Below are 49,239 nucleotides of genomic sequence, written 5' to 3'. Positions count from 1 at the left end.
CGCTCTCGAACCGCCGCACCCGCCCGTCCACCGGATCCGTGAACTCCAGCCGCCTCGCCAGCAGTTGCAGCGGCGCGCGGAAATCGTCCGGCTCCCGAGCGCGGCAACCGGTAACCCGGTCGGGGACGCGCCGGTTGCGGCCGATGCACCGCCGGTCCGGCCTCCGGCCGACGACGGCCGTACGCCAGGCCCCGGACAGCCCTCACCACCCGCAGTCCAACGGAAGCCACTGATCGGCGCACCCATCGCGTCCACCGCGATCCGCCGCCAGGATGCTGCACCGACGCCGACGCCGACGCCCACGCCTACACCGGCACCGACGCCGACGCCGACGCCGACGCCGACAACGGCCCAAACACCGACCCCGACCCCGGCTCCAGCGACGATTCCGACCTCGTCCGCCGCTCCAACTCCGGCATCGATCTCGGCCCCCGCTCCAGCCCCGGCCCCGGGCCCGGGCCCGGTGCAGCGTTCCGCGACGCCAACCGAACGGCCCACCCCCACAACGCCGTTGACGACCGCACGTACCTCGGAGAGCCATACAGCAGAGAGCCAGACGCCAAAATCCCGTACGCCAAAATCCCGTATGCCGGAATCCCGTACGCCGGAATCCCACCCACGGGAATCCCGTACGTCGGCGAGCCGAGTGCTGACGATCAGCGCCCCCACCCCCCTCGCCGCCCGCCGAGCGCCGCTCGCGTCGGCACGTGCGCTGGACCCCGTGGCCCGGCAACGGCCCACCGGGCAGAGGGCGGCGGAGAACGCCGGCCCCGCAGCGGTGCAGCGATCAAGCGTGCAGACCGCACACGCGATCCCCCTACGCCCCGTGGCGGGCACTGCGAACCCTGCAGGCACGGCGAGCACGACCGACACAGCGCGACCGGCGCCCCGCCGAGCGGGTGCCCCGGCCGTCGCCCTACAGAAACCGGGATCGGCGCCGGCACGGACACCGAGCCAACCGTTCACTCCATCTCGCACGGTCCGGACCGCACCGGCCGCCCCCAACATGCCCGTAGCGCAGCGCGCACCAACCGCTCCCGGGGCTCCGGCTCCGGCCCCTCAGCCCCTGGCACCGACCGCCCTTCCCCGACCGTCGCGGTCAGCCACACCACCCGGCCCCACTCCGGCAGGAACCCCCCGGCCGATCCAGCGCGCCCCCAGCCCCTCCAAAGCCGCCCCCACACCACCCACACCCGCAGCAGCCACCCCGAAATCCGCCCCAACCACCGCCACCACCCCAGCCACCCCGACTGCTTCCACCGCCCCCGGCGCCCCCACCACTCCCACCACCCCGACCGACCCCGCCGCCCTCGACGCCCTCGCCCGGCGATTGGTGGCCCCGCTCTCACGGCTGCTCCGTGCCGAGTTGCGCGGCGACCGCGAGCGCATCGGCCGACTACGCGATCACGGCCGCTGACCCCCGCCCGTCCGCAATCCCGCTCCCACCCCGCCACCCCACCGAAAGAACCACCCACCATGCCCCAGGCCCTGGACCCCGGCTCCACCGTCTTCTTCAAGCTGACCATCGACGGCCAGGACCTCGGCCTCTTCAACGGCTGCGACGGCCTGGCCTCCGAGGTGGAGGTGGAGCAGCGGCAGGAGGGCGGCAACAACGGCTTCGTCTGGCAGTTGCCCACCCGCGTGACGTTCTCCACGATCCGTCTCACCCGCCCCCTCACCGCCGACACCTCCCGTGTGGCCGCCTGGATTTCGTCCCTCGCCACCGGCATCAGCAGGCCGACCGCGCAGATCGCCGCCCTGCGCGCCGACGGCTCGGTCGTCGCGCAGTGGGGGCTGGTGGAGGTGCTGCCGGTGCGCTGGCAGGGGCCGAGTCTGGACCCGGCCAGTCCGGGTGTGGCGACTGAGACGCTGGAGATCGCGCACCACGGATTCACCGACGCGGGAGGTGCCTGAGGTGGCCGCACCGACCGGCGGGAAGGCGGGCGCGAGCCTCGTACGGGCGGCCCTCGCGATCCATCAGCCCCCCACCGACCTCGGCGGCTCCATCGGCGGCCGCATCGGCGAGGTGGAGTTCCAGTTCAATCCGACCCAGTTGCAGCTCGGGCGGGAGGCCGAGTGGCACACCCAGGCCGCCGTCGCCTATATGCGAGGGGCCCCGCCCAAGTTCACCGGCACCCGGCCCGCCACGCTCCAGCTGGAGGTGTTCCTGGACGCCTCCGGAACCCCGAACTCCGGGAAGGTGCAGAAGCAGATCGAACTGCTGCTGTCCTGCTGCGAGGTGACGGCACAGAGCGTCAATTCCAAGCGTCCTTCGCCGCCTTGGGTGCGGTTTTCCTGGGGGTCGTTCAACACGGTTCAGTTCGTGGCGTATGTGACGAGCGTCAGCGCCACGTACACCCTCTTCAACCCCACCGGCGAGCCGATCCGCGCCACCTGCACGCTGTCCCTCACCGAGGTGGCCATGCCCACCAAGGGGCAGAACCCCACCTCCGGTGCGCTCTCTGCACGCCGTATCCACCGCACGGTCGCCGGTGACTCGCTCGCCTCGCTGGCCTGGCGGGAGTACGGGGACGCGACCCGCTGGCGGCTGATCGCGGAGGCGAACGAGATCGACGATCCGATGCGGCTTCGGCCGGGCACGGAGCTGCTGCTGCCCGCCGCCGACGAAGGCCCGCCCGAGGGCCCTCCCGAAGGCCCTCCCGAAGACCGGCCCCGAAGCCGTCCCGCGCACAGTCCCACCGGCCACTCCACCGGTCGCCCGACAACCCACGAGGCCGCCCGATGACCAGCGAGAACATCCGATGAGTGAGAAGACGTACACCAGCGTCCTGCACGCCGTGATCGGCGGCGCGCCGCTGCCCGACAAGCTCGCCGCCCTCCTCACCGCAGGCTGGGTGGACGCGAGCGTCAATGTGCCGTCCGCATTCCAGCTCACCTTCAGTGACACGGGTTCGGACATCCTCAAGACCTTCCCGCAGATAAAGGTCGGCGCGAAGGCGGTGCTGTCGCCCTTCACCGACGGGCAGCGCGGTGCGCCCATGCTGACCGGCGAGATCACCGCTCTCGAGGTGGACGCGGACGCGAGCGGCAAGTCGCTGGTCGTACGGGGATACGACCCGGGGCACCGGCTGCTGCGCAATCGCCGCGTCGCGGGCTACCCCAACATGACCGCGAGCGACATCGTGCGCCGTCTCGCCGGCCTCAACAAGCTCTCCCTCGGCAAGGTGGAGGCCACCCGCACCGTCTACGAGCTGGCCACCCAGCCCAATATCACCGACTGGGACTTCCTGACCCGACTGGCGCAGGAGAACGACGTCCATCTCTCCTTCGACCCGCAGGGCAAGCTGCAGTTCGGCAAGCTCGCCCCGGCCGCGTCCGCGCCGGCCGACACCACGCCGGCCGCGCAGAGCCCGTACGTCCTGGAATTCGGGCACAACGCGCTGCACAGCCGGATCGCCGTCACTGCCGCCGGGCAGGTCGCCAAGGCGGGCGCGCGCGGCTGGAACATGCGCGCCAAGCGCGCCCTGTCCGCCGAGTCTCCGGCCACGGCGAGCAAGGACATCGTCGCCGATATCGCTCCCGGAGCGCTCAGCAAGCCCTTCGGAGTCTCCGAACTGACCGCCACGGACATTCCGTTCAGCACCCAGGCCCAGGTCACCCATGCCGCCCGCGCGCTCGCCGACGATGTGGCGGGCTCCTTCGCGGAGCTGGAGGTGGCGGTCACCGGGAATCCGCAGCTGAAGCCGGGCCGGCCCGTCGCGCTCAAGGGCGCCGGCTTCCCCTTCGAGGGGAAGTACACCGCGACCGGCGTACGCCATGTCTTCGAGTCCGGACGGCAGTTCACCACCTGGCTGACCGTCTCGGGGCGGCAGTTCCGGTCGCTGTACGGGCTCGCGTCCGGCGGCGCGGAGGCGGCGCCGCCCATGCCGGGCGTGGCCATGGCGCTGGTCAGCAATGCCAAGGACCCGCTGAAGCTGGGCCGGGTCAGGCTGCGCTTCCCCTGGCTGTCGGACACCTACGAGAGCGACTGGTGCCGGGTCGCGCAGCTGGGCGGCGTGCGGGGCGGCGGGCTGATCCTGCCGGAGGTCGGAGACGAGGTGCTGTGCGCCTTCGACCGGGGCTCGCTGGAGCATCCGTACGTACTCGCCGGGCTCTACAACGGCATCGACAAGCCGACCCCCGATCCGGACGGGCTGCCCGCGGTGGACCCGACGAGCGGCCGGGTCAACTGGCGTTCCCTCGCCTCGCGCAGCGGCCACATCGTCGAGCTCGTCGACGCCAAGTCCCGTATGAAGAGCGGCATCAGGCTGCAGACCGGCAACGGCCGCCTGACCGTCCACATGGACGAGACGCGGACCAGCGTGACCATCCGCAGCGACGGCTCCGTGTCCATCTCCGGCACCCGGAACGTGTCCATCAGGGCGGGCGGCAATCTGTCGCTGACCGCCGGCGGGTCGCTGACCATGAGCGCCGGCGGGGCCGTGGACATCAAGGCGGGCGCGAAGTTCGGCGTCGTCGCGGGCGGCGTGGCGGACATCAACGCGACCGGCGCCGTCAGCCTCAAGTCGGCCGGCGCGGTGGCCATCAACACGGTCGGCGCGGTCGCCGTCACCGCGGCCGGCGCGGTGGCCGTCCAGGCGGGTGCCGCGGCAGCCGTCAGCTCAGCGGCCACCGTCGCGCTGAACGCACCGGCCGTACTGCGCAACGGCATTCCGTTCTAAGGGGGTTGAGGACATGAGTGAACAGTTCGTCGGCGCGGGATGGACCTTTCCGCTGCGTACGGACGCGGGCGGCGGCATCGCCCTCGCCCGCCGCGAGCGCGAGATCGAGGAGTCGATGCGGCTCGTCCTCGCCACCGCACCCGGCGAGCGCCCGATGCGGCCGGAGTTCGGCTGTGCCGTCCACGACATGGTCTTCGCGCCGGTCAACGAGGCGACGGCCGGGCGCATCCGCTACGAGGTGCGGTCCTCGCTCGACCGTTGGGAGCCGCGGATCGAGGTCCAGGACGTCGAGGTCAGCCCGGCGCCCGACGATCCGTCCGTGCTGTTCATCGACGTGCGCTACAGCGTGCGCGGCACCAACAACCCACGCAGCCTCGTCTTCCCCTTCTATGTGATCCCGTCCACGGAGAGCCCGGAGAGCGACACCTGATGGCCCTGCCTGCACCCCATCTCGACGACCGCCGCTTTCAGCAGTTCGTCGATGACGCCAAGCGCTATATCCAGCAGCGCTGCCCCGAGTGGACCGACCACAATGTCTCGGACCCGGGAGTGACCCTCATCGAGGCCGTCGCGCACATGGCCGACCAGATCGTCTACCGGCTCAACCGGGTGCCGGAGAAGAACCATCTGGCCTTCCTCGACCTGCTCGGCGTCACCCTCTTCCCGCCCTCCGCCGCCCGCGCCGACGTCACCTTCTGGCTCTCCGCCCCGCAGCCCGAGCCGGTCGTGCTGCCCGCGGGGACGGAGGTGGCCACCGGCCGGACCGAGACCGAGGAGGCGGTGGCCTTCGCCACCGAGGACGATCTGACCGTCGTGCCCTGCGAACTCGCCGCCGTACTGCGGCAGGAGGCGGGGACCACCCCCGAGGACTGCGGCCAGGACATCTTCGGCGGCCGTGATGTGGCCGTCTTCTCGGCCGCCCCGCAGCCGGGCGACACCCTCCTGTTCGGGCTGTCGGCGGCAGTCCCACGGTGCGCGGCCGTACTGCGGCTGGACAGCCGGGTGGACGGGGTCGGCGTCGACCCGCGCCAGCCGCCGCTGCGCTGGGAGGCATGGACCGCCGACGGGTGGACGGAGTGCGAGGTCGCGGAGGACTCCACCGGCGGCCTCAACCGGCCCGGCGAGGTCGTGCTGCACATCCCGGCCGGGCACACCGGCTCACGCGTCGGCAGGACGGATGCGGCGTGGCTGCGCTGCCGGGTCGTCGAGGCGGCGCCCGGCCAGCCGTTCTACAGCGCCTCACCGACCGTACGGTCCGCCTCCGCGTTCACCATCGGGGGCACGACAAAGGTCGCGCACGCCGACGTGGTCCGGGACGAGCCGCTCGGCGAGTCCGCGGGGGTGCCCGGCCAGCGGCTGCGCCTGGCGCACGCGCCCGTCGTCGCCGACCGCCCGCCGCTGCGGCTGGAGGTCTCGGACGGGGACGGCTGGCAGGAGTGGCAGGTCGTCCCCGACTTCGCGGCCTCCGGCCCGCACGACCGGCACATCACGCTGGAGGAGTCGACCGGCGAGATCGCGTTCGGCCCCTCGGTGCGCCAACCGGACGGTTCGGTACGGCAGTTCGGGGCGGTGCCGGTCAAGGGCTCGGTGATACGGGCCACGCACTACCGCACCGGCGGCGGGCGGACGGGCAATGTGGCGCGCGGCGCGATCCAGGTGCTGCGCAGCTCGATCCCGTACGTGGCGCGGGTGGAGAACCGGGAGGCGGCGCGCGGCGGGGTCGACGGCGAGACGGTGCAGGAGGCGAAGGTCCGTGCGCCGATCGCGCTGCGCGCGCAGGAACGGGCCGTGACCGCCCGCGACTACGAGGAACTGGCGCGGCGCGCGGCCCCCGAGGCCGCCCGTATCGCCTGTCTCTCCGTCGATCCCGCCGAGCGCTCGGCGGGCGCCGCGAGCACGGGCGCGTCGGGCGCCGATGCCGGCGGGACCGGCCGGACCGGCGAGAACGCCGTCCGGGTCCTGGTCGTCCCCCAGGCCGTCCCCGACCGCGGCGGCCGGATCCGCTTCGAACAGCTGGTGCCCGGCGACGAACTCCTGGGCCGCGTCACGCAGTTCCTCGACGAGCGCCGCCCCCTGGGCACCCGCCTCGCGGTCGGCCCGCCCTTCTACCAAGGCGTCACGGTCGTCGCGACGCTGCACTCCTTCCGGGCCGCGCGGGCCGACCGCGTACGCGCCGAGGCGCTGGACGCGCTCTACGCCTACCTCGACCCGCTGACCGGCGGCGCCCATGGCGACGGCTGGCCCTTCGGCCGCCCGCTGCGGTCCGGCGAGATCTTCGCGGCCCTGCAGCGCGTACCCGGCGTGGAGCTCGTCGACGAGGTCCTCCTGCACCCCGCCGACCCGCTCACCGGCCGCCGCGGCGACGCCACCGACCGCATCGAACTCGCCCCGTCCGCCCTGCTGTTCCCCTTCGACCACCGCGTCCGTGTGATCGAGGCCCGATGAGGGGCACACCCGCGGGGATGGCCTCCCCGCACCCACTGGGCGGGCAACTCCCCGCCGTCTACGCCGACGACGACTTCGCCCAGCGCTTCGTCGAGGGCCTCGATGTCGTGCTCGCCCCCCTCTTCAACGTCCTGGACTGCCTGGAGAGCTACTTCACGCCCGCCCTCGCGCCCGAGGACTTCGTCGACTGGCTGACCACATGGGTCGGCACCGAACTCGAGGGGACGGAACCGCTGGCCACCCGCCGCCGCGCCGTGGCCGAGGCCGTTTCGCTGCACCGCGTACGCGGCACCCGGCGCGGCCTGTCGGACGCCGTCCAGCTGGCTTTCGGGGTACGCCCGGAGATCACCGAGAGCGGCGGCGCCATCTGGTCCGCGCGCCCGCTCGGTCCCTTCCCGGGCTCGCCGCGCCCCGGCCTGCGGGTAACCCTGCGGGTCCGCGACCCCTCCGCCACCGACCCGCACCGTCTGCACGCCGTCGTCGCGGCGGCCCGCCCCGCGCACCTCCCTTTCACGGCCGAGGTGACCCACCTGCTCACCCCTGAAGGAACCTGACCCATGGCCACCGACCACACCACCTGCCCCGACTGCGGCGCCCCCGCCCCCCAGACAGGCCAGTCCTTCTGCGACTCCTGCGGAGCCTTCCTGCGCTGGGACCGGCCGACGCCGCCGTCGCCCACGGCGGCTCCGGAGCGTCCGACCGCCGCGGCACCTCCGACTCCCACCGCCCCCGCCGCGAACGCCCCGGCATCCGCCCCCGGCCCGAGCACCCCGGGCCGGCCCGTACGGCCCGACGCCACCACACCCGCAACACCCCCGGCCGCTCCCCCTTCCCCTCCCACTGCTCCCGCTCCCGCTCCCGCTCCCGGCGACGGCACCCACGCGGCCGCCGTTCCGCAGCAGGGCACCGACGCAGCCCCGACCGCCCCCCTCCCGCCGGCCACCGCACACGACGGGGGCGAGGCCCGGTCCCGGCGCAGCCCGGACGGCCAGGACGGTCCGGCCGCGCCCCGTCCGGCCGGCGCAGGGGGCGTCTCCGACACCGGCATCCGCGCTCTCCTGGTCCCCGTACCGGACGCCGCCTCCCCCACTCCGCCTCCCGAGGCACCCGGCAGCGTGCTGCCGGGCCGTCCCGACGCGGCCCGGCCCCGGGTCCGTACCCCGCAGGCGGCCCCCGAGCCCGAGCACGGCTCACCGTGCCCGAGCTGTGGAACGCTCAACGCGCCGCGTCGGCACTTCTGCCGGAGCTGCGCCAACCCCCTCGCCGACACCGCGAGCGAGACCGCCGAAGGCCCGTACGCCGGGCAGCGGCCGCGGCTGCACCGCGACCGCACCCGGTGGATCATCCGGGCAGTGGTGGCGGCGGTGATCGCGGCCGTTGTGGTCGGGGGGATCATCGGGGGGCCGCCGGCCGCGCGGGCCGTACAGGACCACTTCGCCAAGCGCGTTCCCGTACCCGCCACCACCTGGAAGGCCTCGCACTCCGGCCCCAAGAACGGCGCGAAGCTCGCGTTCGACAGCTACTCCAACACCTGGTGGGGGACGGGCTATTCAGGCGCCTCGGACGGCCAGTACCTGCAGGCCGGCTTCGGCCAGCCCACCGACCTGCTCAACATTCTGATCACCCCCGGAGCTTCCGCACGCACCCCGCAGGCCGCCGACCCGGCCCGGCCGCGCGAGTTCGACCTGATCGTGACCGACTCCGCGGGCAAGCAGCACATCTCGCACCCCCGGCTCAACGACGGCGGGGTACAGAAGATCGATGTGGTCGTACGGAACGCGATGACCGTACGGCTGGTGCTGCACTCCGCCTACGGCGCCGCGGACGACAAGCAAGTGGCCATCGCCGAGCTGGAGTTCTTCGGCCGGTCGACGAGCTAGCCGACGGGGACAGGAACAGCCGAATGGAGCACGACGCCCCCGGAAGCAGATCGCTTCAGCTCATGAGGAACGCTGCGTCGCAGCCGCTCGCGTCCTCGAGTGGGGCTCCTCGGCGGGCGTCGGCGTAGTCGGCCAGGACGAGGGCGATCCCGGCGGCGCCGTCCAGAAACCCGGGTCGACGGACACGGCCGCGTCGCGCGGGCGGTGCACGAGGCCGCGGATCGCGTCCCCGGCCAGGGCCGTCATCCGGCGGTCGCCGAGCGCCTGCCCGGCCACGAACAGAGTCCAGGCGGTCCCGGATGCCCCCTCACACCAACCCAGTGTGCTTCTCGCGCCCCTTTCCTGGGAGGGCCGGCGCTGCCGGAACGGTGGGGCAGGCTCCCCGGGCACCTCCGGGGAAGCGGCGACGCGGCCGGGCCACTGGGTGCCCCGGTCGTCGGTATGCCCCATGCTCAGCACCCAGTCGGCCATGCGGCGGATGGCATCCTGTTGGGGCAGACCGACGCCCAGGCCGCGGGCAAGGGGCATGCCTCACGGCGTGGGCCGAGCTGGCGGAGGCACTGGTGGCCGAGCGCCGCCCCGACCGGCCGGTACCGCCGATGGCAGGTACCGCCGCGATCGGGGCGGTTGTGCATCTGCCGGCCACCGCCATCGCGGAGCGCCGGGACCTGTCCTCGATGAGCGGCACCCTGGCCGCCGCCTACCGTCTGCTGCCGGCCTGAGGGCCCGGCCTCACTTCAGGTGCCGGGCGAAGAACCGGTCCCCGTCGCTCACCTCGAACCACGGGGTACCGGCGTGCCCGCCCAGATTGGCGTGCAGCGTCTTCTCCTTGGTGCCGAAGGCATCGAACAGGTCCAGGGCCCGCTGCCGGGGGTTCCCCTCGTCGTCCCACTGCAGCAGGAACAGCAGCGGAATGGTGACCTGCCGGGCCTCCTCGCGCTGCGCACGGGGCACGTAACCCCCGGCGAAGAAACCGGCGGCCGAGATGCGCGGCTCGACCACCGCCAGCCGAATGCCGATGGCGGTCATCCCCGAGTACCCGACCGGGCCGCCGATCTCGGGCAGCGAAAGGAGGGCGTCCAGGATGGTCTGCCATTCCGGGACCGCCTTTTCGACCAGCGGGACGATGAAGGACTCGAAGATCTCGTCGACCGGCTCGCCGGCCGCCATCGCCCGGCGGAGGTCGGTGCGGGCCTGCTCGTCGACGGCGGAACGGGGCCGGTCGCCGTGCCCGGGGTGGTCGATGGCGGCCACCGCGTAGCCGTACGCCGCGGAGTGCCGGGCCCGGGCCACCAGCCGCGGTTCCCGCTTGTGCAGGCCGCCGTTGTGGCCGATGAGGATCAGCGGGGCCGGTGCGGATCCAGGCGTCCACAGGGTGCCGGGGATCTCGCCGAGGGTGAATTCGCGTTCGAGGACACCGTCGTCGAGGCGCTGTTCAGAAGTGAATTGCATGGTCGTGCCTTTCGGGAGTGCTCTTGAACGGCGCTCCCGGACGACCTATCGCCCGACCGTGACCCCGGAGGGGAGCACCCATGTCAATACGTTCACGGGTACCACCTCCTCGTTCTCTCGCACGGCCTCGGGAAAATTAGCAGTGGTCGCCGTGGTTCGCCAACGGGTTTTTGCGGAGGCTCCGTGGCCGGATGCCACGGAGCCACTCGCCTCAAGGCCAAGGCCGTGTAGTCAAGGGCTTCGGGCCTGTGTGGTCACGGTGTGGTGTAGGCCGGGACGTAGGCCCTGTCCCGCTGAGTTGAAGCGGGAGAACGGCCCGGACCATGGCCGGCAACACGGCCATGACCAGGTGTGATTGCGCGACATGCCTGCCGGTCGGGAGCCGTGGCCGACAGAGCGACGACGGACTCGCTGTCGGCGTGGAGGAGGCACTCGGCATGACCGATGGCGGCCGGTCCCCCGTACCGCTCGACCTCGGGCTCGTAGGTGTCCAGGACCACCTTCCCGAGTCCCCCCGCCTCCTCGCGCGCCTGCTTCCGGTGCCGGAATTCTTCGTGTCCTCCCCGGTCCATGACCTGCTCGAACCGGGTGCAGTCGCGGACGTTCCCAGCGGTGATCGTCAAGGCCGGCGGCCGGTCACCACCAGGTTGCCGTCCGGGGTGCGCCGCGCGAGGTCGCCGGTGCGGAAGTAGCCGTCGGTGGTGAAGGAGCGTGCGTTGTGGTCGGGCGCCCGGTAGTAGCCCCGCAGGGTGTACGGACCGCGGGCGAGGAGTTCGCCGGGCTCCCCGTCGGGCACGTCCTTGCCGTCGACGTCGACAATGCGGATCTCATCGTCGGGCGAGAGCGGGCGGCCGTGCGTGGTGAGCACGGTCTCGTCCGGATCGGCGGGCCGGGTGAGAGTGAGCAGCCCCTCGGCCCTGCCGAAGACCTGCTGCAGGCGACAGCCCAGTTCGCGGCCCATCCGTTCGGCGGTCGCCCGGTGCAAGGGCGCGCCGCCGATCTGCACGAGATGCAGACTGCTCAAGTCGGCCTGGACCGTGGGAAGTACGTCGAGCCAGAGCTGGGCGACGGAGGGCACCACCGAGGTGACGGTGACCCGCTCTCGTCCGATGGCCGCAAGGCATTCGGCGGGTTCCGGGTTCTCGACCAGGACGACGGTGCCGCCGACGGAGAGGGTGCCGACGATGCCGGGGCAGCCGAAGGTGAAGGTGAACTCGGCGGGCAGCGCGGCGAGATACACGTCGTTCTCGGTGAGCGACACCAGCTCGGCGGCGGCCCGCGCCTGGTAGGCGTAGTCGTTGTGGGTGCGCGGAATGAGCTGGGGCGCCGCGGTGGTACCGCCGGAGAGCAGGAAGAACGCCACCTGGTCGGCGCTTTGCGCAGGCGCCGGACCGGGCGGAGCGTCGATGGAGCCCAGCGGGAAGTAGTGGCAGCCCGACGTGTCGGTCGAAAGGCCGCCGTACGGGGACGAGGCTCCCGGCGCCTCATAAGTGAACACCCGCCGCAGGAAGGGCCCTTGGGCCGCGATGTCCGCGGCCATCGCCGTGTGGTCGAAGCCCTGATACGTCGAGGGACCGACGTAGCCGCCGGCCTCGGTGACCTGCACGAGGTGGGACACCTCGGCCGCGCGGTGCGAGACCGGGCAGAACACGGGGAGCGCGCCGACGCGCATCAGCGCGAACGCGGTGATGACGAACTCGGGAACGTTCGGTAGCTGGACGACGACCCGTTGCCCGGGCCGGAGGCCGCGCAACCGGAACCCGGCGGCCATGCGGTCCACGCGCCGGTTCAGGCGCGCGTACGTGATGCGGGTGCCGCCGTGCACGAGCGCGGTCCGCGGTCCGTACTGCAGGGCCCAGCCGCGCAGCAGGTTGTCCAGCGTATAGCCACGCCAGTGCCCGGCGGCCCAGTAGCGGTCGACGAACTCCTCGGGCCAGGGCGTGCAGCCGTCGAGCATGGATGTCATTCGCTTTCTTCTGTACCGGTTCGTGAACCGGAAGCCGTGCGGGTCGTCTTCCGCCGTGACGGGGGCGGGCCAGCGGTGATCTCGACGACCGCGGCCCCGGCCTCCATCCCCGGCGCAGGGGCCACCACCCGGATGTGGTGGTAGCCGGGGACGATCTGGGCGACCGGCAGCCGGGCCGGCCGGTGCTCCTCCAGGTCAATATCGCCATGCGACCCCATATCGCCCCCCTTCTCAACGCTGGGGAGCAACCCCGCCGCCTTGGCCTCGACATTCGAATGACATTCCAATGCGCCAACACCCCCATGAGCAATGCGCTTTCCCCACCATGGACGCTGAATTCCCTCAGCAGAAAGTCCAATGAGCGCCGCCGACCAGGAGGAATGGTCGCGGCGAGACGGCGCTGGGGCATCTGCAGGGTCTGGGCCGGCTCGGGAAGTGCCGGTTCAAGACCGCCTGCGGTGACATCGAATGGGAGGAGGCCGGCGCGCTGCAGGCGGAGACGGCTCTCGGCGCCATCACCGTGGACCGGGTGACAGGAGCCGCCGAGCTCAGCACCTCGCACGGCGAGGTGCTGAGCAACGAAATCGGCGGTACGGCGGCCGTCAAGAACCTCAACGGCACGACCGGCCTCGGTACCGTCATGGGCGATCTGCGGTTCACCGGCGTGAACGGTGACTTCTCCGTCAAGCAGGCGCACGCCCGCGTGGAGGCCAAGACCGCCAACGGCAACCTCAGAGTCGGGGAGATCGTGCGCGGCTCTGTGGCCCTGGAGACCGCCACGGGCTCGGTCCGCGTAGGCGTCCGTGACGGCACCGCCGCCTGGCTCGACGTGCACTGCCTGATCGGCACTCTGCGGAACGGGCTGCGCGACTCCGAAGGCCCGGGGAAGTCCGAGGAGTCCGTCAAGGTACGTGCCCGGACCGTCTACGGAGACGTGGACGTCCACCATGCCTGACGCACGCGAAAGGAACGCAGAGGCAACGACGAAGGGAGGGTCGGCCGTGAGTACGCCCCCACCGGCCATCGAGGCCAGGCACGTGCGCAAGACGTACGGCGACAAGGTGGTTCTGGACGGTATCGACCTGCAGGTCCCTGCAGGGACGATCTTCTCGCTGCTCGGCCCGAACGGCGCGGGCAAGACCACCATGGTGAACATCCTGGCCACCCTCATCGAGGCCGACGGTGGCGACGTCCGGGTCGCGGGCCACGACGTGTCCACGGAAGCCGACGCAGTCCGCGCCGCGATCAGCGTCACCGGACAGTTCGCCGCGGTCGACAACCTGCTCACCGGTGAGGAGAACCTCTTCATGATGGCCGATCTGTACCACCTCGGCAGGCGGGCGGGGCGACGGCTGGTGGCCGAGCTCCTCGAAAAGTTCGACCTGGTCACGGCCGGCAAGCAGCAGGCACTCCACTACTCCGGCGGCATGCGGCGCCGCCTCGACCTCGCGATGACGCTGGTCGGCGGGCCGCGCATCATCTTCCTCGACGAGCCCACCACCGGCCTCGATCCGCGCAGCCGGCATGCGATGTGGGACATCGTCCGCGACCTCGTGGCCGATGGAGTCACCGTCTTCCTCACCACGCAGTACCTGGACGAGGCCGACCAGCTCGCCGACCGCATCGCGGTCCTCGACGGCGGACGGCTCGTCGCCGAAGGCAGCGCTGATGAGCTCAAGCGCCGTATCCCGGTGCGCCGCGGCCGGCCCACGGACCACAACGTCGCGGCGGGTCGGCCACGGCACGGGTGGCCACCGAACTCGGCATGCTCGACTGACCTGCGCCCCGCGGCAGGACGTTGTCCATCAGCCGTCGACCACCGGCGGCCGACGCGTCACCGCCCGGGGACAGATCCTCGGCCTGGTACACAACGACCGGTTTACGACCAGGATATGAGAGGCCGTGTCGCTCCTCGGGATGGCCGCCGGCGCCGTCCCCTGTCTGTGTACTGATCACCTTGGTTGCCTCCACTGCGTACGGAACGCAGAGGAGGCAACCGCATGCGGAGCGGACGGGACCTGGGGGACTTGCCGGACACTGTCATGAGGCCGGCGAGCCGGTCGAGGTAAGTCACGTCGTCAGTGTGCCGACCAAAACCAGCAGATGCGCACCGACGAACACCACGGGGATGACGCGCTCGGATGTGCCCAGTTCCGTATAGCGCTTGCGCCAACCGTGAATGGGGTCACGTCGCAACTGCTCCCACTCGTCGGTGAAGATCTTGACCGGGAGACGTTCCTCCAGCTTGTTGATGCCCTTGAACTTCGCGGTGTTCAGGTCGCGGTAGCTGCGCAGCTGCATCCACCACGTCGCAGAGAGCGTCACGCCGGCCAGAAACAGCGACACCGGCACCCACCACGGAGCGTCGGACAGCTTCGGGAAACCGAGACCGACCAAGGCGACGAACGTGGTCTGCACAGTCAAGAAGAACGCGTTGGCGGTCCCGCGACGCGCCGATACGCGGTCGGCCATCTCGACGGCGAGCTTGTACAGTTCCAGCACCTCGGCCCGCTGGTGCGGATCAGATGACGCCACTGCACCTCCTTCGATGGCCGGTGGCGCTTGTCAGTCCTGTTTCCCCGCGTCATCCCGTGGCATCCCCGACTCATACCGGCGTAGTTGCGCGGCGACAGGGACACTCGCCCGACTCAGAGACAGAACCAGCCTGTCCGTCGGCGCGAAGCCCGCACGCAGCGGCGCGTAGATCGGTCGCCAGCCGGAGGTGAAGTGGATGATCCCCTGAGCCCTCGACGACAAGCCGAAACCTCCCCCGTAATCGGGGAAATCCGGAACCGGCTCCGTCGCCCGGAGGTGCGGGCGCAGTGCCTCGCGAACGTTCCTCAGCAATGTCGTGTATCCGGCGGCGCGAACGGGAACGACCAGCATCAATCGTTCCGGTGGGACGACCCGAAACGCCTCGGCCAATTCCCACGCGACACCGTCACTGTCTCCCAGGATCAACACCACCAAGCGTGCGCGCAGCATCATCTTCGTCACGGTGGCATGCCACTGATGGCGAGGGAGGTAGAAGCGCGCGGCACCATCGGGAGCCAGCTGCTCGCCGGGCACGCCGACGGCGATCATGGGGCCGGCCCAATCCAGGGCGGAGCAGATCTTCTGCTCCTCCGGGACGCCGATCGAGAACCAGCCCTTGACCAGACTCTTCGCGGTGAACATCTGCTGGTCTCTCATGAGCGGCGCGTCCTCGTCGAAGGGCCTCAACAGCAAGGAAAAAGTATGCGGTTGGACCTCGTCGGGGGATTTCACCACCCGGGAGCATTTCGCGCGCACGTACAGGCGCATCACGCGATTGCCGCGGGCCAGACACAGGGTTGCCAAGAGAGCTGCCACCCCGTAGACGGGAAATATATCCGGGCCGGCCGGCTCGCCGTCGGCGCTCGCCCCCCGCAAGCACACGTATGCCAGGGGAAGCAGGGCGAGCATCCCCCACACCGCCGTCGCGGCGGCAGGCCGAAAGAATCCGGGACGATCCTTTCCCTGGGGCGCGTTCACCATGGCGTAGACCCTGTTTTCACCGAAAAGCACCGCCACGACCGTGACCAGAGATGCGGAAAGTGCCATCAGGTCGGTCCAGTCGGCCGTACGCTCCTCCGTGCGCAACTCCTTGCCGACGGCGACGAGTGTGGGAGAGATGATAATTGCTCCCAGACTCACCAACATCACGCCCATTTGCATCCCGTAGCGCACGAGCAGCCCCTGTCTCCCGGAGTGCTGAACACTCCCCGGTTCTACACGCTGAGTTGCGGGGCCGCGCAATCCGAACTCTTGAGCAATGGACTCGGAAAGGTACACAAGAGACTCTCGCCGATATCTCTCGCCGATAATGTAGAGAATCGAAAGAAGGCCGAAGAGAAATACGGTGGACTGCGGACGGCCCATGATCAATCCGTAGGCCGCGTAGGTGATACCCAACAGCCCCAACAGGCACAACAGCCGCCCCAGGCGCATCTGGGTCACCCCTGCCCGCCTGGCCTCTTCGGCACTGATGTGCATAACCCCCGGCCCTTTCCGTACGCAGCAGTTCAGGATGCATCGCCACGACACAGTTCCGGGCCCCAATAAAGACAATGGCGCAAAGTAGGCGGGCTGGCGGACGTCGGACAAGCGCAAGGGACAGAACCCCTCCGTCGCCGGCATCTACCTCGCGCTCGCCGAGCACAGCGAGCGCGAGGCACACCCCCAAGCCGTCGAGCAGGCCCACGCCGACTTCGCCGCCCGCACCGGCGGCGAGGTTCCTGAACCCCGCACCGAGGCCAAGGCCCTAACGGCACGGCCCTCGGTCATTCACAGGCAGGGCCGGCTGGTGCCGAGCGCCTTGGCTCGCGCTTCCAGCGCGGTGTTGATCACGGGCAATTCCACATCGGCCTCGCACTGGCTGCCGGCGACGGGATGCCTGCTGATCTGGTGTCGGCAATCCTGCATGCGCTGCCTGCCCACGGTGACCCACTTCCCGAAGGACGCGAACAACAAGTAGCTCTACTGCGCACGAAGCTGTCCCACAGCAAAGTGCTGCTGCTCGTCGACGACGTCATCTCCGCGGAAGCGCACGCGGACCGCCCGGGAGCCGTGGCCATGACGGAGATGGTCCGGCAGCACGAGGTGGGGGAACCGCTGGTTCTCCTCGCTTCACAGCTCACAGCCTTTCTGTGGCACGGGAGCCACTGGACCGACCTGGAACGCGTCTACCAGTGCGTGCTCGAAGCCGGCACCCGCGCCGGCAAACCCGACTGGACGGCGACGTCTCAGCACAACCTGGCCACGGCTGCCGGCCACCTCGGTGACAGCCGGCGTGCCACCGATCTGTTGCAGCGCAGTGCTAGGACAGCGCACGAGGCCGGCAATCCGCACCAGATGTTCCTGGCGCAGCTGGCACTGGGCACGCTGCTCATCAACCTCGGACGTCCCCGGGACGCCATCCCGTTCCTGCGCCATGGACTCCCATTCTGGCGAATCATCGACGATCGCCATGCCCTGGCCACTGCCCCGGGCAATCCCGGCCAGGCGCACATGGCGATCGGCCACCTCCGCCGGGCCGAAAGGTACCTCCGCAACAGCAAGAACTTGTCCCGGGCCGGCAGCCCTGCCGACTTGTCCCACCGCGGGGCGATCGCGGCGCTGCCGCGTCGCACGGGCCGGATGGCTGAGGCCGCCCAGGAGGCTTGCCAGGACATCGAGCGCGCGCGTGCTGTCGGCAGCCGGGAGCGGGAAGCCAAGGCCCTGATGGATCTCGCGGAAACTCCCGTCGAGGAGCGGCCCACGTCAGCCCCGCTTCAGCCTCTGGAGGCCGCACCGGCCATCTACCGGGACACAGGCGACGTTCACGGCCAGGTGAGGTCGCTGTTCCGGCTCGGTGATCGGGCAGCGGACCGAGGGGACATCCAGCAGGCTGCCGAATATCTCGGGGAATGCGCCAGTCTGGCGTACCAGATCGGCGACTACGAGCACGCGGCGCGTTCACGTGCCTACCTGGCTACCTGGCTACCTGGCTACCTATCACGGAGGCATCGGCCGGCTCGACGAAGCAGAGGCGTACTTCGCGGACGCTCTGAACCTGGCTCGACAGATCGGGAACCCCGGCGTACGGATGCGTACACGGTGTCATCGGCGAACGGGGCCGCGGTCCCGTTGGAGTCCGGCTCCCCTTCGCCTGACCCGACGGGTGGATCACATAGGACGTGACCCATTTGCTGTCCGGGTGGCGACAGCACACGGTGCCCTGTCCGGGACCCGCTCGATGCTGTGCGGATAGGTGGCGGCGCTCGCGGTGCCCCCGAGCAGGCTTGCCGCCGGCACCGCGGCCGCCCCGGCCACCGCCCCGCACAACAGCTCCGCCTCTTCCTGGGCCTTCCCTCCCTCGGCGGGAGAGCCCCCGTGGCTCGGCCTCAGGAGATGCGTCCGACCTCGGGAGGGGTTCCTTCCGAGCTCCGCGCGAGAGCCATATTCCCTCACCGTTGCGTCCCTCATGACCCGATGGGCACATGCGAGCGCAGCGGTACGCGAAGCCCCACTTGCCCCCTCCTGTCCCCACGGGCAAAGGGCACCGGCCAGCCCGGCACGTCGAAGTATCCGGGGCCGAGCAGCCTCATCTGCATGGCGCGTGCGCCCGCCTGGAATCGGGATTTGACTCCCAGCAGGCGCATGATCTCGGCGACGTGACGGCGGTAGGTGCGCACCGACATGGACAGCGCGCGCTGCCACATCGTCGGTCTCTCCCGTACACAACCACAGCAGCACCTGCCGGGCGGGCTCCGAGAACTGCGGGGCCCCGGTACCAACGGCGGCGCGCGGCGGTGCCGCCCTGCGCCAGGCGGCCTCGAACAAGGACTGCATGGCGCACGTGAGTTCGGGCGAGCGGACGACCAAAGCCCGGCGTTCGTCAGCGCTGCCGGAGCGCACCAGGGCCACCTTCCCATCCACAATGACAGCTCCCTGCAAAGGTGCGTCGGTGACCCGCACCTGTAGATGCCGTCCCTTGGGGCGCGGGGCCGGGTCGCGTTCCGGGTGTGACACGGTCGGCGGGCACAACACCCTGATCGGTACGTGGGCTGCTGTGCGCGCCGCACTGCGCACATGTCAGTCCACGGGAGCGAGGTCCTCTGACATCACGAAGTCGACCGACGTCCGCGCTTCGGCCACCAGTTGTTGCGTCATGGCGAGTACCGCAGCACTGTCCGGCTCGACACCGGTCAGGAGGGAGTCCCGGGAGATGCGATTATCTCCCGCATCACCGCGGCCCTGATCAGGCCGTAGATTTCTTCCAGGACATCGTCCAGTCCCCCAGCGGGGACTGGATTGTGGTTCTCACCATCAGCCGGCCCAGACTTTGCCGTCAATGCAGTAAGCATCGTTTTCCCCCATTGCAAGCACACATCCCCCGCAGACCAGACCGGACACCTGCGAACCACGGGGCCGGATACACGTGGCGAGGCTGTCCCCCAGTCCCCCAGTCCCCCGTCACCTCGAGCCAAACTTACTGACGAACGCGTATGAGCCGACCGCGCTGCGCTCACCGGCGGCCAGTCGCCCGACGGAGCAGCCGACGAACCATCGTCGGCAAACGCCTCACCAGCCGTGACCACGCCACCCGCAGCGACCACAAGCGTCAACGTCGCGGCGACTATTGCGTTATGCCCACCGAGAATCTCCTCGCTGGGTGTCTTCGGCGAGACCTGGCGCCGACCCCGGCGTGAGTCAATGATCTTCGAATCCCGCCGGAGAGTCGTTAGCAGTCAGTACACAGATCGCTTAGCAATGAGTCGACTTCCGGCGGCTGATGGCCTGGTTCCGGTAATCCCTCGGGGTAACTCCATATGCAGTGCGGAAGGCACGACTGAAGTCGGCTGCACGAGGGAATCCCCAGCGGGCGGCGATGGTGCCGATGGGGGGCGTGTGCAGTGCCGGATCGGTGAGGTCGCGGCAGGCGGCCTCCAAGCGCCGGAGACGGATCCAGGCGGCGACCGTGGCTTCCTCGCTCTCGAAGAGGCAGTGCAGATAGCTGGTGGAGATGTGGTGCGAGGCAGCGATGGCGACCGGGTTGAGCTGTGCGTCGCGCAGGTGCTCCAGGATGAAGTTCTTGATGTGCAGTATGAGAGTCCGTCGGTGGGTTTCTGGCTGGAGGGCTTTTTCGGTCTCGAAAGCGTGGGCGAACAGCGCGGTAACCAGATCCGTCAGGACCGTTCCCAGCCGGGGCCCGTCGGAGGGCTGATAGCAGGTGGTGTCCGCGACCAGTTGGGTGAGAAACCGTGCCAGTAGTGCACTGATCCCTTCGTGGGACGGCGCCCGCCGTGGGACCACGCTCCAGGACATGCCGCGTGGCAGCAACAGCATCGCCTTGGGGACCTCAAGCCCCACCACCGTCACCGGTTCCTTGCCGGTGCGGATCTCCCACGGCACCGAAGAATCGTTGATATGCAGGTCGGACAGCCGGTAAACGGCCTCGTGATCGTCCCAGCTACACGCCCCTGTCCCGCTCACGACGAGTGAGAGGTGGTACAGCTCCGGGTCGGATTGCCGGATCAGTTTCGGCGTGCGCTGGATGACCAGCTGCTGGAAGGTCGCCGGCCACACGGACACGGCACCGAGGCCCAATATGCGCTGGGTGGCCCGGAAGTCGCGGGCGTGGTCGCTGCTCATGCGCACAGGAGCATGGGTATCTCTGATTCGCTCCGCCCAATAGGCCAAGCGGTCTGCCGCCGGCACATCATCGGTGCGGAACACCTTCTCGTCCAACAACCGTCTCTCCCCGTCTCTGAAAGCCCCTGGAGAGAAGCTCCCATCGAGTGATACGACGTATGGCATGCCCGATACACGGCCGCTCAGGTGCGCCAGGAACTGACAGAGCCGGAGCACTGTGTGTGGTGCACCAGCAGTTGATCGATCCGACGTTGAAATGTCTGCGCACTTCGCCCTCCGACTTCGCGTACCACAAGGCGTCCGGACGGAAGTTCTGCTCGCTTCCGGGCCGGAATGACATGGCTCCGGCCTGTCACCTGCCCGTCGAACACTGCCTGGCTGCAATCTGGACAAGGCACGTCGCCCTATCACGGATTCCCGTTCAACTTGGCGTCCTGCCAACGGCTTTCGCACGTATCAGTCGGCGGAAATGATGTGCAGAATGAACGGCTTCCGGTCGGTCGAAGGCCTGACCTAATCTGGCGGCTCGGTCGACTGGTCGAGGGGAACAACATGGGCGTGGCAAGGGCGAGTGGCGTGACATACCTGCACCCGTCACCCTGGAGCCGCTCATTGAACGGCTCCCCATACGGAATCAAGTCGGGGGAATGATCTACCCGGACCTGTTGCGTAAGTCCTGGAATCGCGCCCTCAAACGCCTCGGGCTTCCCGATTACAACCCGCACGACCTGCGGCACAAATGGGCCACCGTGACCCTGAGCAACGGTGTACCCATCCACGAGCTGTCGCGGTGGATGGGCCACAGCTCCATCAAGATCACGGTGGACCGGTACGGCCACCTCACCCTGGACGGCAGTGAGCGCTGCCGTCAGGTCGTCGAGGCCACCTTCGGAGTGCACATGCTCAGCGGATTCCCAGCTCCCGCAGAACGCGGTGCTGAGTTGGTGCTGGCTTAGCCGGGAAGTAGAGGTAGCAGACGCCTCCGGAACCGCTCTTGACCTGGCCGTTTGCATCGTGACGCTTAGTCCGCAGCCAGATGTTCTCGAACTGGGATGCTGGGCCCCAGCAGACGCACGATGGGGTGGCAAACATGCAGGTCAACGGCTTGGGCTCGTTCACACCGGACGCGCCCGAGCCGGGCCATGCTGACTTCGTGCCGACTTCCACTGCCGTCCCTTCCGGTCCGGTCGGGGGCGTCGTGCTGGATCGGTGCTGACTTCGGACGCCGGTAGGTGGTTGCGCCCGGTAGGCCACGGCCGGGCACTCTCGCATCTAACTATGCGTTACCCCAGCTCCATCACCGTCGCTCTCACCGGGAGCAAGCCATGACTGCCGGTATCTCCGTAGGCGGTGCACGCATCCATTTGGTGAGGCCACGATTCGCGCCTGGCGTGTCGCACTCCCGACCTACGGAAGTGGAAAGCGATGGACCAATCGATGTGGACCGTGTCGACCCTGGCGGACTTTCTTGGAAAGCCCGTCTCATGGGTTTATGACAATCACGAGAGGCAGGTCATACCAAGCTTCCGGGTAGGAAAACAACTGCGGTTCTGGCCCAGTGAGACAAAGCATTGGCTGCAGAACAACTGCCGCGAGCGAGAGGCTACATGAACGAGGAGTACAAGGAACCGCTGTACGCCGCTCCCCCGCTGCTCCAGCGGATGGTCGACGCAGGGCGGCTGGGGCGGACGTCCGGGTCGGGGTCGCATAGGTACAACTCGACGTCCACCGGGAGAAAGTCCGGGCACTCGGTATCGTCGCCGCGATCAGGCGGCACGGAATCCGGCAAGGCACCTACCGGTGGGTGATCAAGCGAAGCTCGCCTGGCTGCAAGGACTTTCTCTCAAATTGCCGCTTGGGGGCCGTATCTGTTGGCAGCCTGCAACCAAGACATGACCCTAAGGGATTGCTCAAGCTCCCCTCCATGAAGCTCAGGCTGTGTCTCAGCCAACACTCTCAAAATCTCCATGGACTCGGATAGTGCGGCGAGGGCCTCGTCTCGCCGGCCCAACTCCCACACCCGAACAGCGAGGTTATTCAAGCTTGCGGCAAGGTCCGGGCGGACAGCATCGGGGTGCTGTCGAGCCAACTCCCGGTACACCTGCACGGCCTCAGCGATCGCAGCGAGACCTTCCTCCCGCCGACCCACATCACCCAACCGCCCAGTCACAGGCTCTCTGGCTTCATGACGCTGTACGTGCGCTGATAGTCGAGCCGGGAGACAGAGACCACCTCACCACCCCGTAGGACGACCTCGCACGGCGCTTCCCTGCCGAGAAAGGCCAGCAGGCTGGCAGTGACGCCGTACGCGCCTGTGTTCGGAATGGCGATGATGTCACCGACCTGGAGTTCAGGCAGGTTAACGTCGTGTCCCAGAGTGTCGCCGGGAGTGCACAGCGGACCGGCGAGTGTGGCCACCATCGACTGCTCGCAGCCGTCGAGCCGCACCGCTGCGGGCAGCAGTCGTCCGATCCCGGACAGTCCCCCCAGCGCGTTGATGCCCGCATCGAGGATGACGAAGGTGCGGCCACGGCCGGCTTTGATGTTCACCACGCGAACCAACAGGCACCCGCTCTCCGCGACTAGGTGGCGCCCGGATTCGACAGCAAGCCGGAGCGAGCCCGTGCGCCATCGCGGGAGGCGCCGGTCCAGGATGCGTTCGAGTTCGGAACGCATCCGTGGATAGTCGGCGCGGGCGCCGGGCGCGGCATACGGGGCGGCGAAACCGCCGCCGATGTCGAGGAACTCCAGCGGCAGGCCGAGCTCGCTCTCCAGCCGTGAGGCAAGCTCGATCGCCGACTCGAACTCACTGATCAGAGCTGCTTCGTCGGCCGCGTTGCTCATGGTGTAGAAATGCGCCCCGACGATCCTCGTCCCGGGCACGGTGGTGAGCCGATGCATCGATTCCGGCAGGGTCTCGCTGTCGATACCGAACTGGGACGGCTTGCCCATCATCCGGATGCCCGTCGACGCTCCTCCCGCCGGGGCGTTGATCCGCAGCAGGCAGTCGGCAACCGTACCGTGGCGGGACGCGGCGAGGCCCACATGCCTGGCGTCGGACAAGGACTCGACCGAGAATATCCGCACCCCACGCTCCATCGCCTCGTTCAACTCGGCATCGATCTTGCCGGGACCGGTGTAGAGGCACTCCGCCCCGGTGAACCCCGCGGCGAGCGCTGCCGACAGTTCACCGCTCGAACTGATCTCGGCCCGACACCCGTGACCCGGCCCCTCATGAAGAGCCCGGGCGACATCCGGGTGCGGATTGGCCTTGAGCGCGTAGTAGACCTCGAAGCCCTCGGGAAGCGCCTCGACCAGACTGTCACGCGCGGCCACGGCCCGGTCGAGATCGTAGACGTACATCGGGGTACCGAACCGCGCGGCCAGCTCCGCGTACCACTCGTTGATCACGCTCACGGCCGGATCCCACCCATCAGACGTTCGACTTCCCGGGTGTCGTGCTTGCCGTTCGCGGTGAGGGGAAACGCGGCCACGACATGGCAGAGCGCCGGAACCTTCGCCAGTTCGAGGCGCTTGGCCAGTTCGCGCAGGACCGTCCGGGCAGGCAGATCAGCCTCCACGCACAGTGCGAGATCCCGCTCCACGGTCGGCGGCAGTGCGCTGGCGGCCCGGACGCCGGGGATGTCCATCGCGGCGGCTTCGATCTCCAAGGTGCTCATTCTGATGTCCTTGCGCTTGAACATGTCGTCGCGCCGGCCCTCGAAGTACAGATATCCGTCATCGTCCAGCCATCCGAAGTCGCCTGTGTGCAGCCGTGTTTCACCAGTGCGCGGATCGCTGCGGAAGCTGCGGACGGTCAGCTCGGGCGCCTGCCAGTAACCGGGCATCACATGCGGGCCGACAGCCACGATCTCGCCGGTCTCCGCTGCGGGCAGCTTTGAGCCCTGGGAGTCGAGGATCAGCACACGTGTACCGGGCAGCGGTTTGCCGACCGAACCCGGGCGTTCATGCTGTTCGTCCGGCGGCATGACCGAGATTCGCTTGCATTCGGTCTGGCCGAACTGGCGAACCACCGTGGCGGTGGGAAAGAGCCGGCGCAACTCGGCCATCGTCCCCTGCTGCAGGACCGCGCCCGTGTTGGTGAACATGCGCACCGGCGGCAGCGTCCCCTTCTCGCGCTCGGCGAGAGAGACGATCAACGTGGCCAGGGACGGAACGATCGGTACCACGGTCGCGCCGACTTCATGCATCCGTCTGAGCAGCACGAGGTCCGACTCCCCATCGGCCAGCACCAGCTCCGAGCGGCCCAGGCAGGCCAGGGGCAATTTGTACAGGCCGACGTCCCACGACATGGGAAAGCGGGAGAACACCACATCGTCGCGCCTATACCCGAGAACGGCGATGATGGCCGCCGAAGCGAACGTCATCTGGGCATGCGGGACGATGACTCCCGTCGGTGCCGACGTACTGCCCGAGGTGTGGATCAGAGCCGCGACGTCCTCCGGGCGCACGCGTACTGGATCAGCTCTACTGCCCTGCGTGCGCAGCGTCTCCACATGACTCCACACCGACTGGAGGTCGTGGACCGGAGCCGATGTGAGGTCCCGGATCCGAGCGACGGCGGCGGCAGTGCCCACGACGAGTCGTGGGTTCGATCCGGCGAGGACGGAGCGCAGTTGGAAGGCCTTCATCTCCGGGTTGAGCGGGGCAAAGATCACGCCACGCCTGCAAGCCCCGTAGAACATCGCGGCCAGCTCGCGGCTCGCCGGAAGTTGGACCGTGAGAACGTCACCCGGGACGAGGCCCTGACCTTCGAGCCAGACCTCGAACGCATGGCTGTACTCAGCCACCGCGCGATAGGACCACCTGCCCTTCGCATCGCGTATCGCGTGCTTGTCGGGAACCTCAGCAACAGCCTCGTCGAGAGAAGAGTGGACCAGCGTGCCCTGCCGTACCGCATCTGGCATGTTCAACGTTGCGCTCCGGATGTCTTCTGTCGTATCGGCCGTGTTTCGCTTCTGTCGGAGAAGAAGAGTTCTCGGGCACGCACGGTCAGCAGCGAACGATCGACCTTCTTGTTGGAGTTGAGGGGGAACGCATCGAGGCGATGGTAGAACCGGGGGATGATTCCGCTGGGCAAAGTGCGACGCAGCCGGCGGGCGAATTCGATGGCAGGCAGGACGCTGCCCGTGTAGAACACTACGAGTTCCGCGCTCCCACCCACCTCGACGGGGACCGTCACGGCGTCGTCCACGGTCGCATCCGTCCGCAACACGTGCTCCACCTCGCCGAGTTCGACCCGCCAGCCATGGACCTGAACCTGAGAGTCCGTTCGGCCGAGGTAGGCAAGCTCGCCGTCGTCGATCTCCCTGACCCGATCGCCGGTGCGGTACCAGCGCCTGCCGTCGCTCTCCACGAATCTGTCGGCTTCGTCGGCGGGATCGAGATACCCCGCGCTCATCTGTGGCCCTGTGACACAGAGTTCGCCCTCCAGCCCGGTCACCTCTCCCGCCTCGTCGAGAAGCAGGTACTCGTGCCCCTGGTTCAGAGCCCCGATCGGGACGATGCCATTGACGGCCATGAGCGATGAACGTTCCTCGGACCACCGATGTGCCGCGATCGTGACGGTCAGCTCGGTCGGACCGTAGAGGTTCTCCAGTACCGACCCGGGTGCGGCCCGCTGCCAGTCGGCAGCATCACGGCACTGCAGGGCCTCGCCGGCGAGGAAACTCCAACGCAACCCTGGCATGCTGTCGACACCCAACCCACCGGCTCCGCGGACCAGCCCGACGGTGCCCGGTGTGGAGAACCACACGGTGATCCCGTACTCGGCCAGGAACGCGGGCAGGTGGACGTACGCCTGCGGTGGGATCGCCACGAGTCGGGCGCCCGCACCCCAGGCGCAGAACATATCGAACATGCTGCAGTCGAAGTTGAGATCGAAGGCCTGAGAGAACGCGTCGCCCGGAGTGAAGTCGTACCGTGCGTCCAGCAGCCCGAAGTAGTGGCTGGTGGCGCCGTGCGACACGACCACACCCTTGGGCCGTCCCGTGGAGCCCGAGGTGAACAGGACATAGGCGGGATCATCAGACGCAACCCGCAGCGGCTGCTCCAGGGCCTGCTCAGCGTGCGCCGAGAGGGTGCCTGTGGCCTCGTCATCGGGAGAGAACACCGCTGGGGCCAAACGGCCTTCGAGCAGGCCGGGCAGTACCTCAGCACCCCGGTCGTCGACGATCAGGACCGAGGCCCCCGACAGGGCGAGCATCTCCCGCGTACGGGTCAAGGGGAAGTCCGGCCGCAGCGGCACTACGGCGGCACCCGCGTACAGTGCCGCCAGGACGCCTGTGTAGGCGGTCAGGCCCTTGGCACAGAGCACGCCCACCGCTCGTGGGCGCGTTCCGGCGAGCGCGCCCGCCCACAGCAGGGCCCGCTCGTGGAGCCGTGTGTAGGTCAGGGAATCGGATCCGACCTGCACAGCCACACCGAGCGGGGAAGCCGCGAGTCCCCGTAGGAAGCGCGAGTGTAGGGCGTGATCGCCGGCTGTTGCCACGGTGAACTCCGTCGGACGAGGGAAAATCGGCATGCACGCCGTTTTGGCGGCTCACTGCCTCATGGGCCGACCGGCCGCCGACGGTGCTGAAGGACGCGCACGGGGGCTGCGGCGATCACCTCGAAACCGCTCGTCGTACATCTCACCCGGCCGAACAGGTTGTCGGGACCGGAGACGCAGAGGGTCTTGGTTCCCCACTGCCGCAGCGTGGCCAGAACGGCGGGCCAGTCCACGGGGTGTACGAAGCTCCCCGCCAGCATGGCGCGTACCTCCTCGGCGGATTGCACCAGCTTCCCGGCCTGTCCGGTCACCAGGGGCAGCGCAGGTGGTTCGAAGGCGAGTCGGTCGAGGACCTCCTCCTCGGCCCGGGACCGAAGGCCTTCGAAAAGCACCGAGTGCATCGGCGGCCGCATGGCATAAAGCGGCAGGCCGCCGAGGCCACGGATGCTTTCCACCAGCCAACCGAGGTTTCTCTCCCTGACCGACACCATGTGGACGTCGTCGTCGAGGCGACAGGAGATGTCGTACCACTCCCCGCGATCGGCAAGTTCGTGGAGTACCTCCTCGAGTCGCGCCTGCGGTGTTCGAGCGAGCGACTGAGTCACCACGTCACCATGCTCGTCGGCAAAATACGCATCGATGCAACGGGCCAGAGCGGCCGTCATCCAAACCCCGTCCTCGAACGACAGGGACCCGGCATACACAGCGGCAGGCTTTTCACCGAAGCTGACCCCGGCACAGACGTCCGGTTGAACGTCGAGCTCACGCTCGGCCCACTCAGCCATGGCAACACAACTCACGAAGAAAGCGACCTGCGCGTATTCGGAGTAGTCGTCCTCCACTCCGTACCACCGGTCCATCAATGAGTAGCCAAGCCGCTTGTCGGCTCTCTCGAGCAGTTTTCTGGCCGCTGGGTCGAGAAGGAGAAATTTTCCCACGTCGGTGAACCGCGTGGGACCCATGCCCGGAAACACGGTCGCGGTGCTCGCCTGGATGTCGCCGTCCTTCAAGACCGAACTCTTCTCTCCCAGTCCATCTCGATGCGGGCCGCACGCGTGGAGTGCTGGACTCTGCGCAGCAACGAAAATATGCCGGGCCGGGATAGAAGTCTGGTACTCGTGTGATCGCCGAAGAGTCTCTGCCTGGTTTCGCGCCTCACCGGGACACGACTGACGCCCGAACTCACTGGTCGGGCTTCCTCATTTGCTGTCATCATGCTGACGCGCGCCGTCAAGAGGGGGTCGCGTCATTCGGAGGAATCGCTCCGGCGCGCTCCGGGGTAGAAACACTGGGGGTAATCATGTGGGATGGCCGGTTCGAAACCCTGCTGCGAGCTGAGCTCCCGTTCCTGTCGATGGAAGAAGAACTCGCCGAGGACCTGCCCTTGCGCGACTTTGGACTCGACTCCCTGGGAATGGTGCAGTTGTTGAATGTCTTGGAAGGCGAATATCGGTTGCGGTTCGGTGCGGAATTTTTGAGGGTCGAGACTTTCCAGACGCCTGGGTCCTTGTGGAAGGCGATATCCGGCATGCGGACCGGGTCGAGCTGACGGTGGCCGGTGGACCTGGCCGGCCCGCGGCCTCCAGACGGACAGCGGAATGCATCAGTCAGTGGTGTGTACGGTGCCGATGCCGGCTAGCGCGGCGGGGGGTGTGACTCCGAAGGCACGGAGGAAGATCTATCCCACACACAACTCGTCCACGTAAGTCACTTGACATTCGCACTGGTTTGCCCATTACATGAGCCCATTATTAAGTGATCCATAAGGCAAAAAATACGTCTGGGGGAGGCGTGGCGGAGCTTCGACTGCTCGGGGCTGTGGAACTGATGGCCCGCGGACAGGCCATTGATCTTGGACCACCCAAGCAGCGGGCCGTATTCGCAGCCCTGGCCGTGGACTCCGGCCAGCCGGTGGCGGTGTCCACGCTGGTGGACCGGGTGTGGAACGAGTCCCCACCGGCGGCGGCCCGAAACGCCCTCTACGCGCACATCACGCGTATCCGTCGGCTGCTGGCCGACACGACGAAGGCTGACGGCTCTCCAGTGCAGCTGGAGCGCCACGCCGGTGGGTACCTCCTCGACTTCGATCCTGACGGGGTCGACCTGCTTCGCTTCCGCCGGCTCGCTGAACTGGCGCTCAGCAAGGACCTGGACGACGGCGCACGGGTGGTGCTGCTGCGCGAGGCGCTCGAACTGTGGCGGGGACGCCCACTGGAAGGCGTGGACGGATCGTGGGCGACGTGGACCCGGGCGCACTTCGACCTCTACCGGGTGGAGGCGGTGGTGGCCTGGGCTCGGATCGAGTTGGAGTTGGGCAACCATGAGGCGGTCATACCCCGGGTCCACGCGCTGATCGGCGAGCACCCGTTGGCGGAGCCGCTCGCCGCAGGGTTGATGCGTGGCCTGCATGCAGCCGGACGTGACGCCGAAGCGCTGGAGGTGTTCGCGGCGATGAGGCGACGGCTCGTCGAGGAGTTGGGCGCCGAGCCGGGAGCTGAACTGCGCTCCATCTATCAGTCCGTGCTGCGTGGTGAGGTGGTCCGGACGGTGCCCGCCCCGCCGGACCCGGCGCCGGCCAGGCCCGAGCGGGCAGGAGCGACTCATGCGGTCCTGGCCCAGTTGCAGGGGACCCAATTCTCGGTGCCGCAGCAGCGGGCGGCACCGGTGGACCCCGAGCCGGCACGGCGGGCGCCGTGCACCCTGCCCGCCGGTATCCCTGACTTCGCCGGTCGCGCTGACGTCGTCAGTGAACTGATAGCGGCGTGCCAGGAGGTCGGGAGGAGCGGTGAGCGCACCATGGTCGTGCTGTCCGGGGCAGCCGGCGCCGGCAAGACCACGGTCGCCGTCCATGTCGCACACCGGCTTCGGGCCGCTTTCCCCGCCGGGCAGCTCTACCTTCGCCTGCATGGTCTCTCCGCACCGCCTGCCCCGGCCGAGGCGGTGGGACAGTTGTTGCGGGCGCTGGGTGTGCCACACTCCGCCGTTCCGCAGGACCCCGATGAGTGTTCGGCACTGTTACGTTCGCTTACGGTTGACCGCCGCTATCTGTTCGTGCTTGACGACGCGGCGGACGAGGCGCAGGTGCGGCCCCTGCTCCCCGGCGCCGGCAGCGTCGTGCTGGTGACCAGCCGCCGCCCACTGTCCGGTCTGGAGGGAGCACAACGGCTGGAGCTGGGTTCGTTCTCCGACGCCGAGGCGCTACGTCTGCTCGGGTTAGTTGTCGGCGAAGAGCGGGTGATGCGCGATCCAGCAGCGGCCGCCGACATCGTCCGGTGCAGCGCGGGGCTGCCGCTGGCCGTACGGATCGTGGCGAGCCGTCTCAAGGCCCGCCCCGACCGTGGGCTGGCGACGGCGGCGGCCGAGCTGGCAGACGAGGGCCGACGACTGGACCTGTTCGCCACCGGGGATCTCGACGTACGGGCCAGCATCGGCCTGTCGTACCGCGCACTGACGGCGGAGCACCGGCGCGTGCTGCGCAGGGTCTGTCTGCTCGACGCACCGGACGTTCCGGCCTGGGTCTTCGCCACCGCGGCGGGCCTCCCCAGGACCGGCACGGATGCCGTCGATGCCGATGGTGGCAGGCGCCGGTCCGGCCCTGTGGTGGTGGCGGCCGATCTCGGAGCAGCCATCGTGGACGATCTGCTGGCCATGCATCTGATCGAATCGGCAGGCGTGGACGAGGCCGGCCAACCGCGCTATCGCCTCCACGACCTGGTCCGCGCATACGCGCGGGAACGGGTGATCGAAGAGGACGGCGAGGCGGACCGGCAGGCCATGCTGACGTGGCTGCTGGTCGTGAGCCATTTCAGCCCGCGGATCACATCCGGTCCGGGGCCTCGATCCCAAGGAGACCCAGGCCCAGTTCCAGTGTCCGAGCGGTGATGTCGCACAGGACCAGTCGACTCTGCTTGACGTCACCCTCGGCACGCAGGACAGGGCACTTCTCATAGAAGCTGGTGAACACGGCCGCCAAGCCGTACAAGTAGTTGGCGAGCTTGTGGAACTCCAGCGATTCGGAGACCTCGGCGACGGCGCTGCCGAATGCGAGCAGCTCGAGGGCGAGGGCACGCTCGGCGGGCTCGGCGACGACCAGCTTGTCGACGCCCGGCAGCGGCGTCTCCACGCTGGCGCGGCGGAAGATGGAGCAGATCCGGGCCCGCGCATACTGCAGGTAGGGAGCGGTGTTGCCTTCGAACGACAGCATCCGGTCGTAGTCGAAGACGTAGTCCTTCGTGCGATCGGTGGACAGATCCGCGTACTTGACGGCACCGATTCCGACCGCACGCGCGACAGCGGCACGGGCGTCCTCGTCGAGCTCGGGGTTCTTCGCCGCGATCACTCCGGCCGCCCTCACCACGGCCTCCTCGAGGAGGTCCACCAGCTTCACCGAGTGGCCGGCGCGGGTGCGCAGCATCTTGCCGTCGTCACCGAGGATCGACCCGTGACCGACGTGCTCGGCGCGGGCGGGTGGGACGACCCATCCGGCGTCCCGAGCGACGTCGTAGATCATCTCCAGGTGCTGGCGCTGGGGCAGACCGACGACGTACAGCAGGCGGGTGGCATGGAGGTTCCGTCGGCGGTGTCGGATCGTGGCGAGGTCAGTCGCGCCGTAACCAAAGCCGCCGTCGCCCTTCTTGACAATGATCGGCAGCGGGTCGCCGTTACGGTTCGTGTAGCCCTCCGGGAACACGCACTGAGCGCCTTCGCTCTCTCGCAGCAGCTCGAGCTCGTCAAGCTCGTCGACCACGGACCGCAACTGGTCGTTGTAGTAGCTCTCGCCGAAGAAGTCCTCTTCGGCGAGGCGGACGCCCAGCATGCTGTAGACGGTCATGAAGTACTTCTTCGACTCGTCCACCAACGTCTTCCACAGACGCAGTGTCGTCTCGTCACCGCTCTGCAGCAGGACAACCCGCTTGCGGGCCCGGTCCTTGAACGTCTCGTCGGCGTCGAACTTGACGCGAGCGGCCTTGTAGAAGCCGTTGAGATCACCGACCGAGAGCTCGTGCGCAGCCTCTGATTCTCCGATGTCCAGCAGGTGCTCGACGAGCATGCCGAAGGGCGTGCCCCACTCACCGATGTGGTTCTGTCGGATGACAGTGTGCCCCTGCCACTCCAGGAGGCGCACGGCCGCGTCGCCGATAATGGTCGAACGCAGGTGCCCGACATGCATCTCTTTGGCGGCGTTCGGGGCGGAGTAGTCGATCGTGATGGTCTCGGGGGCTTTGGCCTGCGACAGGCCGAGCCTCTCATCACCGACCATGTCGACGAGCAGGCGCGCAAGAAAGTCGTCGGCGAACGTCAGATTGATGAAGCCGGGCCCCGAGATCTCCACTGAGGAGCAAAGATCACCGAGTTGGGCCGCCTCGACGACCCTGCCGGCAATCTCGCGCGGATTGTCACCGACCCTACGCACCAGTGACAGGGCGGCATCCGATTGAAAGTGCGCGTGCTGGGACCGTCGAATGACCGGGTCGACGGGTGCGCCCACCACCGCCTCGAATGCCGAAGCCAACCTCTGATGAAGTAATTCTTCCAAGTTCGCCATTCGGGGAACCTATCCTAGGCAAACGGACGGCATCAACGCCGAATCCGGGTCCCGGCAGAGCCTCAGCGCCGGGCTCCCTTGCGCCAGACAACGCTGCACGGCAGAGACGTAAAACCACGTTGGTGCGCGGAATGCACGCGCTGGGCGGCCGCCATGTCGAGTTCGTACTCGGCGACGTGTTTGGCGACCTCCTCCAGCACGATGGGGATTTCGAGCGTTGCCAGGGCTCCGCCGAGGCAGTGGTGGGAGCCGGCGCCGAAGCTGATCATTTTGCGAGTGTCGCGGTCGAGGTCGAAGCGGTCGGGGTCGTCGAAGACCCGGTGATCGCGATTGCCGGAAGCGTGCAGCAGCACCATGCGGGACCCGGCCGGGACGTGCGTGTCGTGGAGCACGATGTCGCAGGTCACGGTGCGCGACGTCATCTGGCTGGAGGAGTCGAAGCGGAGCGTCTCATTGGCCCAGTCGGTGAACCGGCCGGCAAGTCCGGCTCGCTGCACGTCCGGCAGCCGCCAGCCGTGGTACCACGCGTTGCCGACCTGCTTGCTGGTCGACTCGTTCCCGCCGCTGACGATGAGGAAGATGAAGGCGACGATCTCCGAGTCGCTGACCGGCCTGCCCTCGATCTCGGACTGCGTGAGCATCGAAATGAGGTTGTCGCCGGGTTGGCGGCGAATGTCGGCGACCAACTGCCCGTAGTAGGTACCGAGCCGGAAGGCGGCGGCAAGGTTCTCCGGCGTCCGTTCGTCGGAGTCGTGCTTCCGGGTGTTGAGCAGATCGGAGTCGAGCCGGACGGTGTCCCAGTCGGATTCCGGAATGCCGAGCATGTCGCAGACCCCGTCGCTGGACACGGGGTTGGCGAGGTCGCCGGCGAAGTCGAAGGTGTCCTGGTCCCGCAAGGTCTCCAGCCGTCGCCGGGTGAGCTCGCGGATGTGCGCCTCGCGCTCGGCGACGGTGCGCGGTGAGAATTTCCGCTGGAACAGGCGGCGCACAGTGGTGTGGTCGGGCGGATCGAGGGCCAGGAAGAAGACGTTCTTGTACGCCTGGGCCCCGGACATGGTGGATTCCAGGGATATCCCATTGCGGTTGCTGAAGGTGCCCGCGTCTCGCATCGCCGCCAGGACGTCGGCATGCCGGGACAACACGTAGAAGTCGCGTTCCTCATTCCGATAGACCGGGGCGTTCTCGCGCATCCACGCGTAGACGGGATACGGATCCTCCTGCACTTGGTACGAAAAGGGGTCGTAGGTGATGGGACGAACCTCGCCCAGCGATTGTCCGCCCGCGTTGGCAACACTCGCACTACGCATCGGCATTCGCCAAGCGTCTTCGCAACGTCTGGTTGGCGATCATGTCAGAACCTTGTCGACACACTCCCCTCCGACAAGACCGCGACTAGGTCATGCGGACATGCTCGGCGGATGCCGATAGACGGAGGCGGTTGTGCGTGCAGTTGTTACAGTCCTGACGCCGAGCCGGAAAGCAGGAAAACCGGGCCAAATAGACTTACGCGATGGCGAATCGGCAACATTCGGCTCCTGCACATGCGGGCAATGCGGCCTTGATCTCGTGCTTGACCAGCAGGCAACCTGGTTCACTGGTGAAATCACAGCCACTGCTGGTCACTGGTTGTTGACAAACTTCTGCCCGATTCAGACGCTCCTGGTGGAGAACCTGGAGAACTGTTACGAGTACCTGACCGTCGACCCCGGCCGGTATCTCGCGCCGGTACCGTTCGAGCTGTGCCAAGTCAGTGTCGCCGGGCGCACCGATGGCCCGTATCTCACCGTCTTCGGCCCGGAGCCGAAGCATGCGCAGGTGCTGCCGGCGCCGTGCGCCGCCGTCCGCGAGGCGGAACCTGCGCTCAATCCACAGGCCGCGTACTTCGCTGTACTGCGGACACTCTGCGAACCCCGCCTGCGCGGATCGACGTCCAGCCCGCTCCCCACGTCGGAGCAGATAGCACGCCGACTGGGATCGAACATGACTGTCCGTGCCGTCAACGCCCACATTGAATATCTCACCGACAAGCTGAGGCTGGCCCGGGGCTGCGGGCGCGAGGTGCTTGTCGAGACCGCCATCCGGCATCGAATGGTTCCACTCGAATGCTGACCGGCGCGATGGTCGACGTTCAGGAGGGAAGACCTTTGCGGTACGCCAACCAGTGTATTCACGACCTCGTTTCCAGCGCGGTGCAGCACGAACCACACGCTCCGGCTGTGGTGTCGCCGACAGCGACACTGACCTACGCCGAACTCGACCAACGGGCCAACGCCCTCGCCGACGAACTGCAAAAGCGCGACATCGGACCGGAGACCCTCGTCGGCGTGCATCTGCCCAAGTCTCCGGAGATGGTCATCAGCATCCTGGCCATCCTGAAGGCCGGTGGCACATACGTGCCCCTGGACCCGGCGAGCCCGGTCGACCGACTGTCCGGCGTTCCCGTCCGGCTCATACTGAGCCGGCGCGCGCTGGCACATCGGCCGACTACCGGCGCCCCGGTGCTCTTCCTCGACGAGGGCTGGGACCTGACCACCAGTCAGCCCGAGTTCATCCCCGCGCAGCCGGCCCACCCGGACAACCTCGCCTACGTCATCTACACGTCCGGCTCGACGGGGCGCCCCAAGGGGGTGGCCGTCACGCACCGGTCCTTGGTCGGCTCCACCCTCGCCCGGCATGACTGGTACCTGCCGCCCCGGGCGTTCCTGCTGCTGTCCGCGATGGCCTTCGACAGCGCCGTCGCCGGGATCTTCGGCACGTTGACGCGCGGCGGTGCGCTGCACCTGCCCGCGCCCGGCACGGAGTCCGATCTGGACACGGTCGGCCAACTCATCGAGCGGGGCGACATCGACACGGTTCTCACCCTGCCGTCGCTGTACGAGCTCCTGCTGGAGACCGCGGAGCCGTCCGGGCTCGCCTCGCTGCGTACGGTCACGGTCGCCGGCGAACGGTGCCCGCCCGGCCTCCCTGCGAAGAGCCGGGCCCGCCTGCCCGCGGTCGACCTGCTCAATGAGTACGGCCCCACCGAGGGCACCGTGTGGAGCACGGTCTGGCGGGCGCCCGAGGAGGACCTCGCCGACCTTGACACCGTGCCCATCGGACGCTCGGTGGGTGGCATCCGGGTCACTGTGCTCGACCCGGCCGGCGCCCCCGTGCCCGACGGCGTGCCTGGCGAGCTGTGCATCGGCGGCACCGGGCTGGCCCGCGGCTACTACGAGCGGCCGGACCTGACCGCAGCCGCCTTCGAGCCCGACCCGGCCGGACCGGCGGGTGCGCGTCGGTACCGCACCGGCGACCAAGTCCGCCGCCGTGCGGACGGAGAGCTCGAATTCCTCGGGCGAATCGACCGTCAGGTGAAGGTCCATGGCTACCGGGTCGAACCGGACGAGATCGAGAACGCGATGCAGCGTCACCCCGACGTCCGGCAGGCCAGTGTGGTGGCCCCGGCCGGAACCGGGGACACCACACTCGTCGCGTTCGTCACCGGTCCCTCCGTCGACCTGGCCGGCCTGCGGACCTTCCTCGGCGAAGTGCTGCCCACGTACATGGTGCCGAGCGAGATCCGCCGGTTGGACCGGCTGCCGCTCACGCCCAACGGCAAGGTCGACCTGCGGGCGCTGGAAGCGCTCGTGCCCTCCCCCACGGAATTCCCCGGCGACGACGCACCGCGCGGCGCCGTCGAGGAGACCGTCGCCGCGATCTGGTGCGAGATCCTCGGCGTCCCACACGTCAGGCGCAGCCTCAGCTTCCTCGACATCGGAGGGTCGCTCGCCGTCGTGCGTGTCGCCCTGCGGCTTACCCAGGTGTTCGGTGCTCAGGTACCGCTGCTGTGGGTCTACGAAGCTCCGACGGTCGGAGAACTGGCCGAGTGGCTGGAGATCAATATCGCGGACGCGGCGACGACGGCCGAGGCCCATCACCGAGAGGTTGACTGACATGAGCGGAACGAGAGATCGGCAGTTCGACGTCGTCGTAGTGGGTGGCGGACCCGGTGGATCCACCACCGCCACCCTCATCGCCCAGGCCGGGCACCGTGTGCTCCTGCTGGAGAAGGAACGCTTCCCGCGCTATCAGATCGGCGAGTCGCTCCTGCCGTCCACCGTGCACGGCATAGGCGCGATGCTCGGCGTCACCAAGGAACTGGAGGAGGCGAACTTCCCGGTCAAGCGCGGCGGAACGTTCCGCTGGGGCACCAACCCCGAGCCCTGGACCTTCACCTTCGCGCTCTCGCGCAAACTCGCCGGGCCGACCTCGACCGCCTACCAGGTCGACCGCGCGCGATTCGACGACATCCTGCTCAAGAACGCCCGTCGGCACGGCGTCGAGGTGCGGGAGGAGCACGAGGTACTGGCGCTGGAGGAGGAGGGCGGCCGGGTCTGCGGCGTACGGTTCCGGGATGCCGACGGCGCGGAGCACACCGTACGGTCCAGCTACGTCGTCGTCGCCGCGGGGAACACGGACAGCCTGTACAAGACGGTCGCCACAAGAGAGCTGTCCGACTTCTTCCGGAACGTCGCGCTGTTCGGCTACTACGAGGGCGGCAAGCGGCTGCCGGCGCCGAACGAGGGCAACATCCTGTGCGCCGCGTTCTCCGACGGGTGGATCTGGTACATCCCGCTCTCCGACACGCTCACCAGCGTCGGGGTCGTGATGTCACGCGACCGGATCGACGTGCTCCAGCGGGGTCGGGAAGAGGCCATGGAGCAGTTCATCGCCTCGTGTCCGTTGATCGCCGACTACCTGTCGGACGCGCATCGCGTGACCGAGGGAATGTACGGGAAGCTGCGGGTCCGCAAGGACTACTCGTACTGCAACACCTCGTTCTGGCGGCCCGGCGTGGCGCTGGTCGGCGACGCGGCCTGCTTCATCGATCCCGTGTTCTCCACCGGCGTGCACCTGGCCACCTACAGCGGCGTGCTGGCGGCCCGGTCGATCAACACCCGGCTCAAGGGCGAGTTGACCGAGGAGGCGTGCTTCACCGAGTTCGAGAGGCGCTACCGGCGCGAGTACGAGCTCTTCAACCAGTTCCTGCAGTCGATGTACGAGCTCAACCGCGATGAGTCGTCGTACTTCTGGGAGGCCCGCAAACTGCTCGGCACCGAACAAGGCGACGCCCAGGCGTTCGTGGACCTGGTGGCGGGCGTGTCCGGGCCGGACCGGGAGCTCTTCGATTCCGCGTCCCGGCACCCGTCGAACCAGTTCAGTGATGCCCTCCAGCAGGCGTCGCGCCCGGAGGTCATGGACGAGGGCGACCTCGTCTTCCAGGGCAGCGATACCCGGCTCCTCGGTGACGTCCTGCACGAGGCGACCGACCTGCAGGTGCGCGCGGCGCTGGCCGATACGCCGGAACTGCTGCCGGAGCCTGACCCGCAGTTCCCCGGCGGCCTTGTTCCGTCACGGGACGGGCTGCACTGGCGGAGTCAGGCCACGGCGGTCTCGACGGCCGATTCGGCGGCCGGCCAGTGAGCTGAGTCCCGAGGACCGGTTCGTGGCGTGGTCACACGCTGCGCACCGGTCCACGGGACACACCCGAACCTTCCGGCGTCACCGCAGCACCGACCTGATGATGTCGAGCACCGCCTGCCGTTCGGCGTCCAGGTAGAAGTGCTCTCCGGGCAGCAGGTGGGTGCGCACCCCTTTGCAGGTCAACTGTGACCAGGCGGCGAACCGGCGGTGGTCGACCGTGGGGTCGTCCCGCCCGGCCAGGGCCGTGATCGGCACCGGCAGCGGTGTCCGCTCGCGGTACCGGTAGGTCTCCCCCACCGCGAGGTCGGCGCGCAGCGTGGGTAGGAACAAGGACACCAGCTCGGGGTATTCGTGCCCCTCGGGCGGTATCCCGCCCAGCTTCAGCACGTACTCCAGCAGCTCGGGCTCGGGCAGCTCGTGCGCGTTGACCCGGACCGGCGTCCGATCGTGCGCCGCCTCCAGCCCGGAAACGATCAGCTGCACCGGAGGGCGTCCGCGCCGCACCGCCTCGTGCGCGATCTCGAACGACAGCAAGGCCCCCATGCTGTGGCCGAACAGCGCGAACGGCCGGTCGGCGCGTTCCAGCAGCGGTCCGGTCAACCGCTCGACGATCTCCTCGGCAGTCGCCAGCGGCTGCTCGTCGAAGCGCATCTCCCGGCCGGGCAGTTGTACGGCGATCGCCTCGACCCCCGTTCCGAGCGCACCCTGCCACCCTCGGTACGCCGACGCGCCCATGCCCGCGGCCGGCAGGCAGAACAACTGCACCCCGGCATCCGGGAGGCTCCGATGGGGCGGGAGCCAGCGCGACCCGACCAGCTTGTCAGCCATGGCCGTGCCCCCGCATTCCGTCGAGGTGCCGGACTCGCGCGCGATTCGACCGGCGTCGGATCAGCGTCAGGGCGGGAGAGGTCAGCATGGTGGACACCAAGGCCATGATCACGAGCATGGTGAACACTGTCGGGGTGATCACGCCGAGATCGAGTGCGATGTTGAGGACGATGAGCTCGGTCAGCCCGCGACAGCTCATCAGCGCACCCATGGACATGGACTGTGACCAGTCGTAGCCGGCCAGCCGACCGGCGGCCATGCTGCTGCCCCACTTCGCGCCGATCGCGATCAGCGAGACGGCGAGACACCACAGCCAGGTGTGCAGGCCGTCGAGAGCGCCGATGCTGGTACGCAGGCCGGTGACAACGAAGAACAGGGGCAGCAGGAGGGCCGTCGTCGTGCCCGACATGCTCTCCGCCGCCCGCTGTATCCGTGCCGAGTCGCTCGGCGTGATCACGCCGAGCAGGAAGGCGCCGAAGATCGCATGGATTCCGATCGCCTCGGTGATCAGCGCGCACATCATGATGGCGGACAGCAGTACCGGGAGCGTGGCGGCATCCGGGATCGACCGCCGGCCTTCGCCGAAGAGACGAGCCAGCACCGGACGGACGACGGCCAGCATGAAGGCCACGAACGCGACCGTGAGCAGCACCGTCAGCACCGCACCGGTCGGGGACGCGGACCGGGCCGTGGCGATCACGAACGCCAGCACACACCATGCGGTCACATCACCGACGACGCTGCTCGCCATCACCATCGACCCCAGCGGTGTCGACCGCAGACCCTGCGCCTCGATGATCCGGGCCAGCACCGGTACCGCCGTGATGCTCATCGACACGGCCAGGAACAGCGCGAACGTCGTGAAGCTGGTGCTGCCCGAGCCGAATGCCGCGTACATGGGACGGGCCAGCAGCATCCCGGCCAGGAACGGGATGGCGAAACCGGCGTGGCTCACCAGCGCGATGGCCCCGCCGCGGTCGCGCAGGTAACCGGGCTCGAGGTCCCGGCCGATGAGGAACATGAAGAAAATCAGGCCGAGCTGGGCCAGGACGTTCATGACCCCTACCAGCTCCGCCGGGAACAGCCGGTGGAAGGCGTCCGGCCAGAGCAGACCGAGGAACGACGGCCCGAGCAGCACGCCGGCGAGGATGTCGCCGATGACCTTGGGCTGCCCGATCGGCCGCAGGATCCGAGCCACTGCACAACAGGCGATGAGGATCACCGGTATGGCGATGATCAGGCCGGTGAAGACGTTCGCCGGCACCGTTCCTGACTGGGACGCGGCAGGACCGGCCGCCCCACCGCCGGCCGGGTGTGCCGGCGTCGGCAGGCGCAAAGCCAGCAGCACCAGCACGCCGGGGACACCCACGAGTGCGGCGTAGGCCAGCAGGTGCCGTGAGATACGCCGACCTGTTGCCGGCTTCGCGTCGTCGATCGTTTGGAGCCCGGTCATTTACGCCGCCACCAGGAGAGGGCCGTACAGACTTCGGTACCAGGCCGAGGCGTCCGCCGTCGGCCGGGACCGAACCCCCTGTTCCGGCACGGGCGAACGTAGTGCGGCTACGGCCTCCTCGACAGCCAGACCTCCGCCCTGGGCCGTCGCCGGCGAGACGGCGTGGGCGGCGTCGCCGATGAGAACAACCCTCCTCGACACGACTCGTCCGGTGGCCGGCGCGAAGGCGGACCGGGTCACCAACTGCTCGTCCAGTCGCATGGAGTCGACGAAGTCGCGCACCTCACCGGGCATGTCGCAGCACCCCTTCCGCAGGACCTCGTACGCGTCCTGCGGCTTCGAAGCGATCGGCTCGGAGGCCGTGATCTGGAAGAACATGGACATCCGGCCCTGGCCGATGGGCATGAGGCCGAACGTATGCGGCCCTGCCCGCCATGTCCGCCATTCCGGAAGGGGCTTCGGTGCCGCACCGGGAACCGTGGTCCGGATGAACGTGTGACCGGTGAAGACCGGTTGTGCATCCGGGTTGCCCCCTTGCCGTACCCCTCCGCTGCGGTCCGGGAGCCCGCCCAGGTGGTCCAGGCAGGCCAGCGCGTTGGGGTGCAGCACGATGCCCGCTGTGGTCATCCGCAGCGACGCGGCCCGCTCGACCACCTGCACGGACACGCCTCGCCGCTGCAGTTGCTCCGCAGCGGCGAGTCCGGCGATTCCGGCGCCGACGACAAGAACTTCCGCCGGCCTCATCTACTGCCCTTTGACAGGTTCCTGCTGGCGCAGACTCAGCGGGCGCATGTCGGTCCACACCTCGTTGATGTATGCCAGGCAGTCGTCCTTCGGTCCGGTCGTCCCCACTGGTCGCCAGCCCTCGGGCACTTCCCGCTGTGCGGGCCAGATCGAGTACTGCTCCTCGTGGTTGACGACGACCTGGTAGGCCTGGTTGTCGTGGAGGGTGTCGGTCATCGTTGGTTCCCCTTCGGTCGGTTGATGGTGTGGTCCAGGTAGCCGGTCAGCTGCTTCGCCAGCTTCTCGGACCGGTCGGGGCTCAGCATGGTGTGGTGGTCACCGGGCGCGGTGACCACGTCGACCTGGTCCCCGTACAGCCCGGACCAGCCGAGCGTCTCGTCCAGTTCGGGCCAGATCGGGTCCTCTTCGGCGCGCACCAGCAGCACCGGGAACTGGGCCACCTCGGGCAACTGCCCGCTTCCGGCGTACGCGTCGGCCGCCCGCATGTTGTTCCGGTAAACGGCGAGCAACTGCTCGAACCGCTCGCTGCCCGCGTCCGTCGGCAGTACGCCGGCGAGCCGGGCCCGTTCGAGGATGTGGGCGAAGCGCTCCTCGCCACTCATGGCCGGCAGCTTCGTGTCGTCGAGTTCCAGCTGGTAGTGCCAGGCGAACCGGATCAGCAGCTCAAGGTCCTCGTCCGTGTGGTCGTCGGTGCCGGAATCCGTGCCGGTGCCGGCCTGCTCGTCCAGCGCCGTCCGGGGCGGCGCGGAGCTGTCCAGGACCACGAGCGCCGCCACCGTCTCGCCCTGCCGGGCCAGCTGCTGTGCCACCTCGTGCGCGATGAACCCGCCCAGGCACCAGCCGCCGATCAGGTACGGCCCGACCGGCTGCCGCTCGCGGATCTCCGCCGCATACGTCCGCGCCATCTCCCGGAGGTCCGTCTGCATCGTGCCACCCGGGCGCAGCCCCACGGCCTCGATCCCGACCAGCGTGTGCTCGGGTGCCATGGCCCGCACCAGTTCGGCGTACGCCAGCACGCCTCCGCCGCCTGCGTGTACGCAGAAGAACGGGGTGGTCGAGTCCGCCGCCGGGTGCTCGGGCCGCGGTGCCGTGCCCGACGGTGACGGCATCCGAGTGGCCAGCTGCTCCACGGTGTTGGCTTCCAGCAGCGCCGACAGCGGAAGGTTGACGCCGGTCTCCTTCTCGATCACCGACATCAGCCGGATGGCGAGCAGCGAGTTCCCGCCGCTCCGGAAGAAGTCGTCGTTGACTCCGATCGTGGGGTGACCGAGGACCTCCCGCCAGATCCGCAGCAGAGTCCGTTCGGCCTCGTTCGCCGGCTCTGCGCCAGTGGTGCCGGTGCCGATGACCGGTGCGGGCAGTGCCGCCCGGTCGACCTTTCCGTTCGCGGTGAGCGGGAACCGGTCGAGCGGCACGATGGCCGACGGCTGCAGGTAGGCGGGGAGCCGGGCGGCCAGGAGGTCCCGGACATCGTCGACGTTCAGCGGCTCGTCGCCTGGGGTGACGTACACGACGATTCCCGCTTGGTCTCCGCGCGAGTCCAGAACGGCGATGCACTGCCGGACCCCGGCCGACTCCGCAGTGACCGCCTCGATCTCGCCCAGCTCCACCCGGTACCCGGCGACCTTCACCTGCCCGTCCTCGCGCCCGATGAACTGAATGTCGCCGGAGGGCAGTCTTCGGGCCACGTCTCCCGTGCGGTACAGGCGTTCGCCGGCGGCCGGGCCGAACGGATCGGGCCAAAAACGTTCGGCGGTCGAGCCCGGACCGTTGTGGTAGCCGTATGCCACGCCCGTTCCGCCGATGAGGACCTCGCCGGGGACCCACGCCGGCACTTCCTGCATCGCGCGGTCCACGACGTGGACTGCCGCGCCGTCGAAGGGCCTGCCGATCGGCACCGTGGCCAGCCGCGCGTCCAGCGGCCCGGGGGGAACCCGGTAGTAGGTGGCCCCGACCGTGGTCTCCGTCGGCCCGTAGTGGTTGACCACCTGGCATGTCTCGGACGATTCCCTGATCCGGTCGAGCAGGTCACGGTCGAGGGACTCCCCACCGGTGATCAGGTACCGGCGCGGTACGAGATCCGCCGGGGACCGGGACGCCTGCAACAGCGCCCGGAGATGGGACGGCACGATCTTCACCACGTCGACGGCAGCCTCGCGCATCCGGCGCCCGAGTCGGTCGGCATCGGTGGTCTCGCCCCGAGTGGCAATGATCAGCCGACCGCCGGTGCACAGGGCGGGAAAGAGCACCGAATTGCCGAGATCCGCGGCGAACGAGGACACGTGGCAGTAGGTCAACGGGCTGTCGAGCTGGAGGGCCGCCACCAGGCCGTCCACGTATCCGGCCAGATTGCGGTGCCCGACCTGCACACCTTTCGGCGTGCCGGTCGTGCCCGAGGTGTACATGAGGTAGGCGGTGTCGGCCGGTACGGCTGTCCGCGGCCGGTCAGCAGGAGTGCCCCCCAGCTCGCAGCCGTCGGGCCGCAGCACGACTGTCGGCAGTCTCACCGGCACTCGCGACAACCAATGTGCGTCGGTGAGCACGACACCGGCGGAACTGTCGTCGATGAGGAAGCGGATCCGGTCCGTGGGCAGGTCGGTGCCGACGACGGTGTACGCGGCACCGGCCCGCAGGCAGCCGAGGATCGCTGCAACTGTCGCGGGCCCCCGGTCGAGGAGAATCGCGACGACGGTGCCCGGCCCTGCACCCAGCCGGCCCAGCTCCCCCGCCGTGTCGGCCGCCCAGCGGTCCAACTCGCCGTAGGTGTAGCGCTCGGTGCCGTGCTCGACCGCAATCGTGGCCGGCCGGCTGCGGGCCATCTCCGCGAATCGGTCCGCGATCCTGGACCGTGCGGTCCCCGGGGCGGACCGACTCGGCCGATCCGACCGCGTGCCTGCCGTCAGGCGCAGTTCACCGATGGGGTGCCCGGGGTCCGCGGCCATCTCACCCAGCACCACATCCAGCGCGGCGACCAGCCCCGACGCGTCTTCGGGCAGCACCCGGCCCGCGTCGTACTCGACGTACGCCTCCACCCCGTCCTCGGTACGCAGGCAGCGCAGCCGGATGTCGAACAGGTCGGTGGAGTCCTCGATGTGGCGGACGGCGAACGTACAGCCGTTCCCCGCGACCGGCGTCGGCAGCGAGTGGTAGTCGAAGCCGACGGCGAACTCCGCGGGCGAGCCCTGCCGGTATTCGGCCCACATCTCACGCGTGAAGTAGTCTTGGTAGCGCGCCGCCTCCTCATCGGCCTCGGCGACCCTGCGGATCGCTTCCTCCACCGTGGTGTCGGCGCGCAGTGCCAGAGCAACGGGTACGTATCGGGTGAAGGCCCCTATCGCGTTCTCCAGTGCGGGGTGCCGACGGCCGGGGTGCGCCACGGCCAGCAGTGACTCCTCCTGCCTGCCGTATCGGTACAGCAGGATCGACCATGCGGCCAGCAGCAGCGATCGGGGATCGTCCAGGGTGGAGATCCGGTTCGCCGCGACGGGTAGCCGCACCCCCTGGAATGTGCGCCGGTCGCCGGCGTCGTCCCGCCCGAGGAACGGGGGCGTGACGGGCACGCCAGGACCTGCGGCCAGCCGTCTCCAGTAGTCTCGGCCGGCCGCCGTGTCCTCTGCATGCAGCAGTTCGTTCAGCCACTCGGCTATGTCGGCGTACTGCGGTACGTCTTCGTCCTTTGCTGCGATGTCCCCGTCGGCATACCGGCGCGCGATCTCGTCTGCGACCTGGGTGATGCCCAGGACATCGAGGCTGGGCCCCGGTCCCTGCAGCCGCAGCAGGTGACTTCCGTCGGCCTGCTCGGTCAGGCTCGCCCGCAGGGGCTGTTCGATGCCCTGCACGTCCCGCGGCTCGGGCCGGTCGGCGGCCGCGTCCAGCTCCACCGGCCAGGATGCTGCGATGACCTGGACCGGGGCGTCGAGACTGGCGATGCGCCGGTACGTCGTACGCAGGATCTCGTGGCGCTCGACGAGGCCCGCGATCGCCTGCCGCAGCCGCGATGCGTCGACCGCACCGCGGATCTCGATGTCGCACGCCCAGCGCCAGGGCGCACCTTCCGCGGTGTGCTGCGCCAGCCATGTGCGTCGCTGCTGCGGTGACAGGACGAATTCCGTGCCTGTGGTCATCCCTGACTCCCTCGGGCCGTTCAGTTCGCGCGCGTCGTGCCGGACATCGCGACCAGGACGCGGCGGCTGCCGCTATACGGTCGGCGGCCGTGCGCAAGGATGATGTTGTCGATGACCAGCACGTCGCCGCCGGCCCAGTCGAAGGAGCGGGTTTCCGCCTCGTAGGCGCGGCGGACTTCCTCCAGTTCCGCGTCGCCAATCGGGGCGCCGTCGCCGTAGCACGCGTCCCGGGTGAGCCCGGCGCCGGACTCCGCCAACGATGCGCGGATGTCCTGCGGCAGGGCCGACGGGTGGAACAAGTGGGCCTGGTTGAACCAGACCTGCTCGCTGGTCACCGGGTGCTCCGCGACGGCTTGGCAGACCTGGGTGGTACGCAGGGTGTCGTGCGGTCCCCATTCGGCCTGGATCCCGTTCTCGGCGCAGAACCGCTCCACCGTGGCGCGGTCGGTGGTCTCGAACGTCTGCTGCCAGGTCAGGCCGACGCCGCTGCCGAACTCGCGCGTGTACTTCACGCCGTGCCGTTCGAAACGCTCCCGTACCTCCGGCGAGATCCGCTCCAGCACCCGCCTGCTGTCGGCCAGCGGTGTCTGGCCACCCTCGGCGGCCGGCACCAGACAGCAGAACCACAGCTTCGCCGGCCACGAAATGGTGTACGACAGCTCGTTGTGCTGCGCGATGGTCTGCTCCGCCGGGTATTCGGTTGAGGTGTACACCTTGTCCAGTTCGCGGCTGCGCGGCGTGGACCCGTACACGTAGTTCAGCAATTCGTCGTCTCCCGCCACGACCTCGGCGAAGTCCTCGGCGGAGCCGACCGCGAACCCACGGCACAGGACCGCCCCGGTTCGGTGCAGATGGGCCTCGACGGTCTCGGCGTTCGCCTGCAACCACGCCGCCGGCTTGATCCCGGCGCGTCGCGCGGTCACCACGACCGGGTCCGCCGGATGCGCAGACGGCGTGATGTCGACCAGGTCGTTGAACGTCGTACCCACCGCGCGGCGTCGGCCGAATGCCGGCGTCGGTATCCCGTCCGTCATGCTGCACCACTCCCTTTCAAGTGCGACATACTCCTTATCGGAGACAGCGACAGCACAGCCAGCGGAACCAGGAGGCCGGCCGCCGCGACCAGCACGCTGCCGCGCAGGCCCAGGAGCGTGGCCAGCAGCCCGCCCAGGAACGCGCCGAGCGGGATCGAGCTCCAGATGAAGAACCTCATCGTCGCGTTCGTCCGGGCCAGTAGGTGGTCCGGGGTGATCACCTGCCGGGCGGTGATCGCCGCCACGTTGAACACCGGCCCGCCGAGCACGTACAGGAAGTACCCGACAGCCAGCACGGCGGGACCCGCGATCGGCCGGTGCGGGGCGGTACCGGCGATGAGGACGCCCGCTGCCACCGCGGCGGCGGCGAGGATCAACGCGCGCCCGAGACCGAGCCGTTCGATGAGGCGTCCGGACGCCAGGGAGCCGAGCACCCCGCCCGCGCCGCCGAGCGCGAGCACCAGGCCGACGACGGCCGGGCTCAGCCCCACTTCGTCGACCATGTAGAGGTACTGAATCGCGAGGAAGACGAACGCGAACAGGTTCATGAGCGCAGCCGCGACGGCGTTCCACAGCAGCAGCGGGGTACGCACCACGAACTTCAGGCCCTCCCTGATCTGTTGGACCAGTGAGGCGCGCTCTTCGTGCTCGGCGGGAGTGGGCTTCTCCGCCGGCCGGACCCGGAACATCAGCAGGCCGGAGACGGCGAATGCGAGCGCGTCGGCGAGCAGCGCGAACGGCGCTGTCAGCACCTGGACGAGGAATCCTCCGAGGCCGGGTCCCAGGACATCGGCGCCGGAGCGGCCCACTTCGAGTTTGCCGTTGCCGTCGGGCAGCCGGTCCGCCGGCAGGAGCGCCGGCACCACCGACATCCCCGCCACATCGGCGAAGACGCTCAGCGCACCGATCAGCACGGCGATCAGGTACAGATGTCCGATGGTCAGCAGGCCCAGCGCCGCGGCCAGCGGCACGGTGAGGATCAGCACGGTGCGGAGCGCTGCCGCGGTCACCAGGACCCGGCGGTGGTCCATCCGCTCGATCAGGGCGCCCGCCGGCAGCGACAGGACGACGAACGGCACCCGCTCGACCGCGGCCAGGGCGCCGACCTCGAACGCGCTGGCATGCAAGGAGAACACCGCGATCAATGGTAGTGCCACCATGGTGACTTGAGCCCCGAAGAAGGATGCCGCCTGCGAGCTCCAGAAGTACGCGAACGTGGTGTCCCGCCAGAGCGACCGCTGCTTCTTCCCGCTCGTTTCCGCCACGCTCACGATGCGCCCCCGGCCCCTGGCCCTGCGGCCCGCCTGGCCAGCAGCCGGTCGAGCTTGTCGCGGCCGGCGTGGTCCAGCTCGGCGCTCAGGCCGGCCCGGTGCTCTGCCAGGGCATCATCGACTGCCGCCATCAGCTCGTCGATCGTGGCCGTCTCCGCCGCGATGGCATCAAGAACGCTCGCGAACTCAACAGCGATTTCCTGCACTGTCTCTCGGTCGAAGAGGTCCGTCTTGTAGAGGATCTCACCAACCAGGCCGCCGCTCTCGGGCCACAGATCAAACTGAATTTCGTAGTGGACCGGCCAATCGAAGACCTCCGTGTACTCCGCGTCCAGACCTTGTAGCGCGGGCTTGGCGTTGGAGATGTTGATGAAGTCGAGCCACGCCTGGACCAGCGGCGGACGGGCCGGGCCCCGCGCCGCACCGGTCGCATCGATCAACCACTCGAAGGGAACTTCCTGGTGTTCGAATGCCCCTAGTGCGGTGTCGCGGATGGCATGCAGGAAGTCCCTCAGTGGCATGCCGGAGGTCTTCCGGCTGCGAATGACCAGGGTGTTGACGAACATACCGATCACTGGCTGGAGTTCGGTCCGGGTACGGCTGGCGGCCGGGGTACCGATGAGCAGGTCGTCCTGTCCAGTACGGCGGTGCAGGGTGAGCGCGTAACCGGCCAGCGCCATCATGAAGAGGGTCGCGCCCTCCCGGTTGGCCAGGTCTTCCAGCGTGCGGGTGGTCGCTTCCCCGATCTTGAAGGCGACACAGCCGCCATTGAACGACTGCGCCGACGGCCGCTGCCGGTCGACCGGCAGCCGGAGTTCCGTGGGGATGCCGGACAGCTGCTGCTTCCAGTAGTCGAGTTTGTCCGCCACCCGTTCCGGTGTGAACCACTGGCGCTGCCACGTAGCGTGGTCGGGGTACTGCACCGACAGTTCAGGGACGGCCCGGTCGCCGCCGTACAGCGCACCGACCTCCTCGACGAGCAGCCCCAGGGACGTACCGTCGGACACGAGGTGGTGGACGGTCAGCACCAGCAAATGGTCGGCCGGATCGAGCACGTACAGGGTGGCCCGCAGCAGCGGCCCGTTCTCGAGGTCGAACGGCCGGCTCGCATCCTGTCCGGCCAGGACCCGTGCCTGATTCGCGCGGGTGGCCGTCGGGTGGTCGGACAGGTTCACGGTCCGCAGCGGTACGGCCGGCTCCGCCAGTACGCGCTGGACGGGCGGGTCCACCTTGGGGAAGACGGTACGCAGTGCGTCATGGCGCGCCACGACGGACTGCACGGCGTGCTCCAGCCGGACCGGGTCGAGCCGACCCCGCAGACGCAGGCCGATCGGGACGTTGTACACCGCACTACCGGGGTGCCACTGCTCCAACAGCCACATGCCCTCCTGGTCGTAGGACAGCGGCGCCTCGGACCTTCCGGTCGCGACCAGTTCGGGCAGTGCCGACATGTCCTCGGGCGCGGCCTGCTTCTCCTCGATCACGGCCGCCAGGGCGGCGACCGTGGGCTCCTGGAAGATCATCGGCAGCGAGAGGTCGACCCCGAAGGTGCTGTTCAGGCGTGCGACCGCCTCCGCCGCGAGCAGCGACTGGCCGCCGAGGGCGAAGAAGTTGTCGTGCAGACCGACCCGGTCCACCCCCAGCACCCGCCGCCACACCTCCGCGACAGCCCGCTCCAACTCACTCA

At 68.7% G+C, this 49,239-nt stretch carries 41 protein-coding genes and 3 pseudogenes; 18 read left to right on the top strand and 26 right to left on the bottom strand.

The window, feature by feature from the left end; translation table 11 throughout:
• Window positions 1-91 (bottom strand): annotated as a pseudogene (locus AB0D04_RS27115) (pseudouridylate synthase); the annotation flags it as partial.
• Window positions 92-1,476: 1,385 nt separating this feature from the next.
• Here AB0D04_RS27115 and AB0D04_RS27110 point away from each other — a divergent pair.
• The 8 genes from AB0D04_RS27110 to AB0D04_RS27075 all read left to right on the top strand — a co-directional run bounded on the left by AB0D04_RS27110 (window position 1,477) and on the right by AB0D04_RS27075 (window position 9,729).
• Window positions 1,477-1,914, top strand: coding sequence for a phage tail protein (locus AB0D04_RS27110; protein ID WP_336051570.1), 438 nt, complete (start codon window positions 1,477-1,479; stop codon window positions 1,912-1,914).
• 1 nt (window position 1,915) lies between these two features.
• Complete coding sequence (locus AB0D04_RS27105; protein WP_362708211.1) at window positions 1,916-2,746, top strand: LysM peptidoglycan-binding domain-containing protein; 831 nt, start codon at window positions 1,916-1,918, stop codon at window positions 2,744-2,746.
• Between the two features lie 16 nt (window positions 2,747-2,762).
• On the top strand, window positions 2,763-4,682 hold the full coding sequence (locus AB0D04_RS27100; RefSeq protein WP_362708209.1) for a VgrG-related protein: 1,920 nt from the start codon (window positions 2,763-2,765) through the stop codon (window positions 4,680-4,682).
• 13 nt (window positions 4,683-4,695) lie between these two features.
• Window positions 4,696-5,112, top strand: coding sequence for a GPW/gp25 family protein (locus tag AB0D04_RS27095; protein ID WP_362708207.1), 417 nt, complete (start codon window positions 4,696-4,698; stop codon window positions 5,110-5,112).
• Window positions 5,112-7,127: a putative baseplate assembly protein gene (locus AB0D04_RS27090; protein WP_362708204.1), complete on the top strand. Its 2,016-nt coding sequence runs from the start codon at window positions 5,112-5,114 to the stop codon at window positions 7,125-7,127. Before AB0D04_RS27095 ends, AB0D04_RS27090 begins: the two co-directional genes overlap by 1 nt.
• The gene (locus AB0D04_RS27085) at window positions 7,124-7,681 is read left to right on the top strand and encodes a phage tail protein (RefSeq protein ID WP_362708201.1); all 558 of its coding nucleotides are present in this window, start codon (window positions 7,124-7,126) and stop codon (window positions 7,679-7,681) included. Before AB0D04_RS27090 ends, AB0D04_RS27085 begins: the two co-directional genes overlap by 4 nt.
• Before the next feature lie 3 nt (window positions 7,682-7,684).
• On the top strand, window positions 7,685-9,007 hold the full coding sequence (locus tag AB0D04_RS27080) for a zinc ribbon domain-containing protein (RefSeq protein ID WP_362708198.1): 1,323 nt from the start codon (window positions 7,685-7,687) through the stop codon (window positions 9,005-9,007).
• Window positions 9,008-9,570: 563 nt separating this feature from the next.
• Window positions 9,571-9,729, top strand: a complete 159-nt coding sequence (locus tag AB0D04_RS27075) for a hypothetical protein (protein WP_362708195.1) — start codon at window positions 9,571-9,573, stop codon at window positions 9,727-9,729.
• Window positions 9,730-9,739: 10 nt separating this feature from the next.
• On the opposite strand, the gene AB0D04_RS27070 is transcribed toward AB0D04_RS27075, so the two are convergent.
• The 4 genes from AB0D04_RS27070 to AB0D04_RS27055 all read right to left on the bottom strand — a co-directional run bounded on the left by AB0D04_RS27070 (window position 9,740) and on the right by AB0D04_RS27055 (window position 12,643).
• A complete protein-coding gene (locus AB0D04_RS27070) occupies window positions 9,740-10,459 on the bottom strand; it encodes an alpha/beta hydrolase (RefSeq protein ID WP_362708193.1) in 720 nt (239 codons plus the stop codon).
• Between the two features lie 254 nt (window positions 10,460-10,713).
• Window positions 10,714-11,082 (bottom strand): lantibiotic dehydratase C-terminal domain-containing protein, encoded by a 369-nt coding sequence (locus AB0D04_RS27065; protein ID WP_362708190.1) that lies wholly within the window; start codon window positions 11,080-11,082, stop codon window positions 10,714-10,716.
• The gene (locus AB0D04_RS27060; RefSeq protein ID WP_362708187.1) at window positions 11,079-12,425 is read right to left on the bottom strand and encodes an AMP-binding protein; all 1,347 of its coding nucleotides are present in this window, start codon (window positions 12,423-12,425) and stop codon (window positions 11,079-11,081) included. Before AB0D04_RS27060 ends, AB0D04_RS27065 begins: the two co-directional genes overlap by 4 nt.
• Window positions 12,422-12,643 carry a hypothetical protein gene (locus tag AB0D04_RS27055; RefSeq protein ID WP_362708184.1) on the bottom strand — a complete coding sequence of 74 codons (222 nt, stop codon included), beginning with the start codon at window positions 12,641-12,643 and terminating at the stop codon, window positions 12,422-12,424. Before AB0D04_RS27055 ends, AB0D04_RS27060 begins: the two co-directional genes overlap by 4 nt.
• A gap of 311 nt (window positions 12,644-12,954) precedes the next feature.
• On the opposite strand from AB0D04_RS27055, the gene AB0D04_RS27050 reads away from it, so the two are divergent.
• Together AB0D04_RS27050 and AB0D04_RS27045 are read left to right on the top strand one after the other, a co-directional pair.
• Window positions 12,955-13,380, top strand: a complete 426-nt coding sequence (locus tag AB0D04_RS27050) for a hypothetical protein (RefSeq protein ID WP_362708182.1) — start codon at window positions 12,955-12,957, stop codon at window positions 13,378-13,380.
• Window positions 13,373-14,377: an ATP-binding cassette domain-containing protein gene (locus AB0D04_RS27045; RefSeq protein WP_362708180.1), complete on the top strand. Its 1,005-nt coding sequence runs from the start codon at window positions 13,373-13,375 to the stop codon at window positions 14,375-14,377. The genes AB0D04_RS27050 and AB0D04_RS27045 overlap by 8 nt, the downstream gene beginning before the upstream one ends.
• A 118-nt stretch (window positions 14,378-14,495) precedes the next feature.
• Here AB0D04_RS27045 and AB0D04_RS27040 read toward each other — a convergent pair whose 3' ends face one another.
• The 3 genes from AB0D04_RS27040 to AB0D04_RS27030 all read right to left on the bottom strand — a co-directional run bounded on the left by AB0D04_RS27040 (window position 14,496) and on the right by AB0D04_RS27030 (window position 16,883).
• On the bottom strand, window positions 14,496-14,960 hold the full coding sequence (locus tag AB0D04_RS27040; RefSeq protein ID WP_362708177.1) for a hypothetical protein: 465 nt from the start codon (window positions 14,958-14,960) through the stop codon (window positions 14,496-14,498).
• A gap of 30 nt (window positions 14,961-14,990) precedes the next feature.
• On the bottom strand, window positions 14,991-16,403 hold the full coding sequence (locus tag AB0D04_RS27035) for a hypothetical protein (protein ID WP_362708175.1): 1,413 nt from the start codon (window positions 16,401-16,403) through the stop codon (window positions 14,991-14,993).
• Window positions 16,404-16,730: 327 nt separating this feature from the next.
• Window positions 16,731-16,883 carry a hypothetical protein gene (locus tag AB0D04_RS27030; protein WP_362708172.1) on the bottom strand — a complete coding sequence of 51 codons (153 nt, stop codon included), beginning with the start codon at window positions 16,881-16,883 and terminating at the stop codon, window positions 16,731-16,733.
• 69 nt (window positions 16,884-16,952) lie between these two features.
• Here AB0D04_RS27030 and AB0D04_RS27025 point away from each other — a divergent pair, with 69 nt between their 5' ends.
• Window positions 16,953-18,125 (top strand): tetratricopeptide repeat protein, encoded by a 1,173-nt coding sequence (locus AB0D04_RS27025; protein ID WP_362708170.1) that lies wholly within the window; start codon window positions 16,953-16,955, stop codon window positions 18,123-18,125.
• Between the two features lie 281 nt (window positions 18,126-18,406).
• Here AB0D04_RS27025 and AB0D04_RS27020 read toward each other — a convergent pair whose 3' ends face one another.
• Together AB0D04_RS27020 and AB0D04_RS27015 are read right to left on the bottom strand one after the other, a co-directional pair.
• A complete protein-coding gene (locus AB0D04_RS27020) occupies window positions 18,407-18,646 on the bottom strand; it encodes a hypothetical protein (RefSeq protein WP_362708167.1) in 240 nt (79 codons plus the stop codon).
• Between the two features lie 1,045 nt (window positions 18,647-19,691).
• A complete protein-coding gene (locus AB0D04_RS27015) occupies window positions 19,692-20,678 on the bottom strand; it encodes a helix-turn-helix domain-containing protein (RefSeq protein ID WP_362708165.1) in 987 nt (328 codons plus the stop codon).
• 548 nt (window positions 20,679-21,226) lie between these two features.
• Between AB0D04_RS27015 and AB0D04_RS27010 the strand changes: the two genes are divergently transcribed.
• A complete protein-coding gene (locus tag AB0D04_RS27010; protein WP_362708163.1) occupies window positions 21,227-21,535 on the top strand; it encodes a tyrosine-type recombinase/integrase in 309 nt (102 codons plus the stop codon).
• Here AB0D04_RS27010 and AB0D04_RS27005 read toward each other — a convergent pair.
• Window positions 21,483-21,629, bottom strand: a pseudogene (locus AB0D04_RS27005) (peptidase C39 family protein); the annotation flags it as partial. The gene AB0D04_RS27010 and the pseudogene AB0D04_RS27005 overlap by 53 nt on opposite strands.
• A gap of 557 nt (window positions 21,630-22,186) precedes the next feature.
• Between AB0D04_RS27005 and AB0D04_RS27000 the strand changes: the two are divergent.
• Window positions 22,187-22,294 (top strand): annotated as a pseudogene (locus AB0D04_RS27000) (3-hydroxyacyl-CoA dehydrogenase family protein); the annotation flags it as partial.
• Between the two features lie 128 nt (window positions 22,295-22,422).
• On the opposite strand, the gene AB0D04_RS26995 reads toward AB0D04_RS27000, so the two are convergent.
• From AB0D04_RS26995 to AB0D04_RS26975, 5 genes are all read right to left on the bottom strand, one after another.
• Window positions 22,423-22,680 carry a hypothetical protein gene (locus AB0D04_RS26995; RefSeq protein WP_362708217.1) on the bottom strand — a complete coding sequence of 86 codons (258 nt, stop codon included), beginning with the start codon at window positions 22,678-22,680 and terminating at the stop codon, window positions 22,423-22,425.
• Window positions 22,681-22,745: 65 nt separating this feature from the next.
• A complete protein-coding gene (locus AB0D04_RS26990; RefSeq protein ID WP_362708215.1) occupies window positions 22,746-23,942 on the bottom strand; it encodes a type III PLP-dependent enzyme in 1,197 nt (398 codons plus the stop codon).
• A 50-nt stretch (window positions 23,943-23,992) separates the two neighbouring features.
• Window positions 23,993-25,507, bottom strand: coding sequence for an AMP-binding protein (locus tag AB0D04_RS26985; RefSeq protein WP_362708213.1), 1,515 nt, complete (start codon window positions 25,505-25,507; stop codon window positions 23,993-23,995).
• Between the two features lie 2 nt (window positions 25,508-25,509).
• On the bottom strand, window positions 25,510-27,123 hold the full coding sequence (locus AB0D04_RS26980; RefSeq protein WP_362708160.1) for an AMP-binding protein: 1,614 nt from the start codon (window positions 27,121-27,123) through the stop codon (window positions 25,510-25,512).
• A 26-nt stretch (window positions 27,124-27,149) separates the two neighbouring features.
• The gene (locus AB0D04_RS26975) at window positions 27,150-28,100 is read right to left on the bottom strand and encodes an ACP S-malonyltransferase (protein ID WP_362708158.1); all 951 of its coding nucleotides are present in this window, start codon (window positions 28,098-28,100) and stop codon (window positions 27,150-27,152) included.
• A 110-nt stretch (window positions 28,101-28,210) separates the two neighbouring features.
• Between AB0D04_RS26975 and AB0D04_RS26970 the strand changes: the two genes are divergently transcribed.
• Together AB0D04_RS26970 and AB0D04_RS26965 are read left to right on the top strand one after the other, a co-directional pair.
• Window positions 28,211-28,639 (top strand): acyl carrier protein, encoded by a 429-nt coding sequence (locus AB0D04_RS26970; RefSeq protein ID WP_362708156.1) that lies wholly within the window; start codon window positions 28,211-28,213, stop codon window positions 28,637-28,639.
• 242 nt (window positions 28,640-28,881) lie between these two features.
• A complete protein-coding gene (locus AB0D04_RS26965; protein WP_362708154.1) occupies window positions 28,882-30,972 on the top strand; it encodes a BTAD domain-containing putative transcriptional regulator in 2,091 nt (696 codons plus the stop codon).
• Here the strand turns inward: AB0D04_RS26965 and argS are convergent.
• Complete coding sequence (gene argS, locus AB0D04_RS26960; protein WP_362708151.1) at window positions 30,908-32,635, bottom strand: arginine--tRNA ligase; 1,728 nt, start codon at window positions 32,633-32,635, stop codon at window positions 30,908-30,910. The two genes, AB0D04_RS26965 and argS, sit on opposite strands and share 65 nt — an antisense overlap.
• A 62-nt stretch (window positions 32,636-32,697) precedes the next feature.
• The gene (locus AB0D04_RS26955) at window positions 32,698-33,948 is read right to left on the bottom strand and encodes a cytochrome P450 (RefSeq protein ID WP_362708148.1); all 1,251 of its coding nucleotides are present in this window, start codon (window positions 33,946-33,948) and stop codon (window positions 32,698-32,700) included.
• Window positions 33,949-34,201: 253 nt separating this feature from the next.
• Between AB0D04_RS26955 and AB0D04_RS26950 the strand changes: the two genes are divergently transcribed.
• The 3 genes from AB0D04_RS26950 to AB0D04_RS26940 are packed head-to-tail and all read left to right on the top strand — an operon-like array spanning window position 34,202 to window position 38,098.
• On the top strand, window positions 34,202-34,744 hold the full coding sequence (locus AB0D04_RS26950) for a hypothetical protein (RefSeq protein WP_362708146.1): 543 nt from the start codon (window positions 34,202-34,204) through the stop codon (window positions 34,742-34,744).
• On the top strand, window positions 34,738-36,567 hold the full coding sequence (locus AB0D04_RS26945) for a non-ribosomal peptide synthetase (protein WP_362708143.1): 1,830 nt from the start codon (window positions 34,738-34,740) through the stop codon (window positions 36,565-36,567). Before AB0D04_RS26950 ends, AB0D04_RS26945 begins: the two co-directional genes overlap by 7 nt.
• Window position 36,568: 1 nt before the next feature.
• Entirely contained in the window at window positions 36,569-38,098 is a 1,530-nt protein-coding gene (locus AB0D04_RS26940; RefSeq protein ID WP_362708141.1) for an FAD-dependent oxidoreductase, read from the top strand.
• Between the two features lie 78 nt (window positions 38,099-38,176).
• Here AB0D04_RS26940 and AB0D04_RS26935 read toward each other — a convergent pair whose 3' ends face one another.
• The 8 genes from AB0D04_RS26935 to AB0D04_RS26900 all read right to left on the bottom strand — a co-directional run.
• The gene (locus AB0D04_RS26935; RefSeq protein ID WP_362708139.1) at window positions 38,177-38,926 is read right to left on the bottom strand and encodes an alpha/beta fold hydrolase; all 750 of its coding nucleotides are present in this window, start codon (window positions 38,924-38,926) and stop codon (window positions 38,177-38,179) included.
• Window positions 38,919-40,379 carry a cation:proton antiporter gene (locus AB0D04_RS26930; protein ID WP_362708137.1) on the bottom strand — a complete coding sequence of 487 codons (1,461 nt, stop codon included), beginning with the start codon at window positions 40,377-40,379 and terminating at the stop codon, window positions 38,919-38,921. The genes AB0D04_RS26935 and AB0D04_RS26930 overlap by 8 nt, the downstream gene beginning before the upstream one ends.
• Complete coding sequence (locus tag AB0D04_RS26925; protein ID WP_362708134.1) at window positions 40,380-41,123, bottom strand: FAD-dependent oxidoreductase; 744 nt, start codon at window positions 41,121-41,123, stop codon at window positions 40,380-40,382.
• Entirely contained in the window at window positions 41,124-41,339 is a 216-nt protein-coding gene (locus tag AB0D04_RS26920) for an MbtH family NRPS accessory protein (protein WP_362708132.1), read from the bottom strand.
• Complete coding sequence (locus tag AB0D04_RS26915; protein ID WP_362708129.1) at window positions 41,336-45,247, bottom strand: amino acid adenylation domain-containing protein; 3,912 nt, start codon at window positions 45,245-45,247, stop codon at window positions 41,336-41,338. Before AB0D04_RS26915 ends, AB0D04_RS26920 begins: the two co-directional genes overlap by 4 nt.
• A 20-nt stretch (window positions 45,248-45,267) precedes the next feature.
• Window positions 45,268-46,281 (bottom strand): TauD/TfdA family dioxygenase, encoded by a 1,014-nt coding sequence (locus AB0D04_RS26910; protein ID WP_362708126.1) that lies wholly within the window; start codon window positions 46,279-46,281, stop codon window positions 45,268-45,270.
• Window positions 46,278-47,552, bottom strand: coding sequence for an MFS transporter (locus AB0D04_RS26905; RefSeq protein ID WP_362708123.1), 1,275 nt, complete (start codon window positions 47,550-47,552; stop codon window positions 46,278-46,280). The genes AB0D04_RS26910 and AB0D04_RS26905 overlap by 4 nt, the downstream gene beginning before the upstream one ends.
• A partial coding sequence (locus AB0D04_RS26900; RefSeq protein ID WP_362708121.1) for a condensation domain-containing protein occupies window positions 47,549-49,239 on the bottom strand: 1,691 nt, incomplete at its 5' end. The genes AB0D04_RS26905 and AB0D04_RS26900, both read right to left, overlap by 4 nt.

Origin of the sequence: Streptomyces sp. NPDC048483 (assembly GCF_040651455.1) — a bacterium.
In the GTDB taxonomy this organism is placed as follows: domain Bacteria; phylum Actinomycetota; class Actinomycetes; order Streptomycetales; family Streptomycetaceae; genus Streptomyces.
The sequence above is the reverse complement of the archived record's forward strand: the minus strand, read 5'-3'. Positions and strand labels throughout refer to the sequence as shown.

What these genes read in the sequence shown, in the direction of transcription:
- AB0D04_RS26980 (WP_362708160.1), bottom strand. Translation starts at nt 27,123, where the DNA reads ATGCCGATTTTCCCTCGTCCGACGGAGTTCACCGTGGCAACAGCCGGC.
- AB0D04_RS26930 (WP_362708137.1), bottom strand. Translation starts at nt 40,379, where the DNA reads ATGACCGGGCTCCAAACGATCGACGACGCGAAGCCGGCAACAGGTCGG.
- AB0D04_RS26910 (WP_362708126.1), bottom strand. Translation starts at nt 46,281, where the DNA reads ATGACGGACGGGATACCGACGCCGGCATTCGGCCGACGCCGCGCGGTG.
- AB0D04_RS26925 (WP_362708134.1), bottom strand. Translation starts at nt 41,123, where the DNA reads ATGAGGCCGGCGGAAGTTCTTGTCGTCGGCGCCGGAATCGCCGGACTC.
- AB0D04_RS26985 (WP_362708213.1), bottom strand. Translation starts at nt 25,507, where the DNA reads ATGCCAGATGCGGTACGGCAGGGCACGCTGGTCCACTCTTCTCTCGAC.
- AB0D04_RS27090 (WP_362708204.1), top strand. Translation starts at nt 5,112, where the DNA reads ATGGCCCTGCCTGCACCCCATCTCGACGACCGCCGCTTTCAGCAGTTC.
- AB0D04_RS26915 (WP_362708129.1), bottom strand. Translation starts at nt 45,247, where the DNA reads ATGACCACAGGCACGGAATTCGTCCTGTCACCGCAGCAGCGACGCACA.
- AB0D04_RS27080 (WP_362708198.1), top strand. Translation starts at nt 7,685, where the DNA reads ATGGCCACCGACCACACCACCTGCCCCGACTGCGGCGCCCCCGCCCCC.
- AB0D04_RS26990 (WP_362708215.1), bottom strand. Translation starts at nt 23,942, where the DNA reads ATGTACGTCTACGATCTCGACCGGGCCGTGGCCGCGCGTGACAGTCTG.
- argS (WP_362708151.1), bottom strand. Translation starts at nt 32,635, where the DNA reads ATGGCGAACTTGGAAGAATTACTTCATCAGAGGTTGGCTTCGGCATTC.
- AB0D04_RS27010 (WP_362708163.1), top strand. Translation starts at nt 21,227, where the DNA reads ATGATCTACCCGGACCTGTTGCGTAAGTCCTGGAATCGCGCCCTCAAA.
- AB0D04_RS27055 (WP_362708184.1), bottom strand. Translation starts at nt 12,643, where the DNA reads ATGGGGTCGCATGGCGATATTGACCTGGAGGAGCACCGGCCGGCCCGG.
- AB0D04_RS26920 (WP_362708132.1), bottom strand. Translation starts at nt 41,339, where the DNA reads ATGACCGACACCCTCCACGACAACCAGGCCTACCAGGTCGTCGTCAAC.
- AB0D04_RS27060 (WP_362708187.1), bottom strand. Translation starts at nt 12,425, where the DNA reads ATGACATCCATGCTCGACGGCTGCACGCCCTGGCCCGAGGAGTTCGTC.
- AB0D04_RS26935 (WP_362708139.1), bottom strand. Translation starts at nt 38,926, where the DNA reads ATGGCTGACAAGCTGGTCGGGTCGCGCTGGCTCCCGCCCCATCGGAGC.
- AB0D04_RS27085 (WP_362708201.1), top strand. Translation starts at nt 7,124, where the DNA reads ATGAGGGGCACACCCGCGGGGATGGCCTCCCCGCACCCACTGGGCGGG.
- AB0D04_RS27045 (WP_362708180.1), top strand. Translation starts at nt 13,373, where the DNA reads ATGCCTGACGCACGCGAAAGGAACGCAGAGGCAACGACGAAGGGAGGG.
- AB0D04_RS26955 (WP_362708148.1), bottom strand. Translation starts at nt 33,948, where the DNA reads ATGCCGATGCGTAGTGCGAGTGTTGCCAACGCGGGCGGACAATCGCTG.
- AB0D04_RS26940 (WP_362708141.1), top strand. Translation starts at nt 36,569, where the DNA reads ATGAGCGGAACGAGAGATCGGCAGTTCGACGTCGTCGTAGTGGGTGGC.
- AB0D04_RS26945 (WP_362708143.1), top strand. Translation starts at nt 34,738, where the DNA reads ATGCTGACCGGCGCGATGGTCGACGTTCAGGAGGGAAGACCTTTGCGG.
- AB0D04_RS27110 (WP_336051570.1), top strand. Translation starts at nt 1,477, where the DNA reads ATGCCCCAGGCCCTGGACCCCGGCTCCACCGTCTTCTTCAAGCTGACC.
- AB0D04_RS27020 (WP_362708167.1), bottom strand. Translation starts at nt 18,646, where the DNA reads ATGTGGCAGCGCGCGCTGTCCATGTCGGTGCGCACCTACCGCCGTCAC.
- AB0D04_RS27095 (WP_362708207.1), top strand. Translation starts at nt 4,696, where the DNA reads ATGAGTGAACAGTTCGTCGGCGCGGGATGGACCTTTCCGCTGCGTACG.
- AB0D04_RS27100 (WP_362708209.1), top strand. Translation starts at nt 2,763, where the DNA reads ATGAGTGAGAAGACGTACACCAGCGTCCTGCACGCCGTGATCGGCGGC.
- AB0D04_RS27070 (WP_362708193.1), bottom strand. Translation starts at nt 10,459, where the DNA reads ATGCAATTCACTTCTGAACAGCGCCTCGACGACGGTGTCCTCGAACGC.